Genomic DNA, 55,568 nt, shown 5'->3' with positions numbered 1-55,568 from the left:
GTACCCGGGCCGCCCTCGACGACGAGGACGCCCTGGTGCGGGGCGCGGATGATGCGGTCCTGCTCGGCCTGGATGGTCTGCACGATGTCGTGCATCCGTCCGGTGCGCGCGGCGTCGAGCGCGGCGAGGAGGACGGCGTCCGCGTCGCTGCCCTCGTGGCCGGTGCGCGAGGTGTCGGCGAGATCGAGGATCTCGTCGTGGAGGTCGGTGACCTTGTGGTTCTCGGTGGTGATGTGACGCCTGCGGCGCAGCCCCATGGGGGTGTGGCCGGTGGCGAGATAGAACGGGCGGGCGACCTCGGCCCGCCAGTCGATCACCAGGGGCGTACGGTCCTCGTCGGCCGCACGGATGCCGATGCGGCCGATGTGGTGGTCGGCGCCGTCGCGGAACAGCAGCCGCCCGAAGCACAGCCCGTGCTCCCCGGCGTTGAACGCCGCGAGCAGCCCGGACTGCTCGGCCACCATCACATCGCGCTCCTGGCGCGCCTGGAAGGTGGTGCCGTCCATCGCCAGGGCGCCCTTGACCGCCGCCTCGGCGCCGGAGCGCAGCTCGGCGAGCCGGTCGTAAAGACGGTCGATGAATTCCTGCTCATTGCGCACGTCCGTGTTTGACAATTCCACTCCCGCACGGATATGATGGCCTCATAAAGCTTCCCCATGCGTTGAGTTGAACAATGCATGGAAACAATCAATATACGCAGAGAAATGCCCCGGGCGTCAATACGCTCCGGGGCTTTGTTGCATTTCAGGGGGCTTTCCCGGGGCTCAGTCGTCCGCCGGCTCCTCGTCCGTGGCCAGCCGCGCGTGCCGTTCCACGTCGTAGCGCACGCCGGAGTAGAGCAGCCGCTGTCTCTCGCGCCCCTCGACGGCGAAACCGGCGGCCGTGGCGACCCGGCAGGAGGCGACGTTGTCGACGCGGTGTCCCAATTCCAGCCGGAACAGCCCCAGCTCGTCGAAGGCCCACCGGCACACCGTCCGGCAGGCCGCCGTGGCGGCTCCCCGGCCCCGCGCGGACTTCGTCGTCCAGTAGGAGACCCAGCCCGTGGCATGCCGGCGGTCGACCGCGCTCACCGTGATGTCGCCGAGCACGACGGCGGGATCCGCCCGCTCGACGACGGCGAAGGAGTACGCGGCGTCCTCCTCCCGCTGTCCGGCCCGCCGCCGGATCCACCGCAGCGCCTCGTCGGCGGTGTCGACCGGCTGCGGCGCCTGCCATCGCATCAGCGGGTCCGCGTGGGCCTCCAGCAGGGCGTCGACGTCCCGCGCGGCCCACGGCCGCAGCAGGAATGGGCCGGCGGGCACTTCTATCTCCTCGCGCATGCGGCGAGTCTGGGCCACGGATTTATGTCCGTACAACTCCTGTCCCGTTAGCGTGTGTTCGAGCGCACGCGGGAAAGAGGTTCGCGTGACCGGTTTCGTGAGCGAAGAGTTCGAGGGGCTCCAGGCGCAGATCCTGGGGCTGGCCGGGCGTCAGGTGTCGTCCCGGGAGGTCGTGGAGCGTTCGCTGCGGCGGATCGAGGCGAGCCAGGGCACGCTCAACGCCTTCCGGATCGTCCGGGCCGAGGCCGCGTTGCGCGAGGCCGACGAGGCCGACCGGCGCATCGCGGCGGGGGAGTGGCTGCCCCTGCTCGGCGTGCCCGTCGCCGTCAAGGACGACATGGACGTGGCGGGCGAGCCGACCGCGTTCGGCTGCCCGGGGGACTTCCCGCCGAGACGCGCGGACGGCGAGGCCGTGCGGCGATTACGGGCCGCCGGCGCGGTGATCGTCGGCAAGACGAACACCCCCGAGCTGGGGCAGTGGCCCGTCACGGACGGGCCGGCCTTCGGGGTGACCCGCAACCCCTGGAGCCCCAAGCACACCCCCGGCGGCTCGTCCGGCGGCTCCGCCGTCGCCGTCGCCGCCGGGCTGGTGCCGGCGGCCCTCGGCTCGGACGGCGCCGGGTCCATCCGGATCCCGGCCGCCTGGACCCACCTGGTCGGCATCAAGCCCCAGCGCGGGCGGGTCTCCACCTGGCCGGAGCGCGACGCGTTCCGGGGCATCACCTGCTTCGGGCCGCTGGCCCGTACGGTCGCCGACGCGGCGCTGCTGCTGCGGGCGGCGAGCGGCTCCCACGAGGGCGACATCCACCGGCCGCCCGACGTGGACGTCGTCGCGGCGGCCGGTCACGAGCCACGGCGGCGGCTGAGGATCGCGCTGTCGCTGCGGCCCGCCTTCGCGGCCGTGCGCAACGCCCTCGACCCCACCGTCCGGACGGCGACCCTGCGCATGGCCGAGACCCTGGAGGCGCTGGGGCACGAGGTCGTGGAGGAGAACCCGCGCTACGGCCCGATCGGCCTCTCCTTCGTGCCGCGCTCGATGGCCGGCATCCGGGACTGGACCGCGCGCGTGCCCGACCGGACGCTGCTGGAAGGCCGTACGCGCACCAACGCGCGCGGCGGGCTGCTGCTCGGCGGCGAGGTGCTGCGGGCGGCGCGGGCGGCGGAGGCGCCGCTGCGGCGGCGCATCGGGGAGATGTTCTGGCGCTTCGACGCCGTGCTGACGCCCACCACGGCCGTACCGCCGCTGCGCACGGGCGCGCTGGCGGGGCTCGGCAGCCGGGAGACCGACTCCCGGATGATCGCGGCCTGTCCGTACAACTGGCCCTGGAACGTCCTCGGCTGGCCCGCCGTGAGTGTGCCGTCGGGCTTCACGGAGGACGGGCTGCCGCTGGGGGCGCAGCTGCTGGGGCCGTCGAACAGCGAGCCGTTGCTGATCTCGCTGGCCGCGCAGCTGGAGGCGGACCTGCGGTGGCACGAGGTCTGGCCGGAGGGGCTGCCGGACCGCTCCCTCGGTTAGGGCGCGCGGTCAGGGTGCGTGGTCAGGGTGCGAGAACGTCCAGCTCCGCCATCGCGCCCGTGGCGATCTCGCGGGTCAGCGCCTCCGCCCGGGCCGCGTCCCGCGCGCGCACGGCCTCAGCGACGCGCACATGGAGGGTGACGGCGGCCGGGTCGGGGTCGGTGAACATCACATGGTGGTGGGTACGGCCGGTGAGGACCTCCGCGACCACGTCGCCCAGCCGCGCGAACATCTCGTTGCCGGACGCGCGCAGGATCACCCGGTGGAAGGCGATGTCGTGCACGAGATAGGCGGCCAGCTGCTGGCCGCGCGAGGTGGCGACCATGCCCAGGGCGTGCTCGGTGAGCTCGGCGCACTGCTCGGGGGTGGCCAGCAGGGCGGCCAGCCCGGCGGCGGCGGGCTCGATCGCCGAGCGCAGCACGGTCAGTGAGCGCAGCTGGCGCGGCCGGTCGGGGCCGGCCAGGCGCCAGCGGATGACGCGCGGGTCGTAGACGTTCCACTCGTCGGCGGGCAGGACGGTCACACCGACGCGGCGCCGGGAGGCGACGAGGCTCATGGACTCCAGGACGCGTATCACCTCGCGGATGACCGAGCGCGAGACGTCGAAGCGCTCCTCCAGCTCGTCCGTGCGCAGCACGCTGCCCGCCGGATACTCGCCCCCGGTGATCGCGGGCCCGAGGGAGTCCAGCACGCGCGCGTGCAGCCCCTGGCTCCCCGATCCCCCCTGCCCCTGTTTGTCCATGGGATCAGCCTAAGGGCGACCTGCGAGCGCAATAAGTATGACGTTTTAGTCACAGGGTCTTGAATACGTCGTACTCAATGCGTTTCAGTGAACCCTCAACAACCGATGTCAATGGAGACAGCGAGGTACGTGTGATGGTCGTCGTGGTGATGGGCGTCGCCGGCACGGGCAAGACCACGGTCGGCCCCCTGGTGGCGGAGGCGCTGGGCGTCCCCTACGCCGAGGGCGACGACTTCCACCCGGCCGCCAACATCGCCAAGATGTCCGCCGGCACCCCGCTGGACGACGACGACCGCGCCCCCTGGCTCGACGCCATCGGCGACTGGGCCCGCGGTCGCGCGGACGGCGGTGGCGTCGTCAGCTGCTCCGCGCTCAAGCGCGCCTACCGCGACCGGCTGCGCGCAGCCGCGCCCGGGCTCGTCTTCCTCCACCTCACCGGCGACCGCGAGCTGATCGCCGGGCGGATGGCCGCCCGCAAGGGCCACTTCATGACCACCCGGCTGCTGGACTCCCAGTTCGCCACCCTCGAACCGCTCGGGGCCGACGAAGCGGGCATCGCCGTCGATGTCGCGCCCGAGGCGGCCGTCATCGCCGAGCGGGCGGTCGCCGCGCTGCGGCGGCTGTAGACCTCCCCTCCCTCTCCTCTCTTAGGAAGCCCCGTGAGCACTCTCAGCGTCGAGATGCTGGCCGCGGCAGCACCCACCGCACCGATCACGTCGGCGGGTCACGCACAGCTGGGCATCGCCGTCCTCGTCGGCATCGCCGTCATCGTCCTCCTCATCAGCCGCTTCAAGCTCCATGCGTTCCTGTCCCTGACCGTCGGCTCACTCGTCCTGGGCGCGGTCGCGGGCGCCCCGCTCGACAAGGTCATCACCAGCTTCACCACCGGCCTCGGCTCGACCGTCGCCGGAGTGGGCGTCCTCATCGCCCTCGGCTCGATACTCGGCAAGCTGCTCGCCGACTCCGGAGGCGCCGACCAGATCGTCGACACGATCCTGGCCAGGGCGGGGAGGAGCTCGATGCCCTGGGCGATCGTGCTGATCGCGGGCGTCATAGGCCTGCCGCTGTTCTTCGAGGTCGGGATCGTGCTGCTGATCCCGGTCGTCCTGCTCGTCGCCAAGCGCGGCGGCCACAACCTGATGCGGATCGGCATCCCCGCGCTGGCCGGCCTCTCCGTCATGCACGGCCTGGTGCCCCCGCACCCCGGCCCGCTCGCCGCGATCGACGCCATCGGCGCCAACCTGGGTGTCACTCTGGCCCTGGGCGTCCTCGTCGCAGTCCCGACCGCGATCATCGCCGGCCCGCTCTTCTCCCGCGTCGCGGCCCGCTGGGTCGACGTCACCCCGCCCGAGAAGCTCGTCCCGCAGCGCCCGTCGGAGGAGCTGGAGCGCCGCCCCGGCTTCGCGATCACCGTCGCCACGGTGCTGCTCCCGGTCGTCCTGATGCTGGTCAAGGCGCTCGTGGACGTAGTGGTCGACGACCCGAAGGCTCACGTCCAGCGCATCGCCGACGTGATCGGCTCGCCCCTGATCGCCCTGCTGACGGCCGTGCTGGTGGGCATGTTCACGCTGGGCCGCGCGGCGGGCTTCGGCCGCGAGCGGCTGGCGGGCACGGTGGAGAAGTCCCTCGTTCCGATCGCCGGAATCCTGCTGATCGTGGGCGCGGGCGGTGGATTCAAGCAGACGCTGATCGACGTCGGCGTCGGCCGCATGATCCTGGACATCTCCAAGGACTGGTCGGTCTCGGCGCTCCTGCTGGCCTGGCTGATCGCCGTCGGCATCCGGCTCGCGACGGGCTCGGCGACGGTCGCGACCATCTCGGCGGCGGGGCTCGTGGCCCCGCTCGCCGCCGACATGAGCACGACCCACACGGCCCTGCTGGTGCTGGCCGTGGGCGCCGGTTCGCTGTTCTTCTCCCACGTGAACGACGCGGGCTTCTGGATGGTGAAGGAGTACTTCGGGATGAGCGTCGGGCAGACGCTCAAGACGTGGTCGCTGATGGAGACGGTGATCTCGGTGGTGGGGCTGGGGTTTGTGATGCTCCTGTCGCTGGTGCTCTAGCGGTCGCTACACCCCCGCGTACCGGGCGCGCCGCGTGAGGTTCCGCGTGAGGTTCCGCGCGGCGGCGCGGTCGGCCTGGCGGCCGGCCAGGAAGATCCGGGGCGGTACGGCCACCGCCAGACCGGGCGGCCGTACCGCCCCGTACGACGCGAACCGCCGCACCCCGCACCCGTGACAGCGCTCCTCCCCACCCCGGCGGTCCCAGCCCGCCCGGTGCGCGCACCTCATCGCGGCCACGCCGGCAGGACGTGCGCGTCACGGAAGTGACTGCGCACGGCGACCATGGCGTCCACGGCCGCCTCGGTGAGTTCGCCGTATTCACCGGCGGCCCGCCGGGCCGTGTCGAGACGTACGCACTCGGCGCACCCGGCGGGTGAGGAGCTCGGCGCGGCGGCGCTTGCACGCAGCCCCGCCGCCTCCCGCTCCGCCCGCGTCGCCAGACGCAGCGCCCCGGCGGGCGCCTCCCACTCCCGGCCCCCGCCGGGCTTCCTGATCTGTACGCGCGTACCGACGTTGCCCATCACTTGGGCGAGCGTCGCGCTACGCGTGTCCACCACGTATGCGCCTTCGCGGTAGGTCATGGAATCTCCCCTTCGAGTTGACCTTTACGCAGAGCGGTTTCAGCGTTGCGCGCCGGAGCTACGCTCAACAGGGGTCAGCTGTTGTCCAGCCACGAGACAACAAAGGGGAGTTGGGATCGTGGAACATCCGTCCGATGAAGACGAATCTGCGCGAGGCACGCTTGCCATCGAGCTTCGGCGCCTCCGGGAGCAGTCCGGCAAGTCGCTCGCGCAGCTCTCGGAAGACACCACGTACGACCGCACGTACCTGCACCGCCTGGAGACGGGAGAACGGCTCTCCCAGCGGCCGGTGATGGAAGCGCTGGACGCCGTCTACAAAACCGGCGGTCTGCTGACCCGCCTGTGGAGGCTGGCGCGGCAGGAGGCCTTCATCGACAGGTTCAAGCAGTTCATGCTGCTTGAGGCCAAGGCCGTGATCATGCACAAGTTCATGATGGCCATGCCTGGGCTGCTTCAGACGGAGGATTACGCCCGGGTGGTGTTGTCCTCCGAGCCGAAGCCCGGTGGTGACAACGAGGTGGAGGATCAGGTTGCCGCCCGGATCGGCAGGCAGGATCTCCTGCACCGAGACCCTCCGCCGAACGTCCGGATCATCCTCGACGAGGGCGTATTGCGACGCCCGTCTGCGGACCGAAAGATCTGGCGGGATCAGCTGGAGCGAATCGCCGACTCGGCTTCATCGCCCCACATGACGATTCAGGTGCTCCCGTTCGCCGCCGGTGTACACGACTTGATGGGCGGATCACTGTCGCTGCTGTGGCTCCCGGACGGCCATGCTCTTGCCTACCTGGAAGGTAGTAAGTCCGGCGAACTTGTCGACGATCCGCACGAAGTCTCGCAGTTGCGGCTGTCCTACGATCGCGTGCGGGACCTGGCCCTCCCGCCCCCGGAGTCGCTGGCATTCATCCAGCACGTTATGGAGGACAACGCACCATGAAGGCAAACCTTGACCTGAGCGTAGCCAACTGGCGCAAGAGCAGCTACAGCAACGGCGGCGATGCCACCTGCGTCGAATTCGCCGACAACATACCCGGTGCTGTCCCCGTCCGGGACAGCAAATCCCCTCACGGGCCCGCCTTGTTGCTCCCTGCACAGACATGGAAAACCTTCATCGCCACGCTGAAGTGATGCAGGATCCCGCTGGCGCAAGCCACGCGTGGCGCAAGAGCCGTCACAGCGGACCCGACAACGGCGACTGCCTAGAGGTCGCGAGCCCCAACCGCACCACCGTCCACATCCGCGACTCCAAGGCGGCCCCCCACGGCCCCGCCCTACTCTTCCCCCTTCCGGCATGGGAAGCCTTCATCGACACCCTCCGGTGACGGCGGATCCCGTATGTGACCCAGGCCACCCGACCTCCCCGCCCCCACCCGTCACATTCCTCCCGCGGCATCCGTCAGTGCAGTGACGAAGCAAGCCCGGAAGGAAGCCACCATGACCGACAAGACCCTGACCTCCCGCATGTCGAGCCCCCTCGACCTCATCCCCGAGATCGCCGAGGTGTCGGCGGCCCTGTTCAAGGCCACCGGAAACGGTTCGGTGCCCCGCACCACGTTCGCGCTGATGCATCTGCGCGCGGGGCAGATCGTGGGCAACACGTACCTGACCGTCTTCCACTCCAACACCCTGCGCACGGCGGGCGAGTCCGAGGAGCGGATCACCGCCGTGGCGTCCTGGCGGGACGCGCCGTACTTCACGGACGCCGAGCGGGCCGCCCTCGCGCTCGTGGAGGGCGTGCTGCTGCCGAACCGCCACGGTGAGCGGGTGACCGACGAGGTGTACGCCGAGGCGGCCCGGCACTACGACGCGAAGGCCCTCGCGACGCTCATGGTCGCGATCGGCCAGGTCAACTTCTTCATCCCGTTCGCCCTCATCGGCCGGCCCCTGCCCGGCAAGCCGCAGGCCGAGCAGTGGACCTGAGCCGGACCCGCACGGGTCAGGCGGCCGGGCGCAGGGTGATCACCCCGCGTCCGACCAGCCATCCGGCCAGGTCGGCAGGGCGCAGCAGGGGCAACTGGCCATCCCATTGGCACCAGTCCAGGCTGCTGGACATGTGATAGGTCAGCACGCCGAGCTCTCGGCCCATTTCCCCTCGGACCGTGAAGTCGACATCTCCCAGGCACATGCACAGGAAGCCACTGGCCGACAGGTCGACCTCCAGCAGGCCCGCGAGCTCGGCGATCTCGCCGGCGTCGCCCACCATGACCGATCTTTCCCCGGCCGCCGGGTGACGAGGGGAAACCTCGACGGTACGAGCGGCCGCCCACAGGGCATCGACCGGTCGCAGCATGAACGAACCCACGCGGCTCTCCTCTGCGGGGACTGCGGCCGCTCGGACCGTAGCAGGCCTGCGGTGCCGGAACGCCCCGGGCAGGGCTCCCCCCTGTAGGAGTCCCGCCCGGTGCTGCGGCTTACGCGTCACCCCGTCAGCGTCGCCAGGTACGCGCCCACGTCCTCCGCGTCGTCCGTCGCCAGGCCCACGTACCCGTCCGGGCGGATCACGAAGTACCCCGACCCGTAGGCCTCCTTGACGTGTCCGTCCACGTCCACCGGGCGGAACACCCGGGCCCACTCCGGCACCGCCGCCGGTTCCGAGTCGCCCAGCGCCAGGACCGTGGCGTGCGGGCCCTGGAAGACGTCGAACAGCCGGACCCGCGCGCCGGAGGCGGGGTCCTCGCACGGTGCGTCCGGGGCGCGGTAGCCCGCGCGCAGGGCGCCCTCGGGGAGGTCGCGGCGCAGCTCGCGGGTGAGCGGGCTGTCCGGGTAGCCCACGTGGAGCTGGAGGGTCTCCGGGCCGCGCCGGGGCTGGCCGCCGTCGTCCTCGTGGTGGATGCGGGTGCTCAGGCCCAGGACGTCGGCCGCGACCCCCATCCGCTCGGTCGCGTAGGTGTCGAGGAAGGAGTCCGGCGCCCCGCGCCGCAGGACCGCGTCCAGCTTCCAGCCGAGGTTGTAGGCGTCCTGGATGCTGGTGTTGAGGCCCTGGCCGCCGGCCGGGGAGTGGACGTGGGCGGCGTCCCCGGCGAGGAAGACGCGCCCGGAGCGGAATCGTTCCGCCATGGCCATCCGCGGCCGGAACGCCGACGTCCAGTGGACCTCGCCCGCCTTCAGGTCGCTCCGGCCCGTCCGCTCCTCGATCAGCCGCTGGAGGGCCTCCGTGGTGCCGTCCCGCTCGGGGTCCGGCTGGGCGTCGGGGTCCTCGTAGCGGGCGACGAGCTGGAAGGTTTCGGCGCCCTCCAGCGGGCGCAGCATGAGCCTGCCGCCGGGGGCCTCCGGCCAGACATGCCAGTGGGTGCGCTCCAGCCCGTCGACGACGACGTCGGCGAGGAGGGAGACGCGCTCGTCGACGGGCTCCCCGGCGAAGCCGACGCCCAGGGCCCGGCGCACGCTGCTGCGGCCGCCGTCGGCGCCGACCAGATAGCGGGCCCGTACGGTCTCGGTCGTGCCGTCCGGCCCGGTGAGCGTGGCGGTGACGCCGTCCTCGTCCTGCTCGAAACCGGTCAGCTCGGTGCCGAAGTCCACGTGGCCGCCGAGCTCCTCGTGCCGCGCGGCGAGGATCTCCACCGTGCGCCACTGGGGCAGCATCATGATCTCGCCGTACGGCACGGCCGGCGTGGGCTCGGCGCGGTCGAACATGTCCCATTCGCCGGTCTGCCGGTCGCCGTCCCACAGCATCAGCGGCGGGCACGGGCCGCCGCCCGCGGCCCGCATGGCCCCGAGCACGCCCAGGTCCTCGAAGACCTCCAGCGAGCGCGGCTGGAGACCCGCGCCGCGCGAGCCCGGGAAGCCGCGGTCGGCGCGGTCGACGAGGCGGTGGCGTATGCCGCGGCGGGCCAGGTCGATGGCGAGGACCAGGCCCGTCGGCCCGGCGCCCGCGATCAGGACGTCCGTGTGCGTGGTCGCGTCGATGGTGGTCACGCGATCCCCCCCCTTATTCCTTAACGCTGTTAAGTTCGGAACGCCCTCAGGGTGCACTTAACGTTGTTAAGGTGTCAAGGTGGCAACGCGAATTGACAGATCCCAGGTGGCTGTGACCGCCCTCCGCCTGCTGAACGAGGTGGGCCTCGAAGGCCTCACCCTGCGCAGGATCGCCAAGGAGCTGGACGTCCAGGCCCCGGCGCTCTACTGGCACTTCAAGAACAAGCAGGAACTGCTCGACGAGATGGCGACGGAGATGTTCCGCCGCATGGGCACCGCCCTGTGCGCCGTCGACAGCTCCGACTGGCAGGCGGTCATGACCGGCGCGGCCCACGTCATCCGGGACTCCGTGCTCGGCTACCGCGACGGCGCCAAGGTCTTCGGCGGCACCCGCTTCAGGGGCTCGGACTACGCGCGTCCCGTGGACACGTTGATGCAGACGCTGGTGGACGCCGGGTTCACGCTCCCGGCCGCCGCACGCGCCTGGTTCACCGTCCAGTGCTACACGCTTGGGCACGTGACCGAGGAACAGTCCGTGTACCCGTTCCCCGGCGGCGAGCGCGACCCCTACTACGACGAGGCCCAGCGCACCCAGCGCCTGGAGGGCCATCCGCTCACCGCCGACGCGGGTCAGGTGTTCTTCAACGACCTCGACACCGGCTTCGAGACCGGGCTGCGCGCCGTCATCGCCGGCATCGAGGCCACACTGCTACCCGCTAACCGCTGAGTGCCCTGCGCAGTACGGGCGTGAACCGCCGCTCCACGAACCGGTGCAGCGCCCACGCCAGCACCAGCATCACCAGCAGCGTCAGCGCGAACGTCGCGTACGACGGGATGCCCAGCCCCCGGTGGAACCCGCCGATCGCCACCCATCCCAGGTGCTCGTGCACCAGATAGAACGGGTAGGTCAGCGCGCCCGCGAACGGCAGCCAGCGCCATGTCGCCCAGTCCGTCCTGCCCAGGGCCACCGCCGCGACGGCCGCGTAGCCGAGGGCGAGGACGGCGATGACGACGTAGGCGGAGCGGGTGGAGAAGTAGTGGGGGTTCGGCGGGTGGACGAGGCCCGCCACCGCGTAGTGCTGGCCGAGCAGGAAGCTCACGCCCACGATGCCCCAGGCCAGGGCGTCATTGCCGAAGCGGTGCACCAGGTAGAGGCCGATGCCGCCGATGAAGAAGGCGGAGTGCTCCGGCATGAACACCACGCGCAGGAACTCGACGTGCGAGGCGGAGGTGATCACCGTCATCAGCGTCCACACCGCGCAGAACAGCATCACCCGCCGTCGCGAGGCCCCGGGAAGTACGACGAACAGCGCGAAGAGCGCATAGAAGCGCAGCTCCGCCCAGAGCGTCCAGCACACCCCCAGCACCCGGTCGGCGCCGACGGGCATCTGGAGCATGCTGAGGTTGACGAGTGTGTCGCTGGGGGAGAGCGTCTTGTACGTCACCCACGGCAGCGCGAACACCAGCGTGACCAGGACGATCGCGGCCCAGTAGGCGGGGTAGAGCCGGGACGCGCGCGAGGCGACGAAGGACCGCAGCGGCCGGCCCCAGCCGCTCATGCAGATCACGAACCCGCTGATGACGAAGAAGATCTGCACCCCGAGGCAGCCGTAGGCGAACGCCGAGGACAGGTGCGGGAACTCATGACGGGGCGAGGCGCCCCACGCCCGGCTGACGTCGCCGTCCCGCCCGCCGTAGTGGTAGAGCGCCACCATCAGCGCGGCGACGAGCCGCAGCCCGTCCAGGGCGTACAGGCGTCCCGACGACCGGGCCCGGGTCTGCTCCGCACGCGGTGTGGGCAGGGAGGGAGCGGGGGCGGAGGCGGACGTGGGGCTTGTGACCGTCATGCGGGAGTCGCTTTCTTCGGCCTCGTCAGCCGCCGCTTCATGGCCCGCGCCCGGCGGGCGACCCTTCGGACGGCGGGATTGCGGGGGAGGAAGGAGAGTTGGGAGGGGATCGCGCCGGGGAGGGCGAGGGCGGTGAGACGGCGGCGTTTGAAGTAGCGCCAGGTGTTGGGGGTGAGCTGGGTGGACAAGTAGCGTTCCGCCGCCGGGCGGAGGGCCGGGTAGATCTGGGGCTGCATCGCGTAGCCCACTGCGGCGAGGAGGTCGCTGAGGTCCTCGGGTGCGGGCGCGGGCGGGGCCGATGCGGTGCCGTCGTCCTCCAGGTCCGGCAGCAGCGCGTCCACGATCGTCACCGGTACGCGGTTGCTGTTCTGGTACGGCGTGAGGCGTTCCAGCAGCAGATCCGTGCCGGCGCGGGCCACGGGCAGGCCGTGGAACGTGCGGGCGGTCAGCAGCGCGGTCGAGAAGCAGGCGACGACCAGCGCGGGCCGCAGCCGCTGGTAGATCACCTCGGCCAGTACGGGCACGTCCAGGACCGTCAGCCGGGCGTCGAGCCGGGCGGCCTCCTCCTCCAGCATCCGCGACCAGCGGGCCGGCGCCGAGGGGTGCGGCTTGAAGAGGACGTCGCGGTGGCCGAGCCGGACCGCGCCGCGCAGCATTCGTACGTGCAGCCGCTCCTCCTCCTCGGGGGAGAGGATGTCCAGCGCCGACAGGTACTGCCCGAGGAGCAGGACCGCGCCCTCGGGGGCCTCCGGCAGGTCGGGGCAGCTCTCGGAGAGCTCAGCCAGCACCTTGGCGAATGCCTCGCCGGGCACGGTCTCCGACTCGACCCCGAACTCCGTGAGCAGCAGCGGTCTCAGCCCGGGCACGAGGTCCAGGTGGAGCAGTCGCCGTACGCGCGTGCCGATCAGCGGATCGAGCTTGCTGCGGGTGGGCCCGTAGCTCATCAGCCCGTCCGCGTAGACGTCCAGGGGCGCGTCGGGGAACACCTGGGCGAGGGCGAGGGCCGGGTTGACCTGGATGGACTCGAGGACGATCGCCACGTCGTCCGTGCCGAGCCCCCACAGCAGCCGCAGATAGCGCTCCCAAAGAGGGGCGTCGTCGGGGCGCGGGGACCAGCCGGCGGGGTGGAAGGGGCTGATCGCGTCGTTCCAGGACAGCACCCCGTCGAAGCGGGCGAGCAGCCGCTCGAAACCGGGGGCTTGGTCGGGGCCCGGGGTGGTCTCGGGGATGGCGGCGGTGTTGGCGACGACCAGGTAGCGGCGCTCGGCGGCGGGCAGTTGTCCCGCGTCGAGGGCGGCGGCGAGCGTGGCGGCGCCGTAGAGCGTGGAGACGAGCAGCAACTGCACACGCGGACGGGTCGGCGGGCGGGAGTCCATCAGGCGGCCGCCCCCAGTCGGGCCGGAACGGACCGGACCGGCCTGCGGCGCAATCGGCGCAGCCGGGCCGCCCGGTCCTCGTCCATGGAATTCAGCGCGTCCTTGACGAGTTCCCGGGGCATGCGCCGCAAGGCGTCCGCACTCAGGGAACGCAACGCCCGTGCTACTTCGGGTTCGAATCGTTCGATGGTCCCCAACTGATGGGACATAATCGCGCAGTACGTTCGAACGGCCTTGGGAAGAAGCTTTTCCGCCTCCGGGTCCGTCGCCGTTTCCTCGATTACCTGATCGAATGCGCGCAGGAAATGGAGCTGGCGTACGTCACCGATCTGCGTGAGCGAAGTGGCGACCCCCCGGCGGTAGAACACCCCGAGCAGCCCGGTCACCGCGAAGGACCGCGCCTCGCGGTGCAGCCGCCAGATCCACGGCCGGTCCTCGGCGGTGCGCAGTCCGTGGGTGAAGTGCAGCAGGCCCTCGTCCAGCAGCCGCCGGTGGTAGATCCCTGCCCAGGCGTAGGCGTAGTCGACGGACGTGGAGCGGTCGGCCGGCAGTATGGCCCCGCGCGGCGACAGCGCGACCCCCCGTCGTCCGACGGGCACCCGGTGGACCGTCCGCGCCCGTCCCGTGCACTGGACGTGGTCGGTACGGACGAAGTCGACGCCCAGTTCCTCCGCCACCGCGAGGAGCCGCCCGTAGTGGCCGGGGGCCAGCCAGTCGTCGCCGTCGAGGAAGGTCACGTACTCGCCGCGCGCCAGATCCAGGCCGGTGTTGCGGGCCGTGGCGAGGCCGCCGTTCTCCTCGTGCCGCACCAGCACCGCGCCCGGCACCTCGCGCCCGGCGCGCTCCAGGATCTCCGGTGTCCCGTCCGTCGAACAATCGTCGACGAGAATGAATTCGAAGTCCTCGCGTGCGTTCGCACTCAGGCTTCGCAGTGTGTCGGGAGCGTATGTCTGCACGTTGAAGAACGGCACGATGACCGAGAGCTTGACCACCCGCGTGACGCTATGTGGTGCCCCGGCATTCGTTCTGACGAAGGGCACAATGAGAGGTGAACGAAGCGCGGCGGATCGATGAACCGCCCTTGCGCGTCAACCGCTTCGCCGACCGTCGGTGTGCTGTTTACCGGCTGTTGAAGTCCCGTTGGGCAGCCAAACGGAATGCATTTCTATCGTCGGCGATGTGCCATCACGCAATGAATCCCCGCCCCGGGTGGCCGTCCTCGCGGACTCCGACACCCGGTGGAAATGGGGAGCGCTCACCGCACACCGGCTCGCCCCGCGCGGCGCGCTCGACGGCTTCCTGCTGAGAGGACGCGCCACCCCGACGGTCCGCCAGCTCGCCGAGGTCGGGATCCGCGCGGACGCCCTGCGCGAGGTCACCGGCGCGGAGTTCACCCGGGCGGCGGGCCGGGAACGGTACGACGTGGTCGTCCTGGCCTGTGTCGGCGGCGCCGTGCAGGCGATGCTCCACGGCCTGGCTCACGCGTGGGGCCCGGCACCCGCGCCCCGCCCCGTCGTCGTCACCGGCTACGTCGGCGTCGTCTACGAGAAGCTCGCCGACGGCCTGCTGCTGCGGCACGGCGCGGACGTCGTCCTCGCCAACTCCCAGGACGACGCCGAGCGTTTCCGCGCGGTCTACGAGGGCGTGGACGCCCCTTCCGACAGCGTGATCGAGTGCGCACTGCCCTTCCTGGAGGGAGGGGAACGCGGGCGGAACGAAGCGACTGAGGGTGAAGTCCGGCCGTTCACCGTGGTGTTCGCCGCCCAGCCCTCCGTGCCGGACAGCCGCGCCGACCGGGCGTACCTCCTCGAACGCGCCGTACGGCACGCCCGCACCCACCCCGACCGGGATGTCCTCATCAAACTGCGCAGCAAGCCCGGCGAGCACACCACGCACATCGAGGAACTCCCGTACCAGAAGCTCGTCCACCGGCTTCCCGGCGGCCTGCCGCCCAACTGCCGCCTCGTCTACGGGCACATGGGCGACGTCCTCGACCGCACCGACCTCCTGGTCACGGTCAGCTCCACCGCCGCCCTCGAAGCCCTCCACCGGAACGTGCCGACCGCCGTCCTCACCGACCTCGGCATCCGCGAAGCCCTCGGCAACCACCACTTCCTCGGCTCCGGCTGCCTCGCCTCCTGGGACCACCTCGACGCGGGCCACCTGCCCCGGCCGGACCCCGCCTGGACGGCCCGCCAGGGCGTCGCCACGGACCGGCCCCACGAGCGCGCGTTCGACTCGGCACGCGCCCGCGTCGCCGAACTCGCCCGCCGCGCCGCGCCCCCGCCGCTCGCCCCCTACTACACGGCGGAGACCGCCCCCGGCTACCTCCCCGGCATCCTCGCCCGCTATGGCTTCGACCCCGCAGGCCGCCCCCTGCGCGAGCCGGCCGCGCCCGGCCGCGAGGAGAGCGCGCTGCGCCGCGCCACCCGGAGCGCCCTCCGGGAGGCCGCGCGCGGGGCGTACCGGCACGGGGTGCAGCGCGTGGCGCCCGTCATCCGCCGGCTGGGGGAGCTGTGACCGAGGAGTACGCCATGTCATCCGTTCTGGCCGTCATCCCCGCCCGCGGCGGCTCCAAGGGGGTGCCCGGCAAGAACCTCGCCCCCGTCGGCGGCGTCCCGCTCGTCGCCCGCGCGGTCCGCGCCTGCCGGGCGGCCCGCCTGGTCACTGACGTCGTCGTCTCGACGGACGACCCGGCCATCGCGGCGGCCGCCCGGGCCGCGGGCGCGGAAGTCGTCCAGCGGCCCCCGGCGATCGCGGGGGACACGGCGACGAGCGAGGCGGCGGTGCTGCATGCGATGGATGCGTATGAAGCGATGCGGGGCCGGCCGGTCGGGACGGTGCTGCTGGTGCAGTGCACCAGCCCGTTCCTCACGGCGGAGGACGTGGACGGGGTGGCTTCCGCTGTCGTGGAGGGCGGGGCGGACTCCGCGCTGACGGTCGCGCCCTTCCACGGCTTCGTGTGGCGGGAGGGGGCGGAGCCCCCGGTTACGGGAATGGGCGGGATCGGGGAGCAAACCGCCGGAGGCCACGGCGTCAACCACGACAAGACCCACCGCCCCCGCCGCCAGGACCGCCCCCAGGACCTCCTCGAAACCGGCGCCGCCTACGCCATGGAAGCCACCGGCTTCCGCGAGAACCGGCACCGTTTCTTCGGCCGCACCGAACTCGTCCGCACCGCCCCCTCCCGCGTCCTGGAGGTCGACGACCCCCACGACCTCGCCCGCGCCCGCGCGCTCGCGCCCCTGCTCGATGCCGCCCCCACCGCGCTGCCGCGCCGCGAGAACGTCGACGCCGTCGTCCTCGACTTCGACGGCACCCAGACCGACGACCGCGTCCTCATCGACGCCGACGGGCGCGAGCTCGTCGCCGTCCACCGCGGGGACGGCCTCGGCGTCGCCGCGCTGCGCCGGGCGGGGCTGGCGGTGCTGATCCTGTCCACCGAGACCAACCCCGTCGTCGCCGCGCGCGGCCGCAAGCTCGGTGTGCCCGTGATCCACGGCAGCGAGCGCAAGGACGTCTCGCTCAAACAGTGGTGCGAGGAGCACGGCATCGACCCCCAGCGGGTGCTCTACGCCGGCAACGACGTCAACGACCTGCCCTGCCTGGGCCTCGTCGGCTGGCCCGTGGCCGTGGCCGACGCCCACGGCGCCGTACGCGCCGCCGCCCGTGCCGTGACCGCCGCCCCGGGCGGCCGGGGCGCCGTCCGCGAGATCGCCACCTGGCTCCTCGGCGAGGACCTCGGCGGCACCAGCGCCTGACCCCGAACCCGACCGCCCCACCCCCGTCACCAAAGGAACCGCCCCATCATGAATCCAGCACCGCGCAGCACGATCGGCAGCGGAAACCGCACCCGGCTCCTCGGCGACCGGCCCGTCGGCCCCGGGCACCCCGTCTACGTCACCGGTGAGATCGGCATCAACCACAACGGCGACCTCGACACCGCCCTCGCCCTCGTCGACGCCGCCGCCGACGCCGGCTGCGACGCCGTGAAGTTCCAGAAGCGCACCCCCGAGATCTGCACCCCGCGCGACCAGTGGGAGCTGGAACGCGACACGCCATGGGGCCGGATGACGTACATCGACTACCGCCACCGGGTGGAATTCGGCGAGGACGAGTACCGCGCCATCGACGAGCACTGCAAGGGGCGCGGCATCGCGTGGTTCGCCTCGCCCTGGGACACCGAGTCCATCGCGTTCCTGGAGAAGTTCGACGTCCCGGCCCACAAGGTGGCCTCCGCCTCCCTCACCGACGACGAACTGCTGCGCGCCCTGCGCGCCACCGGCCGCACGGTGGTCCTCTCCACCGGGATGTCCACGCCCAAGCAGATCCGGCACGCCGTCGAGGTGCTGGGCAGCGACAACATCCTGCTCTGCCACGCGACCTCGACGTACCCGGCCAAGGCCGCCGAGCTCAACCTCCGGGTGATCAACACCCTGATGGCCGAGTACCCCAACGTCCCCATCGGCTACTCCGGCCATGAGACGGGCCTCCAGACCACCCTCGCCGCCGTCGCCCTCGGCGCCGCCTTCGTCGAGCGCCACATCACCCTCGACCGCGCCATGTGGGGCTCCGACCAGGCCGCGTCCGTCGAACCCGGCGGACTGAGCCGGCTCGTGCGCGACATCCGCGTCGTGGAGGAGTCGCTGGGCGACGGGGTCAAGCGGGTGTACGACAGCGAGCTGGGGCCGATGCGCAAGCTGCGCCGGGTCGCGGGCGTCGTCGCCGAGGCGGACGACCGCGAACCCGTCGCGGTCTGACGGGCCCGGCCGTGACCCCACCCGAGGGGCCGGCCGACGGACCGGTCCCGGAGGCGGCGGAGGCTCCCGTCCGCCGCCTCCGGGGCCCACGTCGGCCCGACGCCCCCACCCTGGCCTTCGTCGAGAGCCCGGTCCAGCTGCTGAACGTCCTCGAATGGGCGTACCACGCAGGGCGGCGCACCGCCCTCGAAAGCCCCGGCACCCGGCCGTTGTGCGAGGGCGTGCCGCGCCAGCCCGGCGTCCGGGACATCACCCCGCTCGGCGGTGATCTGCTCGTCGTCGTCCTCGCCCCGCACGACCCCATGACCCGCGGCCAACTGCGGCGCATGGCCGAACTGGCCCGGGACCAGGGCCACCGGGTGCGCTGGGAGGAGGCCCGGGGCGGGCCGGGGGCGCCCGTCGCCACCGTCGGCACGCTCGCCGGGCCGCTGCGCAGGGCGCGGCGTGTCGTCATCGGCGACCCGTTCTCGCGCTACGTCCAGTTGCTGCTGACCATCACCCGGGCGCGGGAGCTGATCGTGGTGGACGACGGCACCGCGACCATGGAGTTCGTCTCCCAACTCGCCAGGGGCGAACGCTTCGTACGCTGGCACCGGCGCAACACCACCCCGGGGGCGCGCGACATCATCTTCGCGCCCGTATCGGCATCAGCGCGCCGGAAACTCACTCCGAACGACCACCGTTCGGTGGAAATCTTCACCTCGATGCCCGTGGAACCGCCACCCGGAGTGACGGTCACGGCCAATGACTTCGCCTGGACCCGGGCCACCCATGGCCCGCCCACCCTCACCCGGGGCACCGATCTGGTGGGCACCTCGCTCGTCGAGACCGGGGTCGTGGACCCCGAGCGCTATCTCGAAGCGGTCGCCTCCCTCGCCCGCGCCCACGGCGCCACCCGCTACTTCGCCCACCGTCGCGAGAGCACCGACAAGCTCCGCCGCATAGCCGTTGAGCTGGGGCTTGAGGTCGTCCGCCCCGAGCTCCCGCTGGAGCTGATCGCCCGGCGCGGGCCCATCGGACGCACGGTGCTGAGCTTCCCCTCCACCGTCGTCCACACCCTGCCCCCGGCCCTCGCCGGCACCGGGGTGACCGTCGCCGTCTGCGACATCGACCCCGCCTGGCTCACCGAGCACGCCTCACCCCGGGCCGAAGGTTTTCTCTCCGGAGTCACGGACAGCGCGCGCGCCGTACGCCGCGTACCGTACGCGCCCGTTCCGTCGGGGCGTGTCGCCGAAGGTACGCCGTAAATACGGGTCATACCCCTCGGTCAACCCATCCATGCGGCTGAACTTTTCGCGATCGAGGGACAGTTGCCCCATTCGGGGCTCTACTCTTCACAGGGTGAATCACCTGATGCCCTGCGAAGCCGATCCCGAAACCACCGAAGGCGAACTTCCCGGTCTGCTCCCCTCCGGGCTGCGCAGCGAACTCATCGCGTTCCGGCGTGACTTGCATATGCACCCGGAGCTGGGAAACCGTGAGTTCCGTACCACCGCGCAGATCCGGGCGAGGCTGGAAAAGGCAGGGCTCAGACCGCGTACGCTCGCGGGCGGCACGGGGCTGATCTGCGACATCGGGCGGGACAGCGCCACGCGCGCCGCCAACGGCGGCCGGCGGCCCGTCCTCGCGCTGCGCGCCGACCTCGACGCGCTGCCCATCCCGGACACCAAGACCGTCCCCTACCGCTCGACCATCCCCAAGATGGCCCACGCCTGTGGTCACGACGTCCACACCACTGTCGTCCTGGGCGCCGGCCTGGTCCTGGCGGACCTGGCCGAGCAGGGACTGCTGCCCAATCCGGTGCGGCTGATCTTCCAGCCCGCCGAGGAGGTGCTGCCCGGCGGCGCGCTCGACGCGATCGAGTGCGGGGCGCTGGACGGCGTGGGCCGCATCATCGCCGTGCACTGCGACCCCAAGGTGGAGGTCGGCCGGCTGGGCCTGCGGGTCGGCCCCATCACCTCCGCCTGCGACCGGCTGGAGGTCCGCCTCGCCGGCCCCGGCGGCCACACCGCCCGCCCCCACCTCACCACCGATCTGGTGACGGCCGCCGCCAGGATCGCCACCGACGTCCCGGCCGTGCTCGCCCGGCGGGCCGACGCCCGCTCGGGGCTCTCCCTCACCTGGGGACGGCTGGAGACCGGGCACGCCCCCAATGTCATCCCGCAGCACGCCGAGCTCTCCGGCACGGTCCGCTGCCTGGACCTCCACGCCTGGCGGGAGGCCGCCGACCTGGTGCACGCCGCGGTCGACGAGGTCGCCGCCCTCCACCGGGCCAAGACGGAGATCGACTACATCCGCGGCGTCCCGCCCGTGGTCAACGACGCCGAGGTCACCGGGCTGCTCCGGCGCGCCATGGCCGCCCGCCGGGGGAGGTACTCCTTGGAGGACACCGAGCAGAGCCTGGGCGGCGAGGACTTCTCCTGGTACCTGGAGCACGTACCGGGTGCGATGGCCCGGCTCGGGGTACGTCCGGTGGGGGATACGACCCGCCGTGACCTGCATTGCGGCGATTTTGATGTTGACGAGGAAGCGATCGCCGTGGGGGTGGAGCTCTTTACCGCCGCAGCATTGCTGGACGGCAACCGAATGTAGGCATTCGGGTCAAGAAGGGTTGACGACGATCCGATAACGGCTTCCTAGCACCCCTTTTATCTGTATCTACGCGCGTTACGATGCCCGCGAAAGACAGCGCCAATGGAGGCGCTTCGAGTGAAGGGGCCCCTCGTGCGCCGGGTATCCACTATCGCCGTCGCGGGCATCAGCACCGCGGCTCTCGCATTCACTCTCACCGCCTGTGGTGAGTCCTCGACCGAGTCCAGCAGCGGCGGAAAGGGCGTCGGTCTGGCGTTCGACGTCGGTGGCCGTGACGACCACTCCTTCAACGAGTCCGCCGCCCGTGGCGTGGACAAGGCTCAGAAGGAGCTGGGTGTCCAGAGCAAGCTGATGACCGCCAAGAACGGCGAGACCGAGGCCGACCGCGAGCAGCGGCTGACCTCCCTCGCCGAGTCGGGCTACAACCCCGTCATCGGCGTCGGCTTCAACTACTCCAAGTCGATCGAGAAGGTCGCCAAGGACTTCCCGAAGACCACCTTCGGCATCGTCGACTCCGTTGCCCCCGGCAACAACATCGACAGCATCACCTTCGGTGAGCACGAGGGCTCCTACCTCGCGGGCGTCGCCGCCGCGCTGAAGTCCAAGAACCACAAGGTCGGCTTCATTGGCGGTGTGAACAACGCCCTGATCCAGAAGTTCCAGGCCGGCTTCGAGCAGGGCGCGAAGGACACGGACAGCAGCGTCCAGATCACCTCGCAGTACCTGTACCCGAACAACGACAAGGGCTTCAACGACCCGGCGGCCGCCAAGGACAAGGCCAAGGGCATGCTCGACTCGGGCATCGACGTGATCTACACCGCCGCCGGTCTCTCCGGCAACGGTTCGATCGAGGCCATCGCCGGCCAGAAGGGCGCCTGGGCGATCGGTGTCGACTCCGACCAGTACCAGCAGCCCGGCCTGGAGAAGTACAAGAGCTCCATCCTCACCTCCGTGGTGAAGAACGTGGACGTGGCGGTCTTCGACCTCATCAAGAGCGTCAAGGACGGCAAGCCGCTCACGGGCCCGCACGCCTACCTGCTCAAGGACGGCGGCGTGTCGCTGGCCACCTCCGGTGGTCAGATCGACGACATCAAGGACAAGATCGAGGCCGCGAAGAAGAAGATCGTGGACGGCCAGGTCAAGGTCCGCACCGCCCCGTGACGTGAGTGACCGGTTCCGGCCGGTCCGTCATGACGTCATGACAGCGGGCCCGGGGGCGGGGGAGCTCCCCCGCCGCCGGGCCCGTACATACGAGCCAACGCTACGCGCGTAGCACGGCGTTGACGCGTGTAGCGTCGCCCCCGCCCCGCCGAACCCACCGACCCCCGCACGGCCGGTCCGGCTTTCCTCCCGCTCCCTTCCCCGAGGAGAGTGCGCCATCAAAGCGTCCACCGAAGAGCCCAGCAAGGAGCCAGCCGCCCCGGCGGTAGAGCTCGAGGGCATCACCAAGCGGTTCCCCGGTGTCGTGGCCAACCACGACATCCGCCTCACGGTCCGCCGCGGCACCGTCCACGCCCTCTGCGGCGAGAACGGCGCCGGCAAGTCGACCCTGATGAAGATCCTCTACGGCATGCAGAAGCCGGACGAGGGCACCATCACCCTCGACGGCGAGCAGGTCTCCCTCCACAGCCCCGCCGACGCCATCTCGCGCGGCATCGGCATGGTGCACCAGCACTTCATGCTGGCCGACAACCTCACGGTCCTCGAGAACGTCGTCCTCGGCGCCGAGAAGCTCCACGGCATCGGCAACAAGGCCCGTAAGAAGATCAAGGAGATCTCCGACGCCTACGGTCTGGGCGTGCGCCCCGACGTCCTCGTGGAGGACCTCGGCGTCGCCGACCGTCAGCGTGTGGAGATCCTCAAGGTCCTCTACCGGGGTGCCCGCACCCTGATCCTCGACGAGCCCACCGCCGTCCTGGTCCCCCAGGAGGTCGACGCGCTCTTCGACAACCTGCGCGAGCTCAAGGCCGAGGGCCTGACGGTCATCTTCATCTCGCACAAGCTGGGCGAGGTGCTCTCCGTCGCCGACGACATCACCGTCATCCGGCGCGGCACCACCGTCGGCACCGCGATCCCCAGCGAGACCACCCCCAAGCAGCTCGCCGAGCTGATGGTGGGCGAGGAGCTGCCCTCGCCGGAGACCCGTGAGTCCACGGTCACCGACGTGCCCATGCTCACCGTCGACGGTCTCCACCTGTCCGCCACCGACTCCGACGGCGTAGTCCGCGCGGTGCTCGACGGCATCGCCTTCACCATCCACAAGGGCGAGGTCCTCGGCCTCGCGGGTGTCGAGGGCAACGGTCAGGCGGAGCTCGTCGAGGCCATCATGGGCATGCGGACCCCGGACGGCGGTGTCGTCACCCTCGACGGCGCCGACATCACCAAGACCCCCACGCGCAAGCGGCGCGAGGGCGGCATGGGGTACATCCCCGAGGACCGCCACCGCCACGGCCTGCTGCTGGAGGCCCCGCTGTGGGAGAACCGCATCCTCGGCCACGTCACCGAGAAGCCCAACAGCAAGGGCGGGCTCCTCGACACCAAGGCCGCCCGTGAGGACACCGAGCGGATCGTCCGCGAGTACGACGTCCGCACGCCCGGCATCGAGGTCACCGCTGCCTCCCTGTCCGGCGGCAACCAGCAGAAGCTGATCGTCGGCCGCGAGATGAGCCACAACCCCAAGCTCCTCATCGCCGCGCACCCCACCCGGGGCGTGGACGTCGGCGCGCAGGCGCAGATCTGGGACCAGATCCGCGAGGCGCGCCGCGAGGGCCTGGCGGTGCTGCTGATCTCCGCCGACCTGGACGAGCTGATCGGCCTCTCCGACACGCTCCGGGTGATGTTCCGCGGCCGCCTGGTCGCCGACGCGGACCCCGCGACGATCACTCCGGAGGAGCTGGGCTCCGCCATGACGGGCGCGGCATCGGGCCACCTCGAGCACGAGGAGGGCGCCGAGGAGGCGCCGGAGCCCTCGGAGCCCTCGGATTCCGGGGACGCCCCGGAGGCTCCGGAAGCCCCGGCCGAGGATGCGGACAAGTCCGCCGAGGACGCGGACAAGCCCGCCAAGGACGACAAGTCCTCCGAGGAGACCTCCTCGGAGGAGAAGAACGACGAGAACCGGGAAGGCGGTGACTCGAAGTGAAGAAGTTCGACAAGAACAAGCTGATCCTTGGCCTCGCCGCCCCGGCCCTGGCCATCGTCACCGCGCTGGTGATCACGTCGATCATCATCGGGGCCACCGGCAAGGACCCCTTCCACGCCTACCAGGTGATGGTTGACTTCGGCTCCAAGGCCGACAGCCAGGTCTGGATCATCAATAAGGCGACGCCGTACTACCTGTCCGCGCTGGCCGTGGCCATCGGCTTCCGGATGAACCTGTTCAACATCGGCGTCGACGGCCAGTACCGCATCGCGGCGTTCTTCGCCGCCGTGGTCGGCGGCGCGCTGACGATGCCGGGCATCATCCAGATCCCGCTGATCATCGTCGTCGCGATGGCGGTCGGCGCCCTCTGGGCCGGTATCGCCGGTCTGCTGAAGGTCACCCGCGGCGTCAACGAGGTCATCAGCACGATCATGCTGAACGCCATCGGCGCCTCGGTGATCGGCTACTTCCTCCAGGACGGCCGCCTCGCGCAGAAGGAGGGCAACCTGATCCACACGCCCTACCTGCCCGACTCGGCCCACTTCTTCGAGCTCCCGACCCAGCCCAAGCCCATCTACGGCTTTGTGGTGATCGCCGCCCTCGCCGGCGCCGCCTACTGGTTCGTGCTCAACCGCACCCGCTTCGGCTTCGACCTCCGCACCGTCGGCCGGTCCGAGTCCGCGGCCCACGCCTCCGGCGTGAGCGTCAAGCGCATGGTGATCACCTCCATGCTGCTGTCCGGTGCCATCGCCGGTCTCGTCGGCATGCCGACCCTGCTCGGCGTGTCGTACAACTACGGCACCGACTTCCCGGCCGGTATCGGCTTCACCGGTATCGCCATCGCGCTGCTCGGCCGCAACAACCCCATCGGCATGGCGCTCGCCGCCCTGCTCTGGGGCTTCCTGGAGCGCACCGGCACCCAGCTGGAGTTCGAGGGCTACGCCCAGGAGATCGTCGGCGTGATCCAGGGCGTCATCGTCCTGTGCGTCGTCATCGCCTACGAGATCGTGCGCCGGTACGGCCTCAAGGCCCAGCAGCGCAAGGTCGGCGAGGAACTCGCCGCCCAGGCCCGTAAGAGCGACAAGGCGGAGGTTTCCGCGTGAGCACCACCTTCACCTCCGCCATCGCGGAGAAGCTGTCCGGCAGGAACCGGCCGGACAACAAGCGGAGCAAGCTCTCCACCCCCGTCGTCCTGCTGATCATCGCGGGCGCGATGATCCTGCTGGCCGCCCTGCGCGCGATCACCGGCGCGAACGACCTGACCTCCTCCGGTCAGTTCTCCGGCGCCCTCGCCGCCGCCGTGCCCATCGGCCTCGCCGGTCTCGGCGGTCTGTGGGCCGAGCGCGCCGGCGTCGTCAACATCGGCCTCGAAGGCATGATGATGCTCGGCACGTTCTGTGCCGGCTGGATGGGCTGGCAGCACGGCCCGTGGGTGGCGGCTCTCGCCGGCGTCGTCGGCGGTGCCGTCGGCGGTCTCATCCACGCCGTCGCGACCGTCACCTTCAACGTCGACCACATCATCTCCGGTGTGGCGATCAACATCCTGGCCCTGGGCGTCACCCAGTACCTGGCCAAGATGTGGTTCGGCGCCGAGGGCAGCGCCGCGCAGAAGGCGGGCGGCAACGACAAGCAGTCGCCGGTCATGGAGAACATGCCCAACTTCTCCATCCCGGGCCTGTCCGACTGGCTGCACTCGATCGAGAAGCACCACTGGTTCCTCGTCTCCGACGTCGCCGGTGTCCTCGACGGCCTCGTCTCCGACGTGTCCTGGCTGACGATCGTCGCCGCGCTGCTGTTCGTCGGCACGTTCTTCGTGCTGTGGCGCACGGCCTTCGGTCTGCGCCTGCGCTCCTGCGGCGAGAGCCCGGTGGCCGCCGAGTCCCTCGGCGTCAACGTCTACAAGTACAAGTACGCGGCCGTCATCGTCTCCGGCGCCATGGCCGGCCTCGGTGGCGCGTTCCTCGCCATCGGCACCCACATGTACTCCGACGGTCAGACCGGCGGGCGCGGCTACATCGGTCTCGCCACGATGATCTTCGGTAACTGGCGGCCGGGCGGCGTCGCCATGGGCGCCGGCCTGTTCGGCTTCATGGACAGCCTCCAGCTGCGCTCCGGCGGCCCGACCGTCCACGCGCTGCTGCTGCTCGTGGCGGTGCTGCTGGCCGGCCTGGCCCTGTGGCGCCTGAAGCAGGGCAAGAAGAAGCCCGCGATCATCAGCGGTGTCATCGCCGCGGCCCTGGTCCTTTGGTACGCGCTGACCAAGACCGTTCCGCTGGAGTTCGTCGACGCCACCCCGTACGTCGCGACCCTGCTGGTCCTGTCGCTGTCCGCGCAACGCCTGCGGATGCCCAAGGCCGACGGCAAGCCGTACCGGAAGGGTCAGGGCAAGTGACCGACTCCCCTGACTGGGAGGCCCTGCGCGGCCGGGCCCGGGACGCCATGTCCCGGGCCTACGCCCCGTACTCCGAGTTCCCCGTCGGCTCGGCGGCCCTGGTGGACGACGGCCGCGTCGTCACCGGCTGCAATGTGGAGAACGCCGCCTACGGCGTCGCCCTCTGCGCCGAGTGCGGCATGGTCTCCGAGCTGATCGCCACCGGCGGCGGCCGCCTGACCCACTTCACCTGCTGCGACCGCCACGGCAACATCCTGATGCCGTGCGGCCGCTGCCGTCAGCTCCTCTGGGAGCACGGCGGCCCCGAGCTGGAAGTGGACACGACGAAGGGCATCCGCCCGTTGGCGGAGCTGCTGCCCGACGCGTTTGGGCCCGCCGACCTGAATCGTTAAAGATGTTCCCAAGCGCCGGACGGGCTGATGCTTCAGCCCGTCCGGGTCACTTTCCGGCCCCGGGAAGCCCTGAGGACGCACGAACTTAAGGAAAATGTGCTGATGGACGCCATTTCCGTAATCCGCACCAAGCGTGACCGCGGCCGTCTGAGCGACGAGCAGATCGACTGGATGATCGACGCGTACACGCGCGGCGAGGTCGCCGACGAGCAGATGTCCTCGCTCGCGATGGCCATCCTTCTCAACGGCATGGACCGCGCGGAGATCGCCCGCTGGACCGCCGCGATGATCAAGTCCGGCGAGCGCATGGACTTCTCCTCCCTGCCCGTGCCCACCGCGGACAAGCACTCCACCGGTGGTGTCGGCGACAAGATCACCCTCCCGCTGGCCCCCCTCGTCGCCGCCTGCGGCGCGGCCGTCCCGCAGCTCTCCGGCCGCGGCCTCGGCCACACCGGTGGCACCCTCGACAAGCTGGAGTCCATCCCCGGCTGGCGGGCGCTGCTCTCCAATGACGAGATGCTGGACGTCCTGCGCAACGTGGGCTCGGTCATCTGCGCCGCCGGCGACGGCCTGGCCCCGGCCGACAAGAAGCTCTACGCCCTGCGCGACGTCACGGGCACTGTCGAGGCCATCCCGCTGATCGCCTCGTCCATCATGTCGAAGAAGATCGCCGAGGGCACGGGCTCGCTCGTCCTCGACGTGAAGGTCGGCTCGGGCGCCTTTATGAAGAACCTCGCGGACGCCCGTGAGCTCGCCTCCACGATGGTCGGCCTCGGCACCGACCACGGCGTCAAGACCGTGGCCCTGCTCACCGACATGTCGACCCCGCTCGGCCTCACCGCGGGCAACGCCCTCGAGGTCCGCGAGTCCGTCGAGGTCCTCGCGGGCGGCGGCCCGGCGGACGTCGTCGAGCTCACCATCGCCCTGGCCCGCGAGATGCTCGACGCGGCCGGCATCAAGGACGCCGACCCGGCCAAGGCGCTGGCCGACGGCTCCGCGATGGACGTCTGGCGCCGCATGATCATCGCCCAGGGCGGCGACCCGGACGCCACCCTGCCGGTCGCCCGCGAGCAGCACGTGGTGACGGCCGCCGAGTCCGGCGTCCTCACCAAGCTGGACGCCTACGCCGTCGGCGTCTCCGCCTGGCGCCTGGGCGCGGGCCGCGCGCGCAAGGAGGACCCGGTGCAGGCCGGCGCGGGCATCGAGATGCACGCCAAGCCGGGCGACACGGTCAAGGCGGGCCAGCCGCTGATGACCCTCAACACCGACACGCCGGAGAAGTTCGAGTACGCGCTCAAGGCTCTTGAGGGCGGCGTCGAGATCTCCGCGGCGGGCACGGAGTTCACGCCGAACCCGATCGTGCTGGACCGCATCGCGTAATCGCCGATACCGGCGCTGATGCACCGAAAGCCCCCGCCGAAGGCGGGGGCTTTTCGCTTTGCTCGCGAGGGATCGCGAGGGATCAGGCCTTCTTCACCACGCTGGACTTGAGCTGCATGGCACCGAAGCCCTCGATCTTGCAGTCGATGTCGTGCCCGGCCACGCCGCTCACCAGACGGATGTTGCGGACCTTGGTGCCCGCCTTGATGCCGGTCGGGTGGCCCTTGACCTTCAGGGTCTTCACGACCGTGACGGTGTCGCCGTCGGAGAGGACGTTCCCGACGGAGTCGCGGATCACCCCGCTGTCGCTGTCGTCGCTCGCGGCTGCGGAACCGGCCGCGGGGGTCCACTCGTGCCCACACTCGGGGCAGACGAGCAGGGCGCCCATCTCATAGGTGTAGGTGCTGGAGCACTCGGGGCACGGGGGAAGGGTCTCGTTCACGGAGAAAGGATATTTCAGGGCAAGGGCCCGCGCGTGCGGTGCCGCTGGCCTCGTTTTGTATATTGCGCAAGCCAGGAACTGTTGGTGCGCATGCCCCGTTGATCTTGGCGACGGGGACCGGGAACAGTGGTTTGTGGAGGAAGTACATGGGTTTGCCCCTGACCAAGGGCGGCAATGTGTCGCTGAGCAAGCAGGCCCCGGGCCTGACTGCGGTGACGGTCGGGCTGGGCTGGCGGGTCGGCCCCGCCGCGGGCGCCGACTACGACCTGGACGCCAGCGCCCTGCTGTGCGACCAGGCCGGGAAGGTCCTCTCCGACCGGCACTTCGTCTTCTTCAACAATCTCCGGAGCCCCGACGGTTCGGTCACCCATTCCGGGGACGTGAGCCCGGCCGGGGGAGAGGACCGCGAGCAGATCCAGGTCGACCTCGGAAAAGTCCCGGAGACGGTGACGAAGATCGTCTTTCCTGTCTCCCTCTACGAGGCGGAACAGCGCCGGCAGACGTTCGGCGGGCTCGACGCCGCTCACATCCGCGTCGTGGACCGTGCGGACGGCAGGGAACTGGCCCGCTATGACCTGAAGGGCGACGGCTCGACGGAGACCGCGATGGTCTTCGGCGAGCTCTACCGCCACGGCGCGGAATGGAAGTTCCGCGCGATCGGGCAGGGGTACGCGTCGGGGCTCGCGGGCATCGCGACGGACTACGGCGTGGACGTACTGCGCGAGGCGGCGGCGCAGCCGACGGCTGCGCCGGTTCCGCCCGTGCCGCCGGCTCCTCCGGTACCGATGGCGACGCAGCCCGCAGCACCGGCAGTCGTATCAACTCAATCAACATCCGCACCCGCAGGGAGCTCCACCGTGACGTGTTTCTTCGACCCGAACCATGGCCCCGGCATGACGACGGTCATGTGGTCCCCGCAGTGGGGCGTCCCCCGCCAGATCCAGACCTGCGGCGGCTGCGCCCAGCGCGTCCAGACCACGCCGCCGCCGTACTACACGCCGCAGCAGCCCCAGGCGGGCTACCCCCAGCCGGTCCAGCAGGGTTACCAGCAGCAGGGTTACCAGCAGCAGGGCTACCCCCAGCAGCAGCCCCCCGCCGGCTACCCGCAGCAGCAGGGCGGCCAGCAGCAGGGCCGCCGCTTCGGCACCGGCGCCCTCATCGGCGCGGGCGCGGCGGGCCTCGTCGGCGGCGCGCTCCTCAACGAGGCGATGAGCGACGACGAGCCGGACGTCATCATCAACAACTACTACGAGGACGAGTGATCCCGGCTGCCACCCGGAGCTGACGGAGGACGAAGCGTCTCGCTCACGCCGCGGTACGGGCCAGGAAGAGGCCCGTCCGCGTGTCCAGTTCGAGGGCGCCGCCGTGGGCGTCGATCGTCCGTGACACATCGGAGAGCACTGCCCGACGCGTCTCCTCCGTCAGGATGAGGTACGAGGAGAGGGACGACAGCAGGTCGATGATCCCGGCCGTGGTGCGGGTGTGTCGGGAGAGGTACAGACGGTGTTCCAGGTCGGTGAAGCCCTCCTGGGTCTGCAACTCCTCCCATACCCAGGAGTTCGGGACCATGACCGACTCGCGCGGCTGTGCGTCGACGATCGAGTGCGGCGGCAGCCCGTGGAGGTGGCGGTGGTGCACGGCCCTCAGCTCGTGCCGGAGGTCCTCGTCGGCCACGAGCCAGTCGTTCCAGAACAGGGCGATCGCCCCGCCCGGGAGCAGTAGTTCCTGTGCGCGTCTCCAGCGCACCTCCGGGTCCACCCAGTGCCACGCCTGGCCGGAGAGAAGGAGACCGAAGCGGCGGCCCGAGGGCCGCCGGCTTTCGAAATCGGTTGTCTCGACGGTCACATGGGGCATCCCGGCACAGTGCCGGGCCAGCACGGCGGCCATCCGGGCATCCGGTTCGAGGCAGGTCAGCGTGATGCCGCGAGCGGCGAACGCCAGCGTCGCCTTGCCCGTGCCCGCGCCGACCTCCAGCGCGTCCACGCCCTGCGGACCCGCGAACTCCAGGACATCGGTGACGAGTTCATCCGGATAGCCGGGCCGCGCCGCGTCGTACTGCTCAGCCGCAGCGCCGAAGGCGCCGCGCCGCTCGCGGTGGTCGCTGATGGGGTTCTCGGTCATGGCCCCATGGTGCCGCCGCCGGGCCCCGCATGACATGGAGCGCCGCCGCCCGGTCCGCCTCGCGCCGGTCCCGGCGGCGCGGGGACATGGCGGCGGGCAGGCCGGGTGGGCGCAGCGCGCCGTACGTCGTGAAACGGCGAACGCCACAGGTGTGGCAGCGGGATTCACCACCGGAGTGGGCCCAGCCCGGGTGATTTCGGCAGGCGGAGTGGCGGGATGCTGTCATCGGGGCCACGCCGGGAGGATGTGCGCGTCACGGAAGTGACTGCGGATGGCGACGATGGCGTCGGTGACCTTTTCCTGGTCCCCGTCGGTGTCGGCCGCGCGCCGTGCGGCGACGAGCTCCTTGCACTCAAGGCATCCGGCCGGCGACTTCGCCGGCAAGCCACTGCGGTCCCGGTCCCGGCCGCCCAACACGAACCACGTCGCCTTGCCAGGCCCGGGCCCGTGCGTGCATACGCCCCAGGCGTCCGCTTCGTGCTCGATCAGCATCAGCCCGCGTCCGGACTCGTCCTCCAGGGATGTGAGGCGGCGGCGGAGGGGAAGGCCCGCCGCGCCGTCGTGCACGAACACCCGAAGGTGCTGCGGATCGGCCCACTCCGCGCTCAGCGTGATGTGTGCGCGGCAGGCCTTCGCCTGACAGGCCTTGATCGCGTTCGTCACCGCCTCCGAGGTGAGGGAGACGGCCGCGTCTTCGAGATCGGGCCGCCGCGTCGCGGCGAGCAGGGTGCGCACCGCTTCGCGGGCGGCCCTGACCCATGCGGGGTGGGGTGGGAAGGCGAGGGTGCAGTCGGGGTGGAGGGGGGTTGCCATCGGGGCTCCTGGGTTCGCTGTGACTGCGCACGCGGTGGCGTTGCCCGCGCCAACGGCCTTGTGGACGGGTGCACTTCCGCGCTGCGGTGCGTGTCGGATGAGGGCTTCGACGGTACGGCCACGTGTGGGACGGGTCCAACTGTGTCCACTGAAGACCCCCCGCACGGGTGATGTACGAACGAGTCGGTGGACCCGTGTCCGGGGTGAGCGCAAAACTGCGCGCACACCCATACGGAGGAAGCCATGCCGCCCAGAATCGCTCCGACTGAACGCCAAAAACGGCTGGGAGCGGAGCTGCGAAAGCTCCGGACCCGCGCCCGCATGTCCGGAGACGACGTCGCTGCGCTGATCGACGCCGATCGGTCACGCGTCAGTCACATTGAGGCCGGTCGCGTCGACGTGCCCCGGAACGGCCTGTACAAGTTGCTACGCGCATACGGATGCGTAGACGGTCCGACGTTCGAGGCCCTGATGGCGATGGCCAACGATCGAGGCAAGGGGTGGTGGGACCCGTACAAGGATGTCTTGGGGCGCAGGGCATTGGACTTGGCGGAGTTGGAATCGCGGGCAGTCAGCGTTCGCACTCATGAGCCGTCCGTGATCCCTGGGTTGTTGCAGACTGAGGGGTATGCGCGTGCAGTGATCTCAAGCGTAGAGACTGATCTCGACCACCTTGATCGTTGGGTGGGCTTCAGGCTGGAGCGGCAGCGAGTTCTCGGCGGCTTCAAGAAGTTTCACGCGGTCATCCATGAGTCGGCCCTACGGACATGGGTCGGCGATGCCAAGGTCATGCGTCAGCAGCTCTTGAGGCTTATCGAAGTCGCCCGCTTGCCCCATGTGACGGTCCAGGTCTTCCCGTTCGAGATGGGTCCCTACTCATCCCACAGTCGTTCCTTCATCCTCTTCGGAGGTCCCGCGCCAGGGCTGGACACCCTGTATTGCGAGCATCCGGCGGGTGCAGAATTCAGCGGGGATGGCCACCGTATCGCCCAATGCGCAAGAATGTTTGAGCGGCTGACATCTCTGGCGCTGGCGCCCATCGACCCGGCCGCTGCTCCTGAGAAGCAGGAGGTCCAGGACTCGCTGAGTCTGATTCAGCACGTTCTATATGAACTGCGGTAGGTGGCAGATGCATCAGCATGTATGGCGCAAGTCGTCCTTCAGCACGGGGGCGAACAACGACTGCGTCGAGATCGCCCCCGCCCCCGGCGGCCTCATACGCCTCCGCGAGAGCGACGACCCCACCCGCGTCATCACCACCACCCCCACCACATGGTCCGCGTTCCTCGCGAGCGTCAAGGCGAGGCCGTGGGCCGCTCCGGCAGCGTTAACCACCGCGTGAGGAGGCCCAGGTGGCAGACCCGAGCTGGCGGAAGTCATCGTTCAGCGGAGGAGTCCATGAGGCGGCTCTCCCAGGCCCAGGCGGCGATCTCGACGCGGTTGCGGACGCCGAGTTTGTTCTGGATGGTCGCCAGGTGGCTCTTGACCGTGCTGAGGGTGATGAAGAGGGCCGCGGCGATCTCAAGGTTGGTACGGCCCCTCGCGATGGCGTGGATCACCTCCATCTCGCGCGCGGAGAGCGGTTGGGCGGGTCGGGCGACGGACGTCGTACGGGCCGGGGCGAGGTCGCGGAGCAGTCGCAGGGTGATGGACGGGGAGATCAGGGCGTCCCCGGCGTGTGCGGCGCGGACGGCCTCGGTGAGCAGGGTGGGGGTGGCGCCCTTGAGGACGAAGCCGACCGCCCCGGCGCGCAGTGCGCCGTGGACGTACTCGTCCAGGTCGAAGGTGGTGACGATGACCACCCGCAGCGGGTCGGTGGTTCCGGGTCCGGCCAGGGCGCGGGTGACGTCGATGCCGTCGAGGCCCGGCATCCGGATGTCGACCAGGCACACATCGGGGCGCAGCCGTCGGGCGAGTTCGACCGCCTCGGCACCGTCGGCGGCCTCGCCGACGACGGTGATGTCGTCCTGGTCCTCCAGGATGAGGCGCAGGCCGCTGCGGATCATCGCCTGGTCGTCGGCGAGCAGGACGCGGATGCTCAACGGGTCCCCTTCCCCGGGACGGGCAGGGTGGCCAGGACCGACCAGCCTGTGTCCGGGCCCGGCCCGGCGGACAGGTGGCCACCGAGTGCCTCGACGCGCTCGCGCATGCCGATGAGGCCGTAGCCGCCGTGGTGCTTGTGCCGGGTGTGGCCGGGCGAGGCGTCGTCGGTGATCGTGACGGTCACGCCCTCCGGGCCATGGGCGATGTCGACGATGGCGGAGCGGGCGTGCGCCGCATGGCGGGCGATGTTGGTCAAGGCTTCCTGGACGATCCGGTGGACGGTGGTGGCCACCTCGGGTGGCCAGGGCGTCGGGTCGGGGGGCAGGCGCAGGCTCACCTCGGGACCGTGTCCGTCGAACCGCCCGATCAGTTCGGCCAGTTGCTCAGGTCCCGGCGCCGTGGGGGCCGTGGTGGCGACATCGTCGGTGTCGCGTAGCAGCCCGACCACCCGGCGCATCGCGGAGAGTGCTTCGCCGCCGGCCTCCTCGATGCCGGCGAGGGTGGCGTCCAGACTCTCGGGCTGTCGCCTGGCGACGATCCGGGCGGCCTGGGCCTGTACGACGATCCCGGTGATGTGATGGGCGACGACGTCGTGCAACTCCCGTGCCAGGGCGATCCGTTCCTCCTGTCGAACCGCCTCCGCGGCGGCCCGGCGGCGGTGGTCCAGGGCGCGCAGGCCGAGCCCGGCGCCCAGCGCGAGGATCCAGACCTCGATCCCGACGCGGAACGGGGTACTCGGAGCCTCGACGGTCAGCAGGCCGGCCGCCATCAGGGCCAGCCCGGCAACCGCGACCGCGCTCGCCTGCCGCCAGGCGAGCGCCCGTACGGCGGAGCCGCCGAGGACGAGTAGCCCAAGTACCGCGGCGGCTCCGGGTTCACCGGGCAGGTGGGCGATGCGGGCGGTCACCGCGGCGGCGCCTGCCACTGCCAGTCCGAGGGCTGCCGCCCAGCCCCGGTGACGCTCGCGGCCGAGCGCGATCAGGCACACGGTGGCGCCGACCGCGGTGTCGAGGGCCCAGACCCTGCCCTGGGCCGCGTACTGGGCGGCCATGACGGCCAGCACCAGGGCGAACACCGTCCCCAATGCCGCATTGACCAGGACCTTCGGCTCCCGGGCGGGCCGTTCCGGTGTACTCACCCGGGCCACGCTAGGCCATTCGGCCCGGCCCCGGACCAGCCGAAAGTACGGCTCGGTGAGCGGGGGACCGTACCTTCGGTCGCTGTGGCCGGCAGTGGTCGTTCCGCAGTCTGGGCCCCATGGTTGATCTCATCTCCGCACCCACCCTGCTCGCCGCGGCGGCCCAGGCCGAGAAGACCGAGCGGAGCCCGCTGCTGTACGCCTGGTGGGCTCTCAATCTCGCCGTCCTGATCGCGGTCGGCTACGGCGTGTACCGCTTCGTCAAGACGTCGCGCGCGAAGCGCCGCCCGCGCGGCTGACCCGGGAGGAACACATGACACCGGTACTCGAAGCCGTGAGGCTGGGCAAGCGGTACGGCCGCCACCACGCACTCACCGACTGCGACCTGAATGTCCCGCCCGGTCGGGTGATCGGGCTGGTCGGCCCGAACGGCGCCGGCAAGTCGACCCTGCTGCAACTGGCATGCGGACTGATCGCGCCCAGCTCGGGCACGATCCGCGTCCTGGGCGCCACACCCGCCGCCGGCCCCGCCCACTTGGCCAAGGTCGGCTTCGTCGCCCAGGACACGCCGGTCTACGCCGAGCTGTCGGTCGCCGACCATCTGCGGATGGGGGCACGGCTCAACCCCGGCTGGGACCGGGCTCTTGCCCAGCGGCGACTCGCCCGGATCGGCCTCGACCCCCGGCAGAAGGCCGGCCGGCTCTCCGGTGGCCAGCGCGCCCAGCTCGCCCTGACCATCGCCGCGGCCAAACGGCCCGAGCTGCTGATCTTCGACGAGCCCGCCGCCGCCCTGGACCCGCTGGCCCGGCACGCCTTCCTGGACCATCTGATGGAGTCCGTCACCGAACTCGGTGCCGCCGCCATCCTCTCCTCCCACGCCCTCCCCGACGTGGAGCGGGTGTGCGACTACCTGATCGTGCTGGCGGGCTCCCGGGTCCACCTGGCCGGCGACGTGTCACAGCTGCTGGCGAGCCATGTCCGGGTCACCGGCCGCCGCTCGGACCTCGCGGCCCTGCCCGCCGGGGCGGACGTCATCACGCTCACCGACCCGAGCGGGCTCAAGAGCACCGCCGTCGTCCGCGCCGACCGGGCACTGCCGGCCGGCGGGCCCTGGACCGTGACGGACGTCGGCCTCGAAGAACTGGTCCTCGCCTACCTCGGCCGCGCGGACCAGACCGGCACCCAGCCCGTTCCGACCGCCGCGGAGGCCCACCGATGATCTGGCTGACCTGGCGCCAGTTCCGTGCCCAGATGCTCGTGGGCCTCGGGGCACTTCTGCTCCTGGCCGTCTACCTCGTCGTACTCGGAGGGCAGATCCACGACGCGTACGACGACACCCTCGCCCACTGCGCCACCCGCGACGCCTGCGCCGGACCGCTCGGTGCCTTCGCCGACCGCTACAGCTTCCGGGCCGACCTGCTCGGCTACCTGCTGCTCGCCGTCCCCGGCGCCATCGGCGTGTTCTGGGGCGCACCGCTGATCGCCCGGGAGCTGGAGGCCGGCACCCACCGGCTGGTGTGGAACCAGAGCGTGACCCGCACCCGCTGGCTCGCGGCCGGACTCGCGCTGGTCGGGCTGCTGAGCGTGGCCACCGTCGGCCTGTACAGCCTGCTACTGACCTGGGCGACCGGCCCGGTCGCCAAGGTCCTCAACAACCGCTTCGAACCGGCGCTCTTCGCCTCGCGCGACATCGCCCCGCTGGGCTACGCGGCCTTCGCCTTCGTCCTGGGCGCGACCCTGGGCCTGATCATCCGGCGCGCGGTACCCGCCATGGCCGCCACCCTGGTGGTCTTCACCGCCCTCCAGATCGCGGTCCCTGCGCTGGTCCGCCCGCACTACCAGGCGCCGGTCCGTACCTCGGTGCCGCTCACCGCCGAACTGATCGGCCGCCTGACGAAGATCGGCACCTACGGCGACATCGGCGGCCTGCGCGTCCCCGGCGGGCCCTGGGTCGTCGAGACCAGCCCGATCCTCGACTCCGCGGGCAAGGAGACCGGCCATGCCGCCTGGTTCCAGGACTGCATGGACCACAGCTCGCTCTCCGAACTGCCCACCTGCCTGGCCAAGGGCAACATCCACGTCGAGATCGCGGAGCAGCCGGCCGGCCGCTACTGGACCTTCCAGTACCTGGAGACCGCGCTTTTCCTCGCTCTGACAGCCCTCTTGGCCGCCATCGCCTTCTGGCGGATCCGCAAGCATCCGGTCTGACGAAACGCGACTGCGGCGCCACGGGCAAGGGCGCGGTGGCCGCCTCGTAGGCCGCGATCGGGGAAGTGCGCGCCCGCATCGCGCGCCCCCTGTGCGACTCAAGCGCCCTGACCTATGGGCCATTTGGGGACTCAGAGGGGCGATAGGGTCGCTGTGCGTGCCAATGGCACGCCCTCCTCCAAGGAAGGACCGGGCCCCACGCCATCGGGGCCCGGCCCGAATCCAACAGGTGTGGTCGACCGGGATCTTCGGCCGCGTTTGTGGAGGAGGGCGAGCTATGGGTCGCCACCGTAAGCCGACTCTGATCGAGCGGATCTACTACGTAGTCCGTGAGTTTGGGAGGTGGCTGATCGGGCGGTGACCGACGATCCCCAGCTAGCCTGGGGACCGGCGGTCGAGTAACCGTCCGTGCGGTGTAGGTCCTCGTCGTGAGTACCGAGCTCCGGCGAGGGCCGTCTTTCGTGCGTCAGCGCCGCACGGTTATTCCCGGCCCGCACGGCACCGGGCGCCCCCGAAGGGTTGCCGCCCCCACCGTACCGAATTCGCCACCCAACTTCAGCCCCCCACACGCCAAGGGGTGAACGACAGGGCGTCCCCATGACGGACGGCATGACGAAGGGGCCGCACCCACCGCCTGTCAAGAGCGGGTGCGGCCCCTCCGGGCTCTGCGGGCGGAATCCGTGGAAACCGCCTAGCGGCGCGCCGCCGCGATGAGCAGGCGGCGCTGGACCGCCGCCCGGTGCGTGGCGTACAGCGTGATCGACGCGGCGGCCACCATCGCCAGCAGGCCCAGGACGACCGTGCCGTCCCAGCCCGCCGCGCGGAAGGCGAGTGCGCCGAGGGTGCCGCCGACCGAGCTGCCCGCGTAGTAGGCGAACTGGTAGAGGGCCGAGGCCTGGGCGCGGCCCGTCGTCGCGGTGCGGCTGACCGAGGACGAGGCCACCGCGTGGCCCGCGAAGAAGCCGGCGGTGATCAGGACCAGGCCGACCAGGATCGCGGTCAGCGAGGAGGTGAGGGTGAGCAGCAGGCCCGCCGCCGTCGTGCCCACCGCGAGGTACAGCGCGCCGCGCCGGCCGAGGCGGGCGACGAGCGTGCCCGCCGTCGCCGACGACGCCGTGCCGACCAGGTAGATCAGGAAGATGGAGCCGACGACGCCCTGCGGCAGGGAGAAGGGCGCCTCCGCCAGCCGGTAGCCGATGACGGTGTAGACCGCGCCGAAGACGGTCATGAAGAGCGCGCCGATCGCGTACAGACGGCACAGCAGCGGGTCCGAGAGGTGGGCGCCGACGGTACGGGCCAGGGAGCGGGCCGAGACCGTGGACGGGGTGAAGTGCCGCGCCTTGGGGATCATGAGCCGGAAGGTCAGCGCGCACACCACCGCCAGCGCGCCCACCGCGCACAGGCCAGCGCGCCAGCCCCATGCCTGGGCCACCCAGCCGGCCAGGATCCGGCCGGTCATTCCGCCGATGGCGTTGCCCGCCACGAACAGCCCGATCGCGCCGACCAGCGCCTTGGGGCGGACCTCCTCCGCCAGGTACGCCATCGCGGAGGCCGGCACTCCGGCCAGTGCCGCGCCCTGGACCGTGCGCAGCGCGATCAGCGAGCCCAGGTCGGGGGCGAAGGGCACCAGGAGGCCGATCAGCGCGGCGACACAGAGGGCGACCGTCATCGTGGCCCGGCGTCCGAAGCGCTCGGAGAGGGCGCTGAGCGGGACGACCGCGAGGGCGAGGCCGCCGGTCGCGGCGGAGACGGTCCAGCTGGCCTGATCGGCCGTCACACCGAGGCCGCCGGAGATCGCGGGGAGCAGGGCCTGGGTGGAGTAGAGGAGCGCGAAGGTGGCGACACCGGCCGCGAAGAGCGCGAAGCTCATCCGGCGGTAGCCGGGCCCGCCGGGGATCAGCCGCGTATCGGCGGAATCGGAGGCGGAGTCGGCGGCGGAGGTGCGAGAGGGCTGAAGAGACGACGCGGTAGAGGCATCCGAACGCGCGATGACGACGGATGCCCCGGTATCAGCGGGAGGCATGTATCAAACGTATGTGTGGTGCATCTGATGCGTCCAATGCACGGAATGGCGATAATCGATCCCATGGAGCATGACCGCAGGTCAAAGGCGTCTCTGTCACCAACTGGCAACAGGAGTGTTACCCAAGACTTTGATGGAACGCCTACGGCCGAGCTGGCCGCCGGGTCCTGGGCGGCGACCCTGACGCCGCGTCTGGCGCAGTTCACGGCCGTCGCGCGGCATGAGCATGTGACCCGGGCCGCGCGCCGGCTCGGCATGCCGCAGTCCACGCTCAGCCGCTCGATGGCGCGGCTGGAGGAGGACCTGGGCGTCGCGCTGTTCGCCCGCCACGGCCGGCAAGTCTCCCTCACCGCCGCCGGGCGGGACTTCCTCACGACCGTCGAGCGCGCGCTGTGGGAGGTCGAGCGGGCCGCCGAGTCCGTGCGGGCGGACGCCGATCCGGAGACGGGCAAGGTCGCGTTCGGGTTCCTCCACACGATGGGTTCCGAGACCGTACCCGAGCTCATCAGGGCCTTTCGAACCGATCATCCGCGCGTACGGTTCCAGCTGGTGCAGAACTACGGCGAGGCGATGATCGAGCGGCTGCGCGACGGCGCGCTCGATCTGTGCCTGACCTCGCCGGTGCCGGACGAGCCGGACCTGGTGGCGCGCCGGCTGGACGAGCAGAAGCTGCGGCTGGTCGTGCCGGACGACCATCCGCTGGCGGCGCGCAAGCGGATCCGGCTGGCGGAGGCGGCGAACGAACTCTTCGTCACCCTCGAACCCGGGTACGGGCTGCGGAAGATCACGGACCGGCTGTGCGCGGAGGCGGGCTTCACGCCGAAGATCGCGTTCGAGGGGGAGGACCCCGAGACCCTGCGCGGCCTGGTCGCCGCCGGACTGGGGGTCGGGCTGCTGCCGCCGCCGGCCGTCCCCCGGCCCGGGGTGGTCGAGCTGACGGTGACGGCGCCGCGCGCGGTGCGGGAGATCGGGGTGGCTTGGCTGGACGGGCATCCGGATACGCCGCCGGTCGCGGCGTTCAAGCGGTTCCTGCTGTCGCGACGGGGGCAATTGCTGCTGCACCCCTGAGGTGAGGCGCGTGAGGCTTCAGTGCCGCAGCGACTCCCCGAACCCCGACGCCAGCGGCATCCGCAGTCCCAGCGGCGGCGGGGCCGCGAAGGCGTCTGCCAATGGCCGGGCGTATGGGTGGCCCAGCATCGAGCCGCGGACGAAATCGGCGGCCAGGGCGAGAACTTCGGGGCGGTGCTGGTGGAGGGTGTGGCCGTCGGAGTGGACCTCGAAGCGGCAGATGTCGCGGTTGAGCTTCTTGGCGCGCTCGGCGAGGCGGTAGGAGAGGTCCGGGTCCGTGCGCTCGTCGTTGGTGCCGTGGACGATCAGCGTCCGGCGGCCCACCAGCTGGCGCACCGGGTCGGGGGCGAGGACCGCGTCCGGCTCGGGCAGCCAGGGGGCGATCGCCAGCACCGACGCCACGGCCGGGTGCCCGGCGGCGAGCAGGGCGGCGCGGGCGCCCATGCCCGTACCGACGAGGCACACCGGTACGTCGCCGTAGCGCCGCACCGCCTCGTCGGCGGCCCAGCGCGCGTCCCGTACCGGGTCGGCGGCCGAACCGTTCCAGCCGCGGTGGCGGTAGCGCAGGACATGGACGGCCAGGCCCTCCCCGCCGCCCGCCCCGGTCAGCCGGCGGGCCAGGGGGCGCTGGGCGGCCATCGCGCGGTACGAGGGGCGGCGCGCGCCCGTGGCCGGTCCGCCGGGCAGCAGCAGGGCCACCGCCTGCACGATCGGGCCGGGGGGACGGCCGTCGGCGCCGAGGGGTTTGCCGAGGCGGGGGGCCGGGAGGACGGGGCCCGCGGGGCCGTCCGGGTCGCTGGGGTCTCGCTGCGGCAACGCTTGCTGGACCATGGCAGACAACGATGGCAGAAGGACGGGTGGAGTCCACCCCGCCGATGGGTCACCGTTCCGTATCGTTCGCCGATATCTACGCGCGTAGGGGCTAGAGTGCGGAAATGACGAGCGAGACCCTCTCCCACACGATCCCGGGACAGCCGTCCCGGCCCTCTCCCGAGCAGATCCGCCGCGCTCCCAAGGTGCTGCTCCACGACCACCTCGACGGTGGTCTGCGCCCCGGTACGGTCGTCGATCTCGCGGCCGCCGTCGGCTACGACAAGCTCCCCGAGACGGACCCCGACAAGCTGGGCGTCTGGTTCCGCGAGGCGGCCGACTCCGGTTCGCTGGAGCGCTATCTGGAGACCTTCGCCCACACCTGCGCCGTGATGCAGACCCGTGAGGCGCTGGTCCGGGTGGCGGCCGAGTGTGCCGAGGACCTCGCCGCGGACGGCGTCGTCTACGCCGAGGTGCGCTACGCCCCCGAGCAGCACCTGGAGGCGGGTCTCACCCTGGAGGAGGTCGTCGAGGCGGTCAACGAGGGCTTCCGCGAGGGCGAGCGCCGGGCGCGCGCCAACGGTCACCGGATCCGGGTCGGCGCGATGCTGACCGCCATGCGGCACGCCGCGCGGGCGCTGGAGATCGCCGAACTGACCAACAACTTCCGTGACTCGGGCGTCGTCGGCTTCGACATCGCGGGCGCCGAGGCGGGCTTCCCTCCCACCCGCCACCTGGACGCCTTCGAGTTCCTCAAGCGCGAGAACAACCACTTCACGATCCACGCGGGCGAGGCGTTCGGCCTGCCGTCGATCTGGCAGGCCCTCCAGTGGTGCGGCGCGGACCGGCTCGGCCACGGTGTGCGGATCATCGACGACATCGAGATCGCGGAGGACGGCACGGTCAAGCTCGGCCGGCTCGCGTCCTATGTGCGGGACAAGCGCATTCCGCTGGAGATGTGCCCGACCTCCAACCTCCAGACGGCCGCGGCCACTTCGTATGAAGAGCACCCGATCGGACTTCTGCGGAAACTGCATTTCCGGGCGACCGTGAATACGGATAATCGTCTGATGAGCGGTACCAGCATGAGCCGGGAATTCGAGCACCTGGTCAAGGCCTTCGGCTACACGCTGGACGACATGCAGTGGTTCACCGTCAACGCCATGAAGTCGGCCTTCATCCCATTCGATGAACGTCTGGCCATGATCAACGACGTGATCAAGCCGGGTTACGCGGAGCTGAAGTCCGAGTGGCTGTTCCGCCAGACGATGACGGAAACCGCCTGACCAGCAATTCCCCCGCCGGGCCCGGCAATCCCGGACGGCGCGCAATACCGTGAATACGGCCGGGGCCCGGTGAGGCCCCGGCCGTGTCATTGATTGCGGGCGCGGTGGACTCGTGACTAGCTTGCAATGCCGCTCCACATTCCTTACGGCATCACCAGGCAACTCCAGGCCTCTTTGGCATCCCCGTCACCACGTCACGAGTCGAGGACAGAACAGATGAACCAGGCATCTCTCAAGGCCCTTGGCGCCGCCGTCGTCGGTGCCGCCATCGCCGTCGGCGCGGCGGGCACCGCCGCCGCCGGCACGCTGGAGTCGGTCACCACCACGGCCACCGGCGCGGCCAAGGGACTTCCGCTGGAGCAGGTCGCCCCGGCGGCCCCGATGGGCGGCCCGGCGCTCGTCGCCTCGGACCGGCTGATCCGCTCCGGCGTCCTGGAGCAGTCGGCGAAGGCCGCCGACACGGCGCTGGCCCCGCACCTGCCCACCGAGAAGCTGGACAAGCTCACCGGGCACCCGCGGGAGGCGTCGGCCGAGGCCACCACCCCCACCGGGAAGTCCGCCGGGAAGTCCGCCGCGGCCCCGGCCGGTAAGCCGGCCGCCGCCCCCGCCGACAACAAGGGCAACGCCGGTCTCCTCGGCGGCCTGCCCACCAAGGCCATCGCCCCCAACGGCCTCTCGCTGCCGGGTCTGGGCACCCCCAACATGAAGTGACACGCGCGGAGTCGGACGACCGGACGAGCGAACGGGCCGCGCACCCCCGGCAGGGGTGCGCGGCCCGCGCGTCTTGCGGAAGAGGACCCGGCGGAGATCCCGGCAGAGGACCCGGCGGGTCACCAGGCCTTGGCGGCCGCCCGGGGGCTGCCCTCGGAGGGCATCAGGATCCACAGCGCGATGTAGAGGACGAACTGCGGGCCGGGTAGCAGGCACGACAGCAGGAACAGCACCCGCATCGTCGTCCGGGACGTCCCGAAGCGCTCGGCCAGACCCGCGCAGACTCCGGCGATCATCCTGTGGTTACGGGGGCGGACCAGCGGAGCGGACATGGCGGCGACTCCTTCGTATCGGGCGTATCGGGTTCACGTCGTCGCTTGACGATGCCTCCACGCTACGGCCGCCGCACCGGGCAAAGCGTCACTCTACGGGGCGATCCCGACCCTGGGGATCGTCGGGGTCAGGGCGCACTCCGCCTCCTCCCGGCGGGGGGCCCGGGTAGGTCCCGCCTCGGCCCTGCGGCGTAGCCGGGCCCGTACCGCCGGGACGACCGCGAGGTGGGCGGCCGTCACCCCGGTGATGTTGAGCAGCAGCGCGTCCACGTCCAGCACCTGGCCCGCCACCCCGCTCCCCACCACCTGGAGGGCCAGCGAGAGCATCGCGCTGGTGAAGACCGTCCGGGCCAGCGAACCCAGCGTCGACGCCGTGAGCCGGCCCGCCGCCCAGGGCAGCAGCACCCCCAGCGGCGCGAACGGCAGCACCGCCGCCCCCAGCGAGCGCGCGGCCGCCCAGGGACTCAGCGCCAGATCGGCACGGATCGTGGCCAGCGGCTCCATATGCGCCGGGCTCACCCAGGGCGCGGTCAACGGCCGCAGGGCGAGCCAGCCGACCACGAGGAGATGGACGGCCAGGAGGAAACAGCCCGCCACGCGGTAGCGGTGTCGGAGGGCGGGCGTACCGCCGTAGCCATGACGCTGCACGCCCCCCATGACGCTGCACGCGGGGCGCGCGGTTCCGCGTCCGGGTACAGAGAGTCAGCGCCCGTCGGCCGGTGGCAGGGGGCTGCCGTTGCTCTGCACCGTCTCCGGATGCGTACGGGTCTCGTCGGTGCAGACGTAACTCCTGGGGCGGTCGCCCGTCGGCCCGCCCAGGATCACCGTGGGCCGCGCGTCGGCCGCCGGCGTCCCCGCGAACGTGCACACGACCTGCGCGAGCGCGAGCGGGGCCAGGTCGTCGGGGGGCATGTTCAGCCGGAGCGTCCCCGCCGGATCGCCCTTCGCCGGACCGCCGACGGTCAGCTGCTGGGGGACCGCCGTGGAGAAACCGGCGTCGTCCTCGGCGGGCGAGGGCGGCCGCTTGAGCTCGTCCAGCAGCGCCCGGGCGAGCGCCGCCGGGTCGCCGCCCTCCGGCACGGACACCAGCCGCGTCACGGGGAGTAGCAGCGAGGTGCACAGCAACTGAACGGACGTGGTGGCGCTGCCCGCGGTCGCCGAGGCCTGCGGACCGTGCACCACGCACGTGGCCCGCGAGGGCGCGCTCCCGGCGTCCACGGGCACGGCCGTGCCCCGGATGCCGCAGCCCGACAGCCCGGCGGCGAGCGCGGACACCCCGGCCGCCAGGGCCACCGTGCGGACGACGGCGGAACGAACAGAACGGGTGGAACGGATGGAACGGGCGGATCGACGGGACGGACCGGACCGGTGGCTCATCGGCTCTCTCCCTCGGCCGGGCCCCGCTCGGGCGCCGCGCCGGCGCCGCCGTCCGGCTCCGATTCGCGCGGCAGCGTCAGGGTGAAGACGGCACCGCCCTCGGCGGAGTTCTCGGCGGTGATCTCACCGCCGTGGATATGGGCGTTCTCCAGCGCGATGGACAGGCCCAGACCGCTGCCCTCCGAACGCGGCCGCGACGCGCTCGCCTTGTAGAAGCGGTCGAAGACATGCGGGAGAACATCTTCGGGGATGCCCGGCCCGTGGTCGCGCACCGCGATCACCAGCGCTTCCTCCGTCTGCCGCACCGAGACCCGCACCGGCGAACCGCCGTGCTTGAGGGCGTTGCCGATGAGGTTGGCCAGGATCACATCGAGCCTGCGCGGGTCGAGCCGGGCCATGATGCCGCGCTCGGCGTCCAGCTCGACGGCGTCCAGCCAGGCCCGCGCGTCGATGCACGCCGTGATCTGGTCGGCGATGTCCACGTGGTCCAGGACCAGCCGGGCCGTGCCCGCGTCGAAGCGGGTGACCTCCATCAGGTTCTCCACCAGGTCGTTCAGCCTGCGGGTCTCGCTCACCACGAGCTGCACCGCCGGCGCGATCATCGGGTCGAGGGAGTCCGCCTCGTCCTCCAGCACCTCCGTCACGGCGGTGATCGCCGTCAGCGGGGTGCGCAGCTCGTGCGACATGTCGGCGACGAACCGGCGGCTGGCGGCCTCCCGGGAGCTGAGGTCCTCCACCCGCTTCTGCAAGGCCTCGGCCGTCTTGTTGAACGTCCGCGACAGATCCGCCAGCTCGTCCGTGCCCGAGACCCGCAGCCGGGTGTCCAGCTTCCCCTCGCCCAGTCTGCGCGCCGCGTCGCCGAGCCGCTGCACGGGCCGCAGCACCGTGGAGGCCGCGGCCTGCGCCAGCAGCGCCGAGCCGATCAGCGCCAGGCCGGTGGCGATCCCCAGCGACCAGGCCAGGGAGTTCAGGTCGGCCCGCTCGTTGTCCAGGGATTTGAGCAGATAGCCCGTCGGCCCGCCGCCGATCACCTTCGCGCCGCCGACCAGATACGGCTTGCCGCCGAGGGTGATCCGCTGCCAGTACAGGTGGTACGGGTAGGGGTTGGACTCGTCGACCTTCCGTTCCCGGTTGACGGCGGTGACCAGCGTCTTCGGCACGACGGTCAGGGTGAACAGATCGCGGTCGGAGGGCGCGGCGCAGGTGGTGCCGCCCTTGACGGCGCCGATCAGCAGCACCTCGTACTTCTGCGAGGTGGCCGCCATCCGGTCGGCCGCCTCCTGGAGATCCGCGCACGTGGGCACGAGCGGCAACGAACCGGTGTTGTCCTGCAACGACTTGCGGAAGTCGTCCAGGGCGGCGTTCTGCGTCCGGGTGAGGACCGCGTCACGGTTCAGCCAGTACGCGATGGCCGACGCGGAGACGGCGGCGGCGAGGGCCACCAGCGCGAAGACCAGCATCAGGCGCAGCCGCAGGCTGATCCACCGCATCCCCGGTTTCAGCACGTTCCTGGCCGCCGCCCAGCCCCGCACCCGACCGGGCTCTTCTGTCACTGTCCGCTCTCAGTCCTCGTCATCGTCACTACCGCCCCCGGAACCACCTGTAATGGCAGGGCATCACTGCGGGGCATCCAGCCGGTACCCCACCCCGCGGACCGTACGGATCAGCGTCGGGGAGGACGGCACGTCCTCGACCTTGGCGCGCAGCCGCTGGACACAGGCGTCCACCAGCCGGGAGTCGCCCAGGTAGTCGTGCTCCCACACCAGCCGCAGCAGCTGCTGCCGGGAGAGCGCCTGGCCCGGCCGGCGGCTGAGTTCCAGCAGCAGCCGCAGCTCGGTCGGGGTCAGCTGGAGGTCCTGGCCGTTCTTGGTGACCGTCATCGCCGACCGGTCGATGACCAGGGAACCGAACGACGCCGAGTCGCTGGACTCCCGCTCGCCCCGGCGCAGCACCGCCCTGATCCGGGCGTCCAGCACCCGGCCCTGCACCGGCTTGACCACATAGTCGTCGGCGCCGGACTCCAGCCCGACCACCACGTCGATGTCGTCGTTGCGCGCGGTCAGCAGGATGATCGGCAACTGGTCCGTCCGCCGGATGCGCCGGCACACCTCGAAGCCGTCGATGCCGGGCAGCATCACGTCCAGCACGATCAGATCCGGACGCTGCTCCCGCAGCATCTTCAGGCCCTCCTCGCCCGACGCGGCGGTCACCACACGGTGACCCTGGCGGGACAAGGAGAACTCCAGAGCCGTGCGGATGGCGTCGTCGTCCTCGATCAGCAACAGGAAAGGCACAGTGGTCATTCTGGCCTAAGAGTGGCCGGTAGTTCGACAGAAGGACGCCGCAGCGACCCCGGCCGGTCCCGCAACGGGCGCGGCGGGGCCTGTTGCAGTGCTGTGACAGTCGGCGGACAACGCCATGAAACTGGCCCGGCAGGCTGTGATGCACCGGGCAGGACAGAGGTCCGGGAAACACTGCCGGACCCAACTGGCTCCACCGACGGGGGGCGCGAGATGAACGCACTGCACGCCACTGCGACCAGCGCAGTTCGCACGCGCCTGCACGACGCCGGGCGGGGCACCGAGAAGTCCGGTGCCGTGGGCGGGCGGGGGTGCGCTCGCGGCACCGGACGCACGGCAAGGCCGCCGTACATGGTGGCCATCGACGCGATCGCGTACGGGGAGGCCACGGTGGGCGCGGGGGGCGCCGCCACGGCCGACGGGGGGAGCGACACCGGTGTGTCGCGGACGGAGGCGGAGTTCACCGCCTACGTCCAGGAGCGCCGGGCCTCCCTGTACGCGACCGCGTACCACCTGACCGGTGACCGCCACGAGGCGGAGGACCTGCTCCAGAGCGCGCTGTTCTCCACGTACCGCGCCTGGGACCGGATCTCCGACAAGGCGGCGGTCGGCGGCTATCTGCGCCGCACCATGACCAATCTCCACATCAGCGCCTGGCGCCGCCGGAAGCTGAACGAGTACCCGACCGAGGAGCTGCCGGAGACGGCCGCCGACTCGGACGCGATGCGCGGCACCGAGCTGCGCGCCGTGCTCTGGCAGGCGCTCGCCCGGCTGCCCGAGCTCCAGCGCACCATGCTGGTCCTGCGCTACTACGAGGGCCGTACGGACCCGGAGATCGCGGAGATCCTGGACATCAGCGTCGGCACGGTCAAGAGCAGCATCTGGCGGTCGCTGCGGCGGCTGCGCGAGGACGAGACGATCGGCTCCGAGCGGGGCGTCCGCGAGTCCTTCGGGGAGCTCGTGGCGTAACGGACCCGGGTCGTAACAGACCGGGTCGACGGGGGGAACAGCAGGACCAACGGGGGAAAACGGGGGAAGAGAGCGGGCCGGCGGTCGGGGGGATCGCCGGGCCCGCTCTCGCCGTTTCTTCAGAACGCGTTCTTCAGACGTGTTTCTTCAGACGCGGACGGTCTCGCGGTGGCCGGCGGCCGCCGCGGCGATCCGGCCCATGGCGGTGTCCCGGCCGCAGGCGAAGGCGCCCAGCGCCGTCTGGCGGGCCACGATGCCGCGCTCGGCGCGCATCAGCCGCAGGCCGCGCCGGACCAGGTACGGGACGGGCTTGCGGGCCTCGCGGATGTCGCGCAGCAGCCGCTGGCGGAATGTGGCGGAGGGGCGGCCGCGCAGGCACAGGGCGTCCGCGAGGTGCCCGAGTTCCCGGCAGCGGTCGATGACGTCGGCGGCGAAGATCCCCTCGGCGATGAACAGCGGGGTCCGCCCGATGTCCAGACGGCTCTCACCGGTCCGCGAGCTGGTGGAGATGTCGTAGACCGGCACGTTCGTCCGGAATGTGCGGCACAGCGCGTCGATCGCGGCCACGGCGGCCTCCGCGTCCCACGACAGCGGGGAGTCCCAGTCCGTGCCGCCGCCGTCAGGGAGGAGCGGCAGCGTCGGGTCGTCGCCCTCCTTGTAGAAGTCGTCGAGGTTGAGCACCGGCAGCCCGGTACGGGCGGCGAGGGAGGACTTTCCGGAGCCGGAGGGGCCGGTGAGCAGGATGACGCGCGCGGCGGGCGAGTGGGAGGTCACGGGACACCAGTGTGAGGCATTGGGCCGCATGGGGGATCCCCCTGGGTCGCGACGTGCGCGTTAAGTAGTCGATCCACTACGTTGCGTTGTCGTTCCTTACCTTCTCACGGCAGGTGGTCATGGCCTCCCACGCACGTCACGCACGTCACGCGTTCCCTCCCCCTCCGCGCCGGCGCACGCTGATGCGCGTCGGGCTGACCGTATCCGCGGGCGCGGCACTCGCCGCGGGCGGCACGGCCACGGCCCACGCCGAACCGCAGGCGCCACGCGCCCAGCTGGGCCGCACGGACGTCGGGGCGGCGTTCGTGGGCACCGGTATCGCCCTGGAGAAGTCCGTCGAGGGCCTCTCGCCGGTGCTGAAGTCCTTCAAGTACCACCCGCTGGCGGCCACCCCGGTGGACCCGCTGAACAACGGCGCCCGCACCCAGGTCGCGGACTTCAAGCCGGTCGGCACCGACGTGGTGACCTCCCCGGTCACCAACCGGGGCCAGGTCGGCGATCTGCCCCTGGTGGGCCAGGCGCTGAACGTGCTGCCGGGCAACGGCGGCTGAACCGGCGGCGTCCGGACACGACGAAGACGGCGGCGGCTTCCCGTGAGGGAAACCGCCGCCGTCGTCATGTCACGGCCGTCATGTCACGACCGGGGGCCGGTCAGTAGGACGAGCCGCCCGCGCCCAGCGAACCCGTCGGGTGCCAGACGGTCTTCGTCTCCAGGTACGCCATCAGGCGCTTGGTGCCCGGGTCGGCGGACCAGTCCACAGCCTGTGGACGGACGACGCGCTTGAGGTTGTCGGCCGCGGCCGTCTCCAGGGCCTTCGCCAGCTCGGCGTCGGCACCCGCGAGGTCGAGGGCGTTGACGTCCTGGTGGGCGGCGAGGGCCGGGAAGATCTCCGCGGCCTTGCCGGACAGGATGTTGACCACGCCACCGGGCACGTCGGAGGTGGCCAGCACCTCGCCCAGCGACAGCGCGGGCAGCGGCGCCTTCTCGGACGCGACGACGACCACCGTGCTACCGCCGGCGATCACCGGGGCGATCACGGAGACCAGGCCCAGCAGCGACGACTCCTGCGGGGCCACGACGGCCACGACACCGGTCGGCTCGGGGGAGGAGACGTTGAAGAACGGCCCCGCCACCGGGTTGGTGCCCCCGGCGATCTGGGCGATCTTGTCGGTCCAGCCCGCGTACCAGACCCAGCGGTCGATCGCGGCGTCCACCTGGGCGGCGGCCTTGGACTTCGAGAGCCCCTCGGCGTCGGCCACCTCGGCGACGAACTGGTCCCGGCGGCCCTCCAGCATCTCGGCGACGCGGTAGAGCACCTGGCCGCGGTTGTACGCGGTGGCACCCGACCATGCGCCGAAGGCCTTGCGGGCCGCGACGACGGCGTCACGGCCGTCCTTGCGGGACGACAGCGGCGCGTTGGCGAGCCACTTGCCCTTGGAGTCGGTCACCTCGTACACCCGCCCGCTCTCGGACCGGGGGAACTTGCCCCCGACGAACAGCTTGTAGGTCTTGAAGACACTGAGCCGATCAGACATCGAGGTAGGCCTCCAGACCGTGACGACCGCCCTCGCGCCCGAAACCGGACTCCTTGTAACCACCGAAGGGCGACGTGGGATCGAACTTGTTGAACGTGTTGGCCCACACCACACCGGCGCGCAGCTTGCTCGCCACGGCCAGCATCCGCGAACCCTTCTCGGTCCAGATGCCGGCCGACAGGCCGTACTCCGAGTTGTTGGCCTTGGCCACGGCCTCGGCGGGGGTGCGGAAGGTCAGCACGGAGAGCACCGGGCCGAAGATCTCCTCGCGGGCGATGCGGTGCGCCTGGGAGACGCCCGTGAACAGCGTCGGGGCGAACCAGTAGCCGTTCGCCGGCAGCTCGCAGGCCGGGGCCCAGCGCTCGGCGCCCTCGGCCTCGCCGCTGTCGGCCAGCGCCCGGATACGGGCCAGCTGCTCGGCGGAGTTGATCGCGCCGACGTCGGTGTTCTTGTCCAGCGGGTCGCCCACGCGGAGCGTGGACATCCGGCGCTTCAGGGCGTCCAGCAGCTCGTCCTGGATCGACTCCTGCACCAGCAGGCGCGAACCGGCGCAGCAGACCTGGCCCTGGTTGAAGAAGATCCCGTTGATGATCCCCTCGACCGCCTGGTCGATCGGCGCGTCGTCGAAGACGATGTTGGCGCCCTTGCCGCCCAGCTCCAGGGTGAGCTTCTTGTCCGTACCGGCGACGGTCCGGGCGATCGCCTTGCCGACGCCGGTGGAGCCGGTGAAGGCGACCTTGTCGATCCCGTCGTGCGCGACGAGCGCGGCGCCGGTCGTGCCGTCACCGGTGAGGATGTTGACGACACCCTTCGGCAGGCCCGCCTGACGGCAGATGTCGGCGAAGAACAGCGCCGACAGCGGCGTGGTCTCGGCCGGCTTCAGCACGACGGTGTTGCCCGCGGCCAGCGCCGGGGCGATCTTCCACGCCAGCATCAGCAGCGGGAAGTTCCACGGAATGACCTGGCCGGCGACGCCCAGCGGCTTCGGGTCCGGCCCGAAACCGGCGTGGCCCAGCTTGTCGGCCCAGCCCGCGTAGTAGAAGAAGTGCGCGGCGACCAGCGGGAGGTCCGCGTCGCGGGTCTCCTTGATCGGCTTGCCGTTGTCCAGGGTCTCCAGGACGGCCAGCTCGCGCGAGCGCTCCTGGATGATCCGGGCGATGCGGAAGAGGTACTTCGCGCGCTCGGAGCCCGGCAGCGCGGACCACTTCTCGAACGCCTTGCGGGCGGCCTTCACGGCCGCGTCGACGTCCTCGGCCGAGGCCTGCGCGACCTCGGACAGCACTTCCTCCGTCGACGGCGAGACGGTCTTGAAGACCTTCCCGTCGGACGCCTCGCGGAACTCGCCGTCGATGAACAGCCCGTACGACGGGGCGATGTCGACGACCGAGCGCGACTCGGGCGCCGGAGCGTATTCAAAAGCCATGGTCAGTCCACCGTCACATAGTCGGGACCGGAGTAGCGCCCGGTGCTGAGCTTCTGGCGCTGCATCAGCAGGTCGTTGAGCAGGCTGGAGGCGCCGAAGCGGAACCACTCGTTGGTCAGCCACTCCTCGCCCACGGTCTCATTGACCAGCACCAGGAACTTCATGGCGTCCTTGGTCGTCCGGATGCCGCCGGCCGGCTTCACCCCGACCTGTACCCCGGTCGCGGCGCGGAAGTCGCGCACGGCCTCCAGCATCAGGAGCGTGTTCGCCGGGGTGGCGTTCACGGCGACCTTGCCGGTGGACGTCTTGATGAAGTCGGCGCCCGCGAGCATGCCCAGCCAGGAGGCGCGGCGGATGTTGTCGTACGTCGACAGCTCGCCGGTCTCGAAGATGACCTTCAGCCGGGCGGCGGTGCCGTCGGGGCGGACGCAGGCGTCCTTGACGGCCTTGATCTCCTCGAAGACGGAGAGGTAACGGCCGGACAGGAAGGCGCCACGGTCGATGACCATGTCGATCTCGTCCGCGCCCGCGGCGACGGCGTCGGCCGTGTCGGCCAGCTTGACGGGGAGGGCGGCGCGGCCGGCCGGGAAGGCGGTGGCCACGGACGCGACCTTCACCTCCGAGCCCGCGAGGGCCTCGGCGGCGGTCGCCACCATGTCGGGATAGACGCAGATCGCGGCGGTGCGCGGCGTACCGCGGTCCGTCGGGTCCGGGTTGAGGGCCTTGGCGCACAGCGCCCGGACCTTGCCCGGGGTGTCCGCGCCCTCCAGGGTCGTCAGGTCGATCATGGAGATCGCCAGGTCGATGGCGTACGCCTTCGCCGTCGTCTTGATCGATCGGGTGCCCAGCGCCGCGGCGCGGGCCTCCAGCCCGACCGGGTCGACGCCAGGGAGGCCGTGCAGGAAGCGGCGCAGCGAGGCGTCGGAGGCGGTGACGTCCGCCATCGAAGCGAGTCGCTCAGCGGCCTCGTTGCCGGATGAGGAGAACCTCGGGGAGGGGGTCATGGTCACCGGATGAGCATATCTACGCGCGTAGCGCGTGTCACCCCCTCCGGAGGGCCTTCTTCCGGGGTGGGGGATATGTCATGACTCATCCATATTCAGTGGGAAGCGAGGGTTCATCTTCCGGTTGCTGTCGATGTTTGGTGACAAATACGCGAAGGCGTGATCACACAAGATCCATAGATTCTTCTCAGCAACACCGCCCGCCCTCTCCGGCCTCAACCGAACCGAGGAAAGCGGCATGCGAATCCCCTACCTCTGACTCCACACTAGGAGCCCTGCATGTCTGCTCTGTCCCCGCGCCGCCGCTCCGCACTGCGTGCCGCGATCACCACCGCCGCCCTCGCGGGTGCCGTTCTGGCCCCGGCCACCGCCGCGTTCGCGGCGGAGCCGACGGCTCCTGCGGCCCCTGCGGCTCCCGCCGCCAAGACGACCGAGTCGGCCACGGTCACCCCCGCCACCGCCAAGGCGGAGGAGAAGAAGACGGAGACCGCCACCGGCACGGGCAGCGCCATCAAGAAGGACACCGGTGCGAAGGTCGAGACGGGCACCAAGGTCGAGACGGGCACGAAGGCCGAGATCGGCACCAAGGCCGAGGCCGGTAAGGGCGAGGAGAAGGTCGTCGGCAGCTGGTGGCTGCACCGCACCCTCACCCTCTCCGACGGCAGCGTGGCGAAGGTCTACGAGTCGGGTCCGGAGACCCACCGCGTGGACATCATCTCGGGTGGCGAGGTCGTCAAGTCGGTCAAGGTCGACGGCCGGGACAAGACCTTCGAGTACAACGGCATGGAGCTCACGCTCACCGCCCTGACCGGAGAGGTCCTCGGCGGCCAGAAGGTCTTCGGCAGCTGGTGGCTGCACCGCAAGGTGACCCTCGCGGACGGCAGCCTGGCGAAGATCTACGAGTCGGGTCCGGAGACCCACCGCGTGGACATCATCTCGGGCGGCGAGGTCGTCAAGTCCGTCAAGGCCAACGGCCGGAACGTGACGTTCGAGTACAACGGCATGACGCTCACCCTCACCGCCCTGACCGGCGAGATCCTCAACGACAAGGGCGGCGCGGGTCAGGGCCCCGTGACCCCCGTCCGTTACGCGGGCAACGTCGTCTACATCGGCAACGGCATGGTGGCCGTGCTCCGCAACGACCCCGAGGCCGGCGGTCCCGAGGCGTGGATCCGCCACGTCGGCGAGCAGTGGAAGCCCGGCGACAACTACATGGTCAAGGTCGTCGGCAAGCTCGACCGCGACAACACGTCCGCGACGATCAAGGGCCTCCAGCTCCGCCTGGTCGACGCCGACGGCTCCGCCCCCGTGCTCGAGGTGAGCGGCGACAGCGGCACCAAGACCTTCGCCCTCCCCAAGGGACAGCCGGCCGGCAAGGCCGACGCCAAGGCCGCCACCACGGCTGTCACCACGGCCAAGGCCGCGAACAACGCCTCCGCCCAGAACGCCTCTGCCCAGCTCGCCCAGACCAAGGCGATCCCGGAGGGCGGCGTGGCCGCCGGCGCCGAGGGCGTGCAGGACGGCAATGGCACCATGCTCCTCGCGGCCGGTGGCGCCCTCGCCTCCGTCGGCGCCGCGGGCGTGGCCTTCGCGGTGCTGCGCCGCCGTGTCGCCGGCTCCGCCGCCTGAGCCACGACCCCATCCGCTCGCGAGGGCGGGCCGCCACCTCACCGGCGGTCCGCCCTCGCGCCGTAGCGCCCGTCCAGGAGCTCCGCATGACCCCCTCCTCCGGCGACCCCGCCCGCGCCCGCCGGGCCGCGGCGGGCGCGCTGCTCGCCGTCGCCCTCGGCGGCGGACTGCTCGCCTGCGGCACCGGCCCGCACACCGCCAAGGCCGGCGCCCATGTGTCGGCGACCTCGGCCCCGCGCCCCTCCGCCGCCCCCGCGCTGCCCGCCTCCAAGCCCGTACGCGTCAGCATCCCGGCGGCCTCGGTCGACACCGGACCCGTCCTCGAACTCGGGCTCGCCGACGACGGCACCGTCGAGGTGCCCTCCGTCGCCCAGGCCGACCGCATCGGCTGGTACGACAAGGGCGTCACCCCCGGTGAGACCGGCCCCGCCGTCCTCATCGGCCACTACGACACCGCCGAGGGCCCGGCCGTCCTCAAGGACATCGCCAAGGTCCGCGCCGGCGACCGCGTCACCGTCACCCGCGCCGACGGCTCCACCGCGACCTTCACCGTTCGCGAGCTGCAACAGGTCGACAAGAAGAACTTCCCCACCCAGCGGGTCTACGGGAACACCGACCGCCCGGAGCTCCGCCTCATCACCTGCGGCGGCGACCTCCGCGACGGCCACCGGCCCGACAACATCGTCGTCTACGCCGACCTCACGTCGAGCACTCCCGCCACCGGTCGTCCGTAGCCGCGCCCGGTCGTGCAGAATCGGCGCCATGACGAGATCCCCTGACGCCTCCGGCCAGGAATACGCCGAGCGGTGCTTCCGCTCCTCCGCCGGCATCGGCGGCGGCGTACTGCTGCTCGCCCTGTGCGCATGGCTGGGCGGCGACGCGATGCTGCGCGGCACGGGCAACGCGCCGTGGCTCGCGCTGGCGGGGCTGCTCTTCGCGGTGCCGCTGATCGTCGCGTTCACGATCCGGCCCGCGGTGTGGGCCGGGGAGGACCGGCTGCTCGTACGGAACCCCTTCCGCACGATCACCCTGCCGTGGGCCTCGGTCGAGGGCGTCCGGGCGGGCTACTCCAGCGAGGTCTTCGCGGGCGGGAAGAAGTACCAGCTCTGGGCGATCCCCGTGTCGCTCAAGCAGCGCAAGCGGGCGGCGCGGCGGCAGGCGCGGGATGCGGCGGAGGATGTGACGGGGCGGGTCTCCGTGACCGCCCGCTCCTCCTCCGGGGCTCTGCGGGCCCCGTCCGATCAGGCGATCGAGGATCTGCGGGAGCTCGCGGAGCGGGGCGCTTCGCGGGCGGGGGCGCAGGGTTCGCCCTCCGTGCGGTGGGCGTACGAGTTGGTTGTGCCCTCGGTTGTGGGGCTCGCGCTCTTTGCGGGGCTTGCCGCGGCTGGCTGACCGGTGCTTTCGGCTCGCCGCCGGTGGGGGTTTCCGCGCCTGGCGGCGCGGGATTTCGCCCACCCGCCCGCCCGATTGCCCGGAACGTGAGGGGGCGGGGTGGGGTGGATGGGCCCTGGTAGGGGCGTAAAGAGCTCTTCGCCGCTAGTGCCAAGTGC

Annotated in this window: 59 protein-coding genes and 1 pseudogene (1 of these 60 running past the window's edge); 33 read left to right on the top strand and 27 right to left on the bottom strand. The window is 71.2% G+C overall.

Translation table 11 applies throughout. The features are described from left to right. On the bottom strand, positions 1-599 hold the beginning of the coding sequence (locus RM609_RS16220) for a HelD family protein (protein WP_438828465.1). 1,657 nt of this gene lie to the left of the window's left edge; 599 of the gene's 2,256 nt are visible here — the first part of the coding sequence; the start codon lies at positions 597-599; its stop codon lies off the left edge, out of view. Positions 600-764: 165 nt separating this feature from the next. Next, positions 765-1,319 (bottom strand): GNAT family N-acetyltransferase, encoded by a 555-nt coding sequence (locus RM609_RS16215; RefSeq protein WP_311611538.1) that lies wholly within the window; start codon positions 1,317-1,319, stop codon positions 765-767. On the opposite strand from RM609_RS16215, the gene RM609_RS16210 reads away from it, so the two are divergent. Continuing rightward, on the top strand, positions 1,318-2,835 hold the full coding sequence (locus tag RM609_RS16210; protein WP_438828455.1) for an amidase: 1,518 nt from the start codon (positions 1,318-1,320) through the stop codon (positions 2,833-2,835). The genes RM609_RS16215 and RM609_RS16210 overlap by 2 nt on opposite strands. Before the next feature lie 22 nt (positions 2,836-2,857). Here RM609_RS16210 and RM609_RS16205 read toward each other — a convergent pair whose 3' ends face one another. Further along, positions 2,858-3,577 (bottom strand): FadR/GntR family transcriptional regulator, encoded by a 720-nt coding sequence (locus tag RM609_RS16205; protein ID WP_311611534.1) that lies wholly within the window; start codon positions 3,575-3,577, stop codon positions 2,858-2,860. Between the two features lie 134 nt (positions 3,578-3,711). Here RM609_RS16205 and RM609_RS16200 point away from each other — a divergent pair, with 134 nt between their 5' ends. Next, the gene (locus RM609_RS16200) at positions 3,712-4,203 is read left to right on the top strand and encodes a gluconokinase (RefSeq protein ID WP_311611533.1); all 492 of its coding nucleotides are present in this window, start codon (positions 3,712-3,714) and stop codon (positions 4,201-4,203) included. Between the two features lie 33 nt (positions 4,204-4,236). Further along, positions 4,237-5,637 carry a GntP family permease gene (locus RM609_RS16195; RefSeq protein ID WP_311611532.1) on the top strand — a complete coding sequence of 467 codons (1,401 nt, stop codon included), beginning with the start codon at positions 4,237-4,239 and terminating at the stop codon, positions 5,635-5,637. Between the two features lie 6 nt (positions 5,638-5,643). Here RM609_RS16195 and RM609_RS16190 read toward each other — a convergent pair whose 3' ends face one another. Continuing rightward, positions 5,644-5,865, bottom strand: coding sequence for a DUF6255 family natural product biosynthesis protein (locus RM609_RS16190; RefSeq protein WP_311611803.1), 222 nt, complete (start codon positions 5,863-5,865; stop codon positions 5,644-5,646). After that, the gene (locus RM609_RS16185) at positions 5,862-6,218 is read right to left on the bottom strand and encodes a hypothetical protein (RefSeq protein WP_311611530.1); all 357 of its coding nucleotides are present in this window, start codon (positions 6,216-6,218) and stop codon (positions 5,862-5,864) included. The genes RM609_RS16190 and RM609_RS16185 overlap by 4 nt, the downstream gene beginning before the upstream one ends. A gap of 118 nt (positions 6,219-6,336) precedes the next feature. On the opposite strand from RM609_RS16185, the gene RM609_RS16180 reads away from it, so the two are divergent. The 4 genes from RM609_RS16180 to RM609_RS16165 all read left to right on the top strand — a co-directional run bounded on the left by RM609_RS16180 (position 6,337) and on the right by RM609_RS16165 (position 8,138). Next, positions 6,337-7,155, top strand: coding sequence for a helix-turn-helix domain-containing protein (locus tag RM609_RS16180; protein WP_311611529.1), 819 nt, complete (start codon positions 6,337-6,339; stop codon positions 7,153-7,155). Then, positions 7,152-7,346, top strand: a complete 195-nt coding sequence (locus RM609_RS16175; protein ID WP_311611527.1) for a DUF397 domain-containing protein — start codon at positions 7,152-7,154, stop codon at positions 7,344-7,346. Before RM609_RS16180 ends, RM609_RS16175 begins: the two co-directional genes overlap by 4 nt. Next, a complete protein-coding gene (locus RM609_RS16170; protein ID WP_311611525.1) occupies positions 7,346-7,540 on the top strand; it encodes a DUF397 domain-containing protein in 195 nt (64 codons plus the stop codon). The genes RM609_RS16175 and RM609_RS16170 overlap by 1 nt, the downstream gene beginning before the upstream one ends. Before the next feature lie 112 nt (positions 7,541-7,652). Next, positions 7,653-8,138 carry a carboxymuconolactone decarboxylase family protein gene (locus RM609_RS16165; RefSeq protein ID WP_311611524.1) on the top strand — a complete coding sequence of 162 codons (486 nt, stop codon included), beginning with the start codon at positions 7,653-7,655 and terminating at the stop codon, positions 8,136-8,138. Positions 8,139-8,154: 16 nt separating this feature from the next. Here RM609_RS16165 and RM609_RS16160 read toward each other — a convergent pair whose 3' ends face one another. Next, positions 8,155-8,520, bottom strand: coding sequence for a hypothetical protein (locus tag RM609_RS16160; protein WP_311611523.1), 366 nt, complete (start codon positions 8,518-8,520; stop codon positions 8,155-8,157). Between the two features lie 116 nt (positions 8,521-8,636). Continuing rightward, a complete protein-coding gene (locus RM609_RS16155) occupies positions 8,637-10,133 on the bottom strand; it encodes an FAD-dependent monooxygenase (protein WP_311611521.1) in 1,497 nt (498 codons plus the stop codon). Between the two features lie 79 nt (positions 10,134-10,212). Between RM609_RS16155 and RM609_RS16150 the strand changes: the two genes are divergently transcribed. Beyond that, a complete protein-coding gene (locus RM609_RS16150; RefSeq protein WP_311611520.1) occupies positions 10,213-10,860 on the top strand; it encodes a TetR/AcrR family transcriptional regulator C-terminal domain-containing protein in 648 nt (215 codons plus the stop codon). On the opposite strand, the gene RM609_RS16145 is transcribed toward RM609_RS16150, so the two are convergent. From RM609_RS16145 to RM609_RS16135, 3 genes are read right to left on the bottom strand one after another with little or no spacing between them, the layout of a single operon-like run. Further along, entirely contained in the window at positions 10,850-11,980 is a 1,131-nt protein-coding gene (locus RM609_RS16145) for an acyltransferase family protein (protein ID WP_311611518.1), read from the bottom strand. The genes RM609_RS16150 and RM609_RS16145 overlap by 11 nt on opposite strands. Further along, entirely contained in the window at positions 11,977-13,356 is a 1,380-nt protein-coding gene (locus tag RM609_RS16140) for a polysialyltransferase family glycosyltransferase (protein WP_311611516.1), read from the bottom strand. Before RM609_RS16140 ends, RM609_RS16145 begins: the two co-directional genes overlap by 4 nt. Next, positions 13,356-14,348, bottom strand: a complete 993-nt coding sequence (locus RM609_RS16135; RefSeq protein ID WP_311611514.1) for a glycosyltransferase family 2 protein — start codon at positions 14,346-14,348, stop codon at positions 13,356-13,358. Before RM609_RS16135 ends, RM609_RS16140 begins: the two co-directional genes overlap by 1 nt. Before the next feature lie 187 nt (positions 14,349-14,535). Between RM609_RS16135 and RM609_RS16130 the strand changes: the two genes are divergently transcribed. From RM609_RS16130 to RM609_RS16080, 11 genes are all read left to right on the top strand, one after another. Continuing rightward, positions 14,536-15,876, top strand: coding sequence for a DUF6716 putative glycosyltransferase (locus RM609_RS16130; protein WP_311611512.1), 1,341 nt, complete (start codon positions 14,536-14,538; stop codon positions 15,874-15,876). Positions 15,877-15,890: 14 nt separating this feature from the next. Beyond that, positions 15,891-17,117, top strand: a complete 1,227-nt coding sequence (locus RM609_RS16125; protein ID WP_311611510.1) for a cytidylyltransferase domain-containing protein — start codon at positions 15,891-15,893, stop codon at positions 17,115-17,117. Positions 17,118-17,165: 48 nt separating this feature from the next. Continuing rightward, positions 17,166-18,116 carry an N-acetylneuraminate synthase family protein gene (locus tag RM609_RS16120; RefSeq protein WP_438828454.1) on the top strand — a complete coding sequence of 317 codons (951 nt, stop codon included), beginning with the start codon at positions 17,166-17,168 and terminating at the stop codon, positions 18,114-18,116. 11 nt (positions 18,117-18,127) lie between these two features. Beyond that, entirely contained in the window at positions 18,128-19,363 is a 1,236-nt protein-coding gene (locus tag RM609_RS16115; protein WP_438828453.1) for a hypothetical protein, read from the top strand. A 106-nt stretch (positions 19,364-19,469) separates the two neighbouring features. Then, entirely contained in the window at positions 19,470-20,708 is a 1,239-nt protein-coding gene (locus RM609_RS16110; RefSeq protein ID WP_311611798.1) for an amidohydrolase, read from the top strand. A gap of 132 nt (positions 20,709-20,840) precedes the next feature. Further along, the gene (locus tag RM609_RS16105; RefSeq protein ID WP_311611509.1) at positions 20,841-21,869 is read left to right on the top strand and encodes a BMP family lipoprotein; all 1,029 of its coding nucleotides are present in this window, start codon (positions 20,841-20,843) and stop codon (positions 21,867-21,869) included. Between the two features lie 217 nt (positions 21,870-22,086). Continuing rightward, complete coding sequence (locus tag RM609_RS16100) at positions 22,087-23,847, top strand: ABC transporter ATP-binding protein (protein ID WP_311611796.1); 1,761 nt, start codon at positions 22,087-22,089, stop codon at positions 23,845-23,847. Next, entirely contained in the window at positions 23,844-24,950 is a 1,107-nt protein-coding gene (locus RM609_RS16095) for an ABC transporter permease (RefSeq protein WP_311611508.1), read from the top strand. The genes RM609_RS16100 and RM609_RS16095 overlap by 4 nt, the downstream gene beginning before the upstream one ends. Continuing rightward, complete coding sequence (locus tag RM609_RS16090) at positions 24,947-26,239, top strand: ABC transporter permease (RefSeq protein WP_438828452.1); 1,293 nt, start codon at positions 24,947-24,949, stop codon at positions 26,237-26,239. The genes RM609_RS16095 and RM609_RS16090 overlap by 4 nt, the downstream gene beginning before the upstream one ends. After that, entirely contained in the window at positions 26,236-26,631 is a 396-nt protein-coding gene (locus RM609_RS16085; protein WP_311611506.1) for a cytidine deaminase, read from the top strand. Before RM609_RS16090 ends, RM609_RS16085 begins: the two co-directional genes overlap by 4 nt. A 96-nt stretch (positions 26,632-26,727) precedes the next feature. After that, positions 26,728-28,011 (top strand): thymidine phosphorylase, encoded by a 1,284-nt coding sequence (locus RM609_RS16080; RefSeq protein WP_311611505.1) that lies wholly within the window; start codon positions 26,728-26,730, stop codon positions 28,009-28,011. A gap of 82 nt (positions 28,012-28,093) precedes the next feature. Here RM609_RS16080 and RM609_RS16075 read toward each other — a convergent pair whose 3' ends face one another. Beyond that, positions 28,094-28,453: a zinc ribbon domain-containing protein YjdM gene (locus RM609_RS16075; RefSeq protein WP_311611503.1), complete on the bottom strand. Its 360-nt coding sequence runs from the start codon at positions 28,451-28,453 to the stop codon at positions 28,094-28,096. A gap of 146 nt (positions 28,454-28,599) precedes the next feature. Between RM609_RS16075 and RM609_RS16070 the strand changes: the two are divergent. Beyond that, positions 28,600-29,169 (top strand): annotated as a pseudogene (locus RM609_RS16070) (TerD family protein); the annotation flags it as partial. A gap of 589 nt (positions 29,170-29,758) precedes the next feature. Here RM609_RS16070 and RM609_RS16065 read toward each other — a convergent pair. The 3 genes from RM609_RS16065 to RM609_RS16060 are packed head-to-tail and all read right to left on the bottom strand — an operon-like array spanning position 29,759 to position 31,387. Continuing rightward, positions 29,759-30,574, bottom strand: a complete 816-nt coding sequence (locus RM609_RS16065; RefSeq protein ID WP_311611501.1) for a class I SAM-dependent methyltransferase — start codon at positions 30,572-30,574, stop codon at positions 29,759-29,761. Beyond that, positions 30,513-30,800 carry a DUF6255 family natural product biosynthesis protein gene (locus RM609_RS34530; protein ID WP_369016243.1) on the bottom strand — a complete coding sequence of 96 codons (288 nt, stop codon included), beginning with the start codon at positions 30,798-30,800 and terminating at the stop codon, positions 30,513-30,515. The genes RM609_RS16065 and RM609_RS34530 overlap by 62 nt, the downstream gene beginning before the upstream one ends. Beyond that, the gene (locus tag RM609_RS16060) at positions 30,797-31,387 is read right to left on the bottom strand and encodes an ATP-binding protein (protein ID WP_311611500.1); all 591 of its coding nucleotides are present in this window, start codon (positions 31,385-31,387) and stop codon (positions 30,797-30,799) included. Before RM609_RS16060 ends, RM609_RS34530 begins: the two co-directional genes overlap by 4 nt. Before the next feature lie 243 nt (positions 31,388-31,630). Here RM609_RS16060 and RM609_RS16055 point away from each other — a divergent pair, with 243 nt between their 5' ends. Then, positions 31,631-32,509, top strand: a complete 879-nt coding sequence (locus RM609_RS16055; RefSeq protein WP_311611498.1) for a helix-turn-helix domain-containing protein — start codon at positions 31,631-31,633, stop codon at positions 32,507-32,509. Between the two features lie 7 nt (positions 32,510-32,516). Then, positions 32,517-32,729 (top strand): DUF397 domain-containing protein, encoded by a 213-nt coding sequence (locus tag RM609_RS16050; RefSeq protein ID WP_311611496.1) that lies wholly within the window; start codon positions 32,517-32,519, stop codon positions 32,727-32,729. 34 nt (positions 32,730-32,763) lie between these two features. On the opposite strand, the gene RM609_RS16045 is transcribed toward RM609_RS16050, so the two are convergent. Together RM609_RS16045 and RM609_RS16040 are read right to left on the bottom strand one after the other, a co-directional pair. Beyond that, positions 32,764-33,429, bottom strand: a complete 666-nt coding sequence (locus RM609_RS16045; RefSeq protein WP_311611494.1) for a response regulator — start codon at positions 33,427-33,429, stop codon at positions 32,764-32,766. Then, positions 33,426-34,568: a sensor histidine kinase gene (locus RM609_RS16040; RefSeq protein ID WP_311611493.1), complete on the bottom strand. Its 1,143-nt coding sequence runs from the start codon at positions 34,566-34,568 to the stop codon at positions 33,426-33,428. Before RM609_RS16040 ends, RM609_RS16045 begins: the two co-directional genes overlap by 4 nt. A 119-nt stretch (positions 34,569-34,687) precedes the next feature. On the opposite strand from RM609_RS16040, the gene RM609_RS16035 reads away from it, so the two are divergent. The 3 genes from RM609_RS16035 to RM609_RS16025 are packed head-to-tail and all read left to right on the top strand — an operon-like array spanning position 34,688 to position 36,776. After that, a complete protein-coding gene (locus RM609_RS16035) occupies positions 34,688-34,867 on the top strand; it encodes a hypothetical protein (protein WP_311611491.1) in 180 nt (59 codons plus the stop codon). A 14-nt stretch (positions 34,868-34,881) separates the two neighbouring features. Next, on the top strand, positions 34,882-35,787 hold the full coding sequence (locus tag RM609_RS16030; RefSeq protein ID WP_311611490.1) for an ABC transporter ATP-binding protein: 906 nt from the start codon (positions 34,882-34,884) through the stop codon (positions 35,785-35,787). Further along, positions 35,784-36,776, top strand: a complete 993-nt coding sequence (locus RM609_RS16025) for an ABC-2 membrane transporter-related protein (protein ID WP_311611489.1) — start codon at positions 35,784-35,786, stop codon at positions 36,774-36,776. The genes RM609_RS16030 and RM609_RS16025 overlap by 4 nt, the downstream gene beginning before the upstream one ends. A gap of 691 nt (positions 36,777-37,467) precedes the next feature. On the opposite strand, the gene RM609_RS16020 is transcribed toward RM609_RS16025, so the two are convergent. Further along, positions 37,468-38,799 carry an MFS transporter gene (locus RM609_RS16020; protein ID WP_311611487.1) on the bottom strand — a complete coding sequence of 444 codons (1,332 nt, stop codon included), beginning with the start codon at positions 38,797-38,799 and terminating at the stop codon, positions 37,468-37,470. Between the two features lie 63 nt (positions 38,800-38,862). Here RM609_RS16020 and RM609_RS16015 point away from each other — a divergent pair, with 63 nt between their 5' ends. Continuing rightward, positions 38,863-39,867: a LysR family transcriptional regulator gene (locus tag RM609_RS16015; RefSeq protein WP_311611486.1), complete on the top strand. Its 1,005-nt coding sequence runs from the start codon at positions 38,863-38,865 to the stop codon at positions 39,865-39,867. Between the two features lie 18 nt (positions 39,868-39,885). On the opposite strand, the gene RM609_RS16010 is transcribed toward RM609_RS16015, so the two are convergent. After that, a complete protein-coding gene (locus RM609_RS16010) occupies positions 39,886-40,698 on the bottom strand; it encodes an alpha/beta hydrolase (protein WP_438828451.1) in 813 nt (270 codons plus the stop codon). A 104-nt stretch (positions 40,699-40,802) separates the two neighbouring features. On the opposite strand from RM609_RS16010, the gene RM609_RS16005 reads away from it, so the two are divergent. Beyond that, positions 40,803-41,963, top strand: coding sequence for an adenosine deaminase (locus RM609_RS16005; RefSeq protein WP_311611484.1), 1,161 nt, complete (start codon positions 40,803-40,805; stop codon positions 41,961-41,963). A gap of 216 nt (positions 41,964-42,179) precedes the next feature. Next, entirely contained in the window at positions 42,180-42,674 is a 495-nt protein-coding gene (locus tag RM609_RS16000) for a hypothetical protein (RefSeq protein ID WP_311611483.1), read from the top strand. Between the two features lie 119 nt (positions 42,675-42,793). On the opposite strand, the gene RM609_RS15995 is transcribed toward RM609_RS16000, so the two are convergent. From RM609_RS15995 to afsQ1, 5 genes are all read right to left on the bottom strand, one after another. Continuing rightward, positions 42,794-43,006 carry a PspC domain-containing protein gene (locus RM609_RS15995; protein WP_311611481.1) on the bottom strand — a complete coding sequence of 71 codons (213 nt, stop codon included), beginning with the start codon at positions 43,004-43,006 and terminating at the stop codon, positions 42,794-42,796. A 93-nt stretch (positions 43,007-43,099) separates the two neighbouring features. Beyond that, positions 43,100-43,654, bottom strand: a complete 555-nt coding sequence (locus RM609_RS15990; protein WP_311611479.1) for a VanZ family protein — start codon at positions 43,652-43,654, stop codon at positions 43,100-43,102. Positions 43,655-43,708: 54 nt separating this feature from the next. Next, entirely contained in the window at positions 43,709-44,299 is a 591-nt protein-coding gene (locus RM609_RS15985) for a hypothetical protein (RefSeq protein ID WP_311611477.1), read from the bottom strand. 80 nt (positions 44,300-44,379) lie between these two features. Further along, on the bottom strand, positions 44,380-45,873 hold the full coding sequence (locus tag RM609_RS15980) for an ATP-binding protein (RefSeq protein WP_311611475.1): 1,494 nt from the start codon (positions 45,871-45,873) through the stop codon (positions 44,380-44,382). Between the two features lie 126 nt (positions 45,874-45,999). After that, positions 46,000-46,677, bottom strand: coding sequence for a two-component system response regulator AfsQ1 (afsQ1, locus tag RM609_RS15975; protein ID WP_189453544.1), 678 nt, complete (start codon positions 46,675-46,677; stop codon positions 46,000-46,002). A gap of 219 nt (positions 46,678-46,896) precedes the next feature. Here afsQ1 and RM609_RS15970 point away from each other — a divergent pair, with 219 nt between their 5' ends. Then, on the top strand, positions 46,897-47,652 hold the full coding sequence (locus RM609_RS15970; protein ID WP_311611474.1) for a SigE family RNA polymerase sigma factor: 756 nt from the start codon (positions 46,897-46,899) through the stop codon (positions 47,650-47,652). 147 nt (positions 47,653-47,799) lie between these two features. On the opposite strand, the gene RM609_RS15965 is transcribed toward RM609_RS15970, so the two are convergent. Further along, a complete protein-coding gene (locus RM609_RS15965; protein ID WP_311611473.1) occupies positions 47,800-48,456 on the bottom strand; it encodes an ATP-binding protein in 657 nt (218 codons plus the stop codon). Between the two features lie 152 nt (positions 48,457-48,608). Between RM609_RS15965 and RM609_RS15960 the strand changes: the two genes are divergently transcribed. Beyond that, the gene (locus RM609_RS15960; RefSeq protein WP_311611471.1) at positions 48,609-48,977 is read left to right on the top strand and encodes a hypothetical protein; all 369 of its coding nucleotides are present in this window, start codon (positions 48,609-48,611) and stop codon (positions 48,975-48,977) included. A 100-nt stretch (positions 48,978-49,077) separates the two neighbouring features. Here the strand turns inward: RM609_RS15960 and RM609_RS15955 are convergent, their stop codons facing one another. Genes RM609_RS15955 through deoC form a run of 3 tightly spaced genes read right to left on the bottom strand, consistent with a single transcriptional unit; the run spans position 49,078 to position 52,389 of the window. Continuing rightward, the gene (locus RM609_RS15955; protein WP_311611470.1) at positions 49,078-49,962 is read right to left on the bottom strand and encodes an aldehyde dehydrogenase family protein; all 885 of its coding nucleotides are present in this window, start codon (positions 49,960-49,962) and stop codon (positions 49,078-49,080) included. Continuing rightward, complete coding sequence (locus RM609_RS15950; protein ID WP_311611469.1) at positions 49,955-51,385, bottom strand: aldehyde dehydrogenase family protein; 1,431 nt, start codon at positions 51,383-51,385, stop codon at positions 49,955-49,957. The genes RM609_RS15955 and RM609_RS15950 overlap by 8 nt, the downstream gene beginning before the upstream one ends. A gap of 2 nt (positions 51,386-51,387) precedes the next feature. Then, entirely contained in the window at positions 51,388-52,389 is a 1,002-nt protein-coding gene (gene deoC / locus RM609_RS15945) for a deoxyribose-phosphate aldolase (protein WP_311611791.1), read from the bottom strand. A 279-nt stretch (positions 52,390-52,668) separates the two neighbouring features. On the opposite strand from deoC, the gene RM609_RS15940 reads away from it, so the two are divergent. The 3 genes from RM609_RS15940 (at position 52,669) to RM609_RS15930 (ending at position 55,410) form a co-directional block, all read left to right on the top strand. Beyond that, positions 52,669-54,018 carry a hypothetical protein gene (locus RM609_RS15940; RefSeq protein ID WP_311611468.1) on the top strand — a complete coding sequence of 450 codons (1,350 nt, stop codon included), beginning with the start codon at positions 52,669-52,671 and terminating at the stop codon, positions 54,016-54,018. Between the two features lie 86 nt (positions 54,019-54,104). Next, positions 54,105-54,752, top strand: coding sequence for a class F sortase (locus RM609_RS15935; protein ID WP_311611467.1), 648 nt, complete (start codon positions 54,105-54,107; stop codon positions 54,750-54,752). A gap of 28 nt (positions 54,753-54,780) precedes the next feature. Next, positions 54,781-55,410: a PH domain-containing protein gene (locus tag RM609_RS15930; protein WP_311611465.1), complete on the top strand. Its 630-nt coding sequence runs from the start codon at positions 54,781-54,783 to the stop codon at positions 55,408-55,410. The last annotated feature ends 158 nt before the right edge of the window (positions 55,411-55,568 follow it).

Origin of the sequence: Streptomyces hesseae, assembly GCF_031845785.1 — a bacterium.
GTDB classification, from domain to species: Bacteria; Actinomycetota; Actinomycetes; order Streptomycetales; family Streptomycetaceae; genus Streptomyces; species Streptomyces hesseae.
Note: the sequence above shows the minus strand (reverse complement) of the source record. Positions and strands in the feature narration are given on the sequence as shown.

Bases quoted from the DNA above. Each gene is read 5' to 3' on its own strand.
- RM609_RS16210 (WP_438828455.1), top strand. From the start codon at position 1,318: ATGCGGCGAGTCTGGGCCACGGATTTATGTCCGTACAACTCCTGTCCC.
- RM609_RS16215 (WP_311611538.1), bottom strand. From the start codon at position 1,319: ATGCGCGAGGAGATAGAAGTGCCCGCCGGCCCATTCCTGCTGCGGCCG.
- RM609_RS16205 (WP_311611534.1), bottom strand. From the start codon at position 3,577: ATGGACAAACAGGGGCAGGGGGGATCGGGGAGCCAGGGGCTGCACGCG.
- RM609_RS16200 (WP_311611533.1), top strand. From the start codon at position 3,712: ATGGTCGTCGTGGTGATGGGCGTCGCCGGCACGGGCAAGACCACGGTC.
- RM609_RS16190 (WP_311611803.1), bottom strand. From the start codon at position 5,865: ATGAGGTGCGCGCACCGGGCGGGCTGGGACCGCCGGGGTGGGGAGGAG.
- RM609_RS16185 (WP_311611530.1), bottom strand. From the start codon at position 6,218: ATGACCTACCGCGAAGGCGCATACGTGGTGGACACGCGTAGCGCGACG.
- RM609_RS16175 (WP_311611527.1), top strand. From the start codon at position 7,152: ATGAAGGCAAACCTTGACCTGAGCGTAGCCAACTGGCGCAAGAGCAGC.
- RM609_RS16170 (WP_311611525.1), top strand. From the start codon at position 7,346: ATGCAGGATCCCGCTGGCGCAAGCCACGCGTGGCGCAAGAGCCGTCAC.
- RM609_RS16165 (WP_311611524.1), top strand. From the start codon at position 7,653: ATGACCGACAAGACCCTGACCTCCCGCATGTCGAGCCCCCTCGACCTC.
- RM609_RS16145 (WP_311611518.1), bottom strand. From the start codon at position 11,980: ATGACGGTCACAAGCCCCACGTCCGCCTCCGCCCCCGCTCCCTCCCTG.
- RM609_RS16140 (WP_311611516.1), bottom strand. From the start codon at position 13,356: ATGGACTCCCGCCCGCCGACCCGTCCGCGTGTGCAGTTGCTGCTCGTC.
- RM609_RS16125 (WP_311611510.1), top strand. From the start codon at position 15,891: ATGTCATCCGTTCTGGCCGTCATCCCCGCCCGCGGCGGCTCCAAGGGG.
- RM609_RS16120 (WP_438828454.1), top strand. From the start codon at position 17,166: ATGAATCCAGCACCGCGCAGCACGATCGGCAGCGGAAACCGCACCCGG.
- RM609_RS16110 (WP_311611798.1), top strand. From the start codon at position 19,470: ATGCCCTGCGAAGCCGATCCCGAAACCACCGAAGGCGAACTTCCCGGT.
- RM609_RS16065 (WP_311611501.1), bottom strand. From the start codon at position 30,574: ATGACCGAGAACCCCATCAGCGACCACCGCGAGCGGCGCGGCGCCTTC.
- RM609_RS34530 (WP_369016243.1), bottom strand. From the start codon at position 30,800: ATGACAGCATCCCGCCACTCCGCCTGCCGAAATCACCCGGGCTGGGCC.
- RM609_RS16060 (WP_311611500.1), bottom strand. From the start codon at position 31,387: ATGGCAACCCCCCTCCACCCCGACTGCACCCTCGCCTTCCCACCCCAC.
- RM609_RS16055 (WP_311611498.1), top strand. From the start codon at position 31,631: ATGCCGCCCAGAATCGCTCCGACTGAACGCCAAAAACGGCTGGGAGCG.
- RM609_RS16050 (WP_311611496.1), top strand. From the start codon at position 32,517: ATGCATCAGCATGTATGGCGCAAGTCGTCCTTCAGCACGGGGGCGAAC.
- RM609_RS16035 (WP_311611491.1), top strand. From the start codon at position 34,688: ATGGTTGATCTCATCTCCGCACCCACCCTGCTCGCCGCGGCGGCCCAG.
- RM609_RS16030 (WP_311611490.1), top strand. From the start codon at position 34,882: ATGACACCGGTACTCGAAGCCGTGAGGCTGGGCAAGCGGTACGGCCGC.
- RM609_RS16025 (WP_311611489.1), top strand. From the start codon at position 35,784: ATGATCTGGCTGACCTGGCGCCAGTTCCGTGCCCAGATGCTCGTGGGC.
- RM609_RS16020 (WP_311611487.1), bottom strand. From the start codon at position 38,799: ATGCCTCCCGCTGATACCGGGGCATCCGTCGTCATCGCGCGTTCGGAT.
- RM609_RS16015 (WP_311611486.1), top strand. From the start codon at position 38,863: ATGGAGCATGACCGCAGGTCAAAGGCGTCTCTGTCACCAACTGGCAAC.
- RM609_RS16010 (WP_438828451.1), bottom strand. From the start codon at position 40,698: ATGGTCCAGCAAGCGTTGCCGCAGCGAGACCCCAGCGACCCGGACGGC.
- RM609_RS16005 (WP_311611484.1), top strand. From the start codon at position 40,803: ATGACGAGCGAGACCCTCTCCCACACGATCCCGGGACAGCCGTCCCGG.
- RM609_RS16000 (WP_311611483.1), top strand. From the start codon at position 42,180: ATGAACCAGGCATCTCTCAAGGCCCTTGGCGCCGCCGTCGTCGGTGCC.
- RM609_RS15995 (WP_311611481.1), bottom strand. From the start codon at position 43,006: ATGTCCGCTCCGCTGGTCCGCCCCCGTAACCACAGGATGATCGCCGGA.
- RM609_RS15980 (WP_311611475.1), bottom strand. From the start codon at position 45,873: ATGCGGTGGATCAGCCTGCGGCTGCGCCTGATGCTGGTCTTCGCGCTG.
- RM609_RS15970 (WP_311611474.1), top strand. From the start codon at position 46,897: ATGAACGCACTGCACGCCACTGCGACCAGCGCAGTTCGCACGCGCCTG.
- RM609_RS15965 (WP_311611473.1), bottom strand. From the start codon at position 48,456: ATGCGGCCCAATGCCTCACACTGGTGTCCCGTGACCTCCCACTCGCCC.
- RM609_RS15960 (WP_311611471.1), top strand. From the start codon at position 48,609: ATGCGCGTCGGGCTGACCGTATCCGCGGGCGCGGCACTCGCCGCGGGC.
- RM609_RS15955 (WP_311611470.1), bottom strand. From the start codon at position 49,962: ATGTCTGATCGGCTCAGTGTCTTCAAGACCTACAAGCTGTTCGTCGGG.
- RM609_RS15950 (WP_311611469.1), bottom strand. From the start codon at position 51,385: ATGGCTTTTGAATACGCTCCGGCGCCCGAGTCGCGCTCGGTCGTCGAC.
- deoC (WP_311611791.1), bottom strand. From the start codon at position 52,389: ATGACCCCCTCCCCGAGGTTCTCCTCATCCGGCAACGAGGCCGCTGAG.
- RM609_RS15940 (WP_311611468.1), top strand. From the start codon at position 52,669: ATGTCTGCTCTGTCCCCGCGCCGCCGCTCCGCACTGCGTGCCGCGATC.
- RM609_RS15935 (WP_311611467.1), top strand. From the start codon at position 54,105: ATGACCCCCTCCTCCGGCGACCCCGCCCGCGCCCGCCGGGCCGCGGCG.
- RM609_RS15930 (WP_311611465.1), top strand. From the start codon at position 54,781: ATGACGAGATCCCCTGACGCCTCCGGCCAGGAATACGCCGAGCGGTGC.